The sequence below is a fragment of the Nonomuraea sp. NPDC050202 genome (genome assembly GCF_040656115.1).
GTDB lineage: Bacteria > Actinomycetota > Actinomycetes > Streptosporangiales > Streptosporangiaceae > Nonomuraea.
The window spans coordinates 170546-218597 of the sequence record NZ_JBFALF010000017.1; the positions used below are offsets into that span (position 1 = coordinate 170546).

General features: G+C 73.1%; 43 protein-coding genes (1 of these 43 only partly in view). 27 read left to right on the forward strand and 16 right to left on the reverse strand.

Annotated features, from left to right (window positions below):
- The 3 genes in view from AB0I79_RS36015 to AB0I79_RS36025 are tightly spaced (each overlapping or abutting the next) and all read right to left on the reverse strand, a layout consistent with a single transcriptional unit that may run on beyond the window.
- Nucleotides 1-2083: the 5' portion of a TIGR02680 family protein gene (locus AB0I79_RS36015; protein ID WP_357883110.1), read on the reverse strand. The gene continues 2141 nt to the left of window position 1, outside the view; only the first 2083 of its 4224 coding nucleotides appear in the window; the start codon lies at nucleotides 2081-2083; its stop codon lies beyond the left edge, outside the window.
- On the reverse strand, nucleotides 2080-3333 hold the full coding sequence (locus tag AB0I79_RS36020; protein ID WP_357883113.1) for a TIGR02678 family protein: 1254 nt from the start codon (nucleotides 3331-3333) through the stop codon (nucleotides 2080-2082). The genes AB0I79_RS36015 and AB0I79_RS36020 overlap by 4 nt, the downstream gene beginning before the upstream one ends.
- A complete protein-coding gene (locus tag AB0I79_RS36025) occupies nucleotides 3330-4877 on the reverse strand; it encodes a TIGR02677 family protein (RefSeq protein WP_357883116.1) in 1548 nt (515 codons plus the stop codon). The genes AB0I79_RS36020 and AB0I79_RS36025 overlap by 4 nt, the downstream gene beginning before the upstream one ends.
- 141 nt (nucleotides 4878-5018) lie before the next feature.
- On the opposite strand from AB0I79_RS36025, the gene AB0I79_RS36030 reads away from it, so the two are divergent.
- Complete coding sequence (locus AB0I79_RS36030; protein WP_357883119.1) at nucleotides 5019-5438, forward strand: SRPBCC family protein; 420 nt, start codon at nucleotides 5019-5021, stop codon at nucleotides 5436-5438.
- A 189-nt stretch (nucleotides 5439-5627) separates the two neighbouring features.
- Here the strand turns inward: AB0I79_RS36030 and AB0I79_RS36035 are convergent, their stop codons facing one another.
- Nucleotides 5628-5996, reverse strand: coding sequence for a hypothetical protein (locus tag AB0I79_RS36035; RefSeq protein WP_357883122.1), 369 nt, complete (start codon nucleotides 5994-5996; stop codon nucleotides 5628-5630).
- 197 nt (nucleotides 5997-6193) lie between these two features.
- On the opposite strand from AB0I79_RS36035, the gene AB0I79_RS36040 reads away from it, so the two are divergent.
- The 7 genes from AB0I79_RS36040 (at nucleotide 6194) to AB0I79_RS36070 (ending at nucleotide 14151) form a co-directional block, all read left to right on the forward strand.
- Nucleotides 6194-7564 carry an alpha/beta hydrolase gene (locus AB0I79_RS36040; RefSeq protein ID WP_357883125.1) on the forward strand — a complete coding sequence of 457 codons (1371 nt, stop codon included), beginning with the start codon at nucleotides 6194-6196 and terminating at the stop codon, nucleotides 7562-7564.
- A gap of 176 nt (nucleotides 7565-7740) precedes the next feature.
- A complete protein-coding gene (locus AB0I79_RS36045; protein ID WP_357883128.1) occupies nucleotides 7741-10497 on the forward strand; it encodes a Na+/H+ antiporter subunit A in 2757 nt (918 codons plus the stop codon).
- Nucleotides 10494-11309 carry a Na(+)/H(+) antiporter subunit C gene (locus AB0I79_RS36050; RefSeq protein WP_357883131.1) on the forward strand — a complete coding sequence of 272 codons (816 nt, stop codon included), beginning with the start codon at nucleotides 10494-10496 and terminating at the stop codon, nucleotides 11307-11309. The genes AB0I79_RS36045 and AB0I79_RS36050 overlap by 4 nt, the downstream gene beginning before the upstream one ends.
- A 38-nt stretch (nucleotides 11310-11347) precedes the next feature.
- Nucleotides 11348-12928 (forward strand): Na+/H+ antiporter subunit D, encoded by a 1581-nt coding sequence (locus AB0I79_RS36055; RefSeq protein WP_357883355.1) that lies wholly within the window; start codon nucleotides 11348-11350, stop codon nucleotides 12926-12928.
- Between the two features lie 83 nt (nucleotides 12929-13011).
- The gene (locus tag AB0I79_RS36060; RefSeq protein ID WP_357883134.1) at nucleotides 13012-13545 is read left to right on the forward strand and encodes a Na+/H+ antiporter subunit E; all 534 of its coding nucleotides are present in this window, start codon (nucleotides 13012-13014) and stop codon (nucleotides 13543-13545) included.
- Nucleotides 13542-13802 (forward strand): monovalent cation/H+ antiporter complex subunit F, encoded by a 261-nt coding sequence (locus AB0I79_RS36065; RefSeq protein WP_357883137.1) that lies wholly within the window; start codon nucleotides 13542-13544, stop codon nucleotides 13800-13802. The genes AB0I79_RS36060 and AB0I79_RS36065 overlap by 4 nt, the downstream gene beginning before the upstream one ends.
- 25 nt (nucleotides 13803-13827) lie before the next feature.
- Entirely contained in the window at nucleotides 13828-14151 is a 324-nt protein-coding gene (locus tag AB0I79_RS36070; RefSeq protein WP_357883140.1) for a monovalent cation/H(+) antiporter subunit G, read from the forward strand.
- Here AB0I79_RS36070 and AB0I79_RS36075 read toward each other — a convergent pair.
- From AB0I79_RS36075 to AB0I79_RS36090, 4 genes are read right to left on the reverse strand one after another with little or no spacing between them, the layout of a single operon-like run.
- Entirely contained in the window at nucleotides 14094-14621 is a 528-nt protein-coding gene (locus tag AB0I79_RS36075) for a DUF6328 family protein (RefSeq protein ID WP_357883143.1), read from the reverse strand. The two genes, AB0I79_RS36070 and AB0I79_RS36075, sit on opposite strands and share 58 nt — an antisense overlap.
- Before the next feature lie 49 nt (nucleotides 14622-14670).
- Nucleotides 14671-16701 carry a xanthine dehydrogenase family protein molybdopterin-binding subunit gene (locus AB0I79_RS36080; protein ID WP_357883146.1) on the reverse strand — a complete coding sequence of 677 codons (2031 nt, stop codon included), beginning with the start codon at nucleotides 16699-16701 and terminating at the stop codon, nucleotides 14671-14673.
- The gene (locus AB0I79_RS36085) at nucleotides 16698-17669 is read right to left on the reverse strand and encodes a xanthine dehydrogenase family protein subunit M (RefSeq protein WP_357883149.1); all 972 of its coding nucleotides are present in this window, start codon (nucleotides 17667-17669) and stop codon (nucleotides 16698-16700) included. Before AB0I79_RS36085 ends, AB0I79_RS36080 begins: the two co-directional genes overlap by 4 nt.
- On the reverse strand, nucleotides 17666-18154 hold the full coding sequence (locus AB0I79_RS36090) for a 2Fe-2S iron-sulfur cluster-binding protein (RefSeq protein WP_357883152.1): 489 nt from the start codon (nucleotides 18152-18154) through the stop codon (nucleotides 17666-17668). The genes AB0I79_RS36085 and AB0I79_RS36090 overlap by 4 nt, the downstream gene beginning before the upstream one ends.
- Nucleotides 18155-18250: 96 nt before the next feature.
- On the opposite strand from AB0I79_RS36090, the gene AB0I79_RS36095 reads away from it, so the two are divergent.
- From AB0I79_RS36095 to AB0I79_RS36105, 3 genes are all read left to right on the forward strand, one after another.
- Nucleotides 18251-19384 (forward strand): acetate kinase, encoded by a 1134-nt coding sequence (locus tag AB0I79_RS36095; RefSeq protein WP_357883155.1) that lies wholly within the window; start codon nucleotides 18251-18253, stop codon nucleotides 19382-19384.
- 37 nt (nucleotides 19385-19421) lie between these two features.
- Complete coding sequence (locus tag AB0I79_RS36100; RefSeq protein ID WP_357883159.1) at nucleotides 19422-20669, forward strand: erythromycin esterase family protein; 1248 nt, start codon at nucleotides 19422-19424, stop codon at nucleotides 20667-20669.
- Between the two features lie 71 nt (nucleotides 20670-20740).
- On the forward strand, nucleotides 20741-22870 hold the full coding sequence (locus AB0I79_RS36105; protein WP_357883162.1) for an ATP-dependent RecD-like DNA helicase: 2130 nt from the start codon (nucleotides 20741-20743) through the stop codon (nucleotides 22868-22870).
- Between the two features lie 9 nt (nucleotides 22871-22879).
- Here AB0I79_RS36105 and AB0I79_RS36110 read toward each other — a convergent pair whose 3' ends face one another.
- Nucleotides 22880-25813, reverse strand: a complete 2934-nt coding sequence (locus AB0I79_RS36110) for an FAD-linked oxidase C-terminal domain-containing protein (protein WP_357883165.1) — start codon at nucleotides 25811-25813, stop codon at nucleotides 22880-22882.
- 123 nt (nucleotides 25814-25936) lie between these two features.
- On the opposite strand from AB0I79_RS36110, the gene AB0I79_RS36115 reads away from it, so the two are divergent.
- Nucleotides 25937-26479: an RNA 2'-phosphotransferase gene (locus AB0I79_RS36115; RefSeq protein WP_357883168.1), complete on the forward strand. Its 543-nt coding sequence runs from the start codon at nucleotides 25937-25939 to the stop codon at nucleotides 26477-26479.
- Here the strand turns inward: AB0I79_RS36115 and AB0I79_RS36120 are convergent.
- Both AB0I79_RS36120 and AB0I79_RS36125 read right to left on the reverse strand, forming a co-directional pair.
- Entirely contained in the window at nucleotides 26458-27030 is a 573-nt protein-coding gene (locus tag AB0I79_RS36120; protein WP_357883171.1) for an NADAR family protein, read from the reverse strand. The genes AB0I79_RS36115 and AB0I79_RS36120 overlap by 22 nt on opposite strands.
- Nucleotides 27020-28006, reverse strand: coding sequence for a WYL domain-containing protein (locus AB0I79_RS36125; RefSeq protein WP_357883174.1), 987 nt, complete (start codon nucleotides 28004-28006; stop codon nucleotides 27020-27022). Before AB0I79_RS36125 ends, AB0I79_RS36120 begins: the two co-directional genes overlap by 11 nt.
- A gap of 64 nt (nucleotides 28007-28070) precedes the next feature.
- Here AB0I79_RS36125 and AB0I79_RS36130 point away from each other — a divergent pair, with 64 nt between their 5' ends.
- From AB0I79_RS36130 to AB0I79_RS36150, 5 genes are all read left to right on the forward strand, one after another.
- Nucleotides 28071-29222 carry an epoxide hydrolase family protein gene (locus AB0I79_RS36130; RefSeq protein ID WP_357883177.1) on the forward strand — a complete coding sequence of 384 codons (1152 nt, stop codon included), beginning with the start codon at nucleotides 28071-28073 and terminating at the stop codon, nucleotides 29220-29222.
- A gap of 255 nt (nucleotides 29223-29477) precedes the next feature.
- Entirely contained in the window at nucleotides 29478-30827 is a 1350-nt protein-coding gene (locus AB0I79_RS36135) for a potassium transporter TrkG (protein ID WP_357883180.1), read from the forward strand.
- Nucleotides 30820-31482: a TrkA family potassium uptake protein gene (locus AB0I79_RS36140; protein WP_357883358.1), complete on the forward strand. Its 663-nt coding sequence runs from the start codon at nucleotides 30820-30822 to the stop codon at nucleotides 31480-31482. Before AB0I79_RS36135 ends, AB0I79_RS36140 begins: the two co-directional genes overlap by 8 nt.
- Before the next feature lie 35 nt (nucleotides 31483-31517).
- A complete protein-coding gene (locus AB0I79_RS36145; protein ID WP_357883182.1) occupies nucleotides 31518-31961 on the forward strand; it encodes a CBS domain-containing protein in 444 nt (147 codons plus the stop codon).
- An 84-nt stretch (nucleotides 31962-32045) separates the two neighbouring features.
- Nucleotides 32046-32651: a TetR/AcrR family transcriptional regulator gene (locus tag AB0I79_RS36150; protein ID WP_357883185.1), complete on the forward strand. Its 606-nt coding sequence runs from the start codon at nucleotides 32046-32048 to the stop codon at nucleotides 32649-32651.
- A 66-nt stretch (nucleotides 32652-32717) separates the two neighbouring features.
- Here AB0I79_RS36150 and AB0I79_RS36155 read toward each other — a convergent pair whose 3' ends face one another.
- Entirely contained in the window at nucleotides 32718-33641 is a 924-nt protein-coding gene (locus AB0I79_RS36155) for a nucleoside hydrolase (protein ID WP_357883188.1), read from the reverse strand.
- Between the two features lie 140 nt (nucleotides 33642-33781).
- Here AB0I79_RS36155 and AB0I79_RS36160 point away from each other — a divergent pair, with 140 nt between their 5' ends.
- Nucleotides 33782-35227, forward strand: coding sequence for an MFS transporter (locus AB0I79_RS36160; RefSeq protein WP_357883191.1), 1446 nt, complete (start codon nucleotides 33782-33784; stop codon nucleotides 35225-35227).
- Nucleotides 35228-35324: 97 nt separating this feature from the next.
- Nucleotides 35325-35690, forward strand: coding sequence for an STAS domain-containing protein (locus tag AB0I79_RS36165; protein ID WP_357883194.1), 366 nt, complete (start codon nucleotides 35325-35327; stop codon nucleotides 35688-35690).
- A gap of 48 nt (nucleotides 35691-35738) precedes the next feature.
- On the opposite strand, the gene AB0I79_RS36170 is transcribed toward AB0I79_RS36165, so the two are convergent.
- Nucleotides 35739-36308 (reverse strand): helix-turn-helix domain-containing protein, encoded by a 570-nt coding sequence (locus AB0I79_RS36170; protein WP_357883197.1) that lies wholly within the window; start codon nucleotides 36306-36308, stop codon nucleotides 35739-35741.
- A gap of 104 nt (nucleotides 36309-36412) precedes the next feature.
- On the opposite strand from AB0I79_RS36170, the gene AB0I79_RS36175 reads away from it, so the two are divergent.
- The 4 genes from AB0I79_RS36175 to AB0I79_RS36190 all read left to right on the forward strand — a co-directional run bounded on the left by AB0I79_RS36175 (nucleotide 36413) and on the right by AB0I79_RS36190 (nucleotide 40924).
- Nucleotides 36413-37333 carry an NmrA family NAD(P)-binding protein gene (locus AB0I79_RS36175; RefSeq protein WP_357883200.1) on the forward strand — a complete coding sequence of 307 codons (921 nt, stop codon included), beginning with the start codon at nucleotides 36413-36415 and terminating at the stop codon, nucleotides 37331-37333.
- Between the two features lie 86 nt (nucleotides 37334-37419).
- Entirely contained in the window at nucleotides 37420-37947 is a 528-nt protein-coding gene (locus tag AB0I79_RS36180; protein ID WP_357883202.1) for a PadR family transcriptional regulator, read from the forward strand.
- The gene (locus AB0I79_RS36185; RefSeq protein ID WP_357883205.1) at nucleotides 37944-38672 is read left to right on the forward strand and encodes an ABC transporter ATP-binding protein; all 729 of its coding nucleotides are present in this window, start codon (nucleotides 37944-37946) and stop codon (nucleotides 38670-38672) included. The genes AB0I79_RS36180 and AB0I79_RS36185 overlap by 4 nt, the downstream gene beginning before the upstream one ends.
- Nucleotides 38669-40924 (forward strand): FtsX-like permease family protein, encoded by a 2256-nt coding sequence (locus AB0I79_RS36190; RefSeq protein ID WP_357883208.1) that lies wholly within the window; start codon nucleotides 38669-38671, stop codon nucleotides 40922-40924. Before AB0I79_RS36185 ends, AB0I79_RS36190 begins: the two co-directional genes overlap by 4 nt.
- Before the next feature lie 108 nt (nucleotides 40925-41032).
- Here the strand turns inward: AB0I79_RS36190 and AB0I79_RS36195 are convergent, their stop codons facing one another.
- Nucleotides 41033-41800 (reverse strand): MerR family transcriptional regulator, encoded by a 768-nt coding sequence (locus AB0I79_RS36195; protein ID WP_357883211.1) that lies wholly within the window; start codon nucleotides 41798-41800, stop codon nucleotides 41033-41035.
- A 174-nt stretch (nucleotides 41801-41974) separates the two neighbouring features.
- Between AB0I79_RS36195 and AB0I79_RS36200 the strand changes: the two genes are divergently transcribed.
- Nucleotides 41975-43033: an LLM class flavin-dependent oxidoreductase gene (locus tag AB0I79_RS36200; RefSeq protein WP_357883214.1), complete on the forward strand. Its 1059-nt coding sequence runs from the start codon at nucleotides 41975-41977 to the stop codon at nucleotides 43031-43033.
- 49 nt (nucleotides 43034-43082) lie between these two features.
- The gene (locus AB0I79_RS36205) at nucleotides 43083-43235 is read left to right on the forward strand and encodes a hypothetical protein (RefSeq protein ID WP_357883217.1); all 153 of its coding nucleotides are present in this window, start codon (nucleotides 43083-43085) and stop codon (nucleotides 43233-43235) included.
- Nucleotides 43236-43243: 8 nt separating this feature from the next.
- On the opposite strand, the gene AB0I79_RS36210 is transcribed toward AB0I79_RS36205, so the two are convergent.
- Both AB0I79_RS36210 and AB0I79_RS36215 read right to left on the reverse strand, forming a co-directional pair.
- Nucleotides 43244-44674, reverse strand: coding sequence for an APC family permease (locus AB0I79_RS36210; protein ID WP_357883220.1), 1431 nt, complete (start codon nucleotides 44672-44674; stop codon nucleotides 43244-43246).
- 49 nt (nucleotides 44675-44723) lie between these two features.
- Complete coding sequence (locus AB0I79_RS36215) at nucleotides 44724-45356, reverse strand: pyridoxamine 5'-phosphate oxidase family protein (protein WP_357883223.1); 633 nt, start codon at nucleotides 45354-45356, stop codon at nucleotides 44724-44726.
- 180 nt (nucleotides 45357-45536) lie between these two features.
- Between AB0I79_RS36215 and AB0I79_RS36220 the strand changes: the two genes are divergently transcribed.
- Both AB0I79_RS36220 and AB0I79_RS36225 read left to right on the forward strand, forming a co-directional pair.
- Nucleotides 45537-46142 (forward strand): TetR family transcriptional regulator, encoded by a 606-nt coding sequence (locus tag AB0I79_RS36220; RefSeq protein WP_357883226.1) that lies wholly within the window; start codon nucleotides 45537-45539, stop codon nucleotides 46140-46142.
- 115 nt (nucleotides 46143-46257) lie between these two features.
- Entirely contained in the window at nucleotides 46258-47835 is a 1578-nt protein-coding gene (locus tag AB0I79_RS36225; RefSeq protein ID WP_357883228.1) for an MDR family MFS transporter, read from the forward strand.
- Nucleotides 47836-48052: the final 217 nt, after the last annotated feature.

The window sequence follows — 48052 nt, forward strand, 5'->3', positions numbered from 1 at the left end:
CCTCCAGCGCCGCCTCCACCCCCGCCTGGGCCACGGGGTCGAGCCCGGACCTAAACGCGACGGCCCGCCACAACGGCGTGCCCGGGCGTCCCTGCCTCGCGGCGGTGCCGCGGGTGTGCGGGGCGGGCGGCTCCAGCACGGTCCTGTCGCTCAGGCTCTCGCGCTCCCTGGCCAGCCCGGCGCGCTCGGCCGCCAGCCGCGCGCGGCGGCCCGTCACGTGCTGCTCGCGGGCCGCCAGCTCGACGGCGGCCATCGTACGGGCCGTGCCGATCAGCTCGCCCGCCCGCTCGACGTCGTCGGCCAGCCCGGCGAGCACGCCCGGGTCGAGCTGGAGCTGGGTGCAGCCCGCCGCCCAGTCGGCCAGGCCGGCGGCCAGGTCGCGGGCCCGGTCGTCGCGCAGGCGCTCGGCCCTGTCGTGGGCCTCCTGGGCGGTGGCGAGGTCGTCCCTGGCCCGGTCGCGGTCGTGTTCGGCGGTGGTGCGGCGCCTGATCGCCTCCTCGTGCCGGATCGCGACCGCCCTGACCTCCCTGATCTGGGCGGCCCGGCTGGTGACGGCGGCCCTGAGCAGCTCCCGCGCCCGCCGCACGGCCGCCTCGCTGTCCGCCCCGTCGCCGGCGACGTCCGCCTTGCCGGTGCCAGGCTCCCCATCGGCCGCCACGGCCGCGCGGGCCGCCACGCCGGGCGGCTCCCGGTGGGCGGGGGCGGTCACGCCGGATGGCTCGCGGTCGGCGCCGGCCATCACGCCGGCCATCACGCCGGATGGCTCCCGGCCGGCGCGGGGCGTCACGCCAGGCGGCTCGCGGTCGGCGCCGGCCCGTTCCGTCTCCTCGTGGACGGTGAGGAGGCCGGCGCGTTCGGCCGCGTGGCGGGCGTCGGCGCGGGCGCGCTCGGCGAGCGCCGCCGCGGCGCGGGCGTCGGCGGCGGCGTGGGCCGACAGCTCCTGCTTGGCCGTGACCGCCCGCGCCGCCTGCCCCGCCTGGTCGCGCATGCGGGCCGCCACCTCGTGCGCCGCCTGCGCCTCGGTACGGAGCCGGTGCAGGTCTCCGCCCGCCTGGTACGCCTCGCTCTCCTTGAGCCCGTCTATCTGCGCCGCGAGGGCCAGCTCCTGTGCCTCCTCCTCCCCCAGCCGCACGGTCGTCGCGTCGAGCTCCCGCTCGGCCTCCTTGAGCGCCTCCCGCTTGCCCTTCACCTCGGCGGCCAGCGCGTCCAGCGCGGACCCGGCGGAGATCACGGCCGCGGCGGCGGCCCGCAGCACCCGCCGGGCGTACCCGCGCTGGCGCCCCGCGAGCCGGTCGGCCTCCTCCACGTCGCGGTCGAGCAGCCGCAGCTCCTCCCGCTGCCGGTCGAGCCGCTCGAACCCCTCGGCGATCTCGTGGATCTCCCCTTCGCCGAGCGGCGGCAGCGCGCTCGACAGCAGGTCCGACAGCAGCCCCGGGTCCAGGCGCTCGGACAGCTTGGGCGTGCGGAGCTGGCGCAGCGCGGTGAGCAGCGAGTCGTAGCGCTGCTCGTTCAGCTTCCGGTAGAGCGTCCGGCGCACGACGGTGCGGTAGGACTCGGCCGACTCGTGCACCTTGCCGGACGTGCCGAGCTCGTCGACGAGCTGGGCCCTGGTCAGCGGCTGCCCGGCCTCGCCGGTGAGCCGGATGCCGTCGGGGGTGTCGACGCGGGCCTCGGTGGTGAAGTAGGCGGCGGTGACGTTCTTGGTGTGGACGGTGGCCTGCAGCCGGGCGCCGCAGGTGAACCAGCGGCCGTCGGAGTGCCGGAACTCCAGCCACACGTACCCGACCCGGGTGGTGCCGGAGGCGCCGTCGCCCATGAGGTTCCAGTGCATGGTGCGCTCGGTGCCGCCGAACGTGGACAGCCTGCTCGGCTTGAGGCTGGCGTCCAGCACGTACGGGAAGAGCAGCTCCAGCACCTTGGACTTGCCGCTGCCGTTGGGGCCGCGCAGCAGCAGCCTGCCCCGGTGGAACTCGAACACCTCGTCGTAGTAGCGCCACACGTTCAGGATCCCGGCGCGTACGGGGGTCCAGCGGGCGTCCACTCCCTGCGCGGCACGCGGCAGGGCCAGCTCGGTGACTGTCACGAATCCTCCTGTACGGCGCGCTCGACCCGGTAGCGGGCCGCGGCGGGCAGGGCGGCGACCTGGTCACCGCTACGGCGGGCGAGCCCGAACTGCGTGAGCACCTCCAGCGCGTCGGCGGCCAGCCGCGGCCCGCCGCCGTCGGACTGGTACGCCCTGGCCCACTGCGGGAAGCGGCGCAGCAGCCTGGCGGCCTCGGCGTCCAGCCGCTCGGCGGTGACGGGGCCGGAGGTGACGAGCAGGTCGAGCATGAGCAGGGCGGCCACCTTGGCGTGGCTGCCGTCGTCGGGGAACCTGGTGTCGGTGGCGATGGCGTCGGGGTCCACGAGCAGGAAGCCCTCGGCCCGCTCCTCCAGCACGAACCCGGCCTCCTCGGCGGCCCGGCGCAGCAGCCGGCAGCCGGTCAGGGAGGCGGCGTAGGCGGACTGGGCCGGGGTGAGCTCGTCACGGTAGACGACGGGCTCGTCGAGCAGGCGGCGGATGAGGGAGTGGCGGGCCCACAGGGTGCGCTGGGTCCCGGTCGGCTCGTCCCCGCCATACCTGGCCTCGGCGGTGAGCTCCGCCGGCACACCCGTCCCCTGCGCCTCGGCAGAGGCCGCGACCGGCGCGGCACCCGCCCCGGACGGCGGGGCGGGCGCGGCGGCCACCCTGGAGGGCGGGACCGGCGCGGCCAGCAGCCGGATCACCCTCGTCGTGTCCACCCGATACAGCACCTTGGCGTCCTCATCGCCCAGGTAGGCCTCGGTGACCCCGTCCATCGCGGTGACCGCCCCGTAGTGCTCCAGCAGCTTGACCGCATCGACGAAGGCGGCCCGCTCCTCGTTCCTGACGGGGTCGAACGCGGGCACGTCCGGCTCCACCGCGGCCGCCTGGACCACCCGCTGGGCCAGCATCCCGATCGTGGTCACCGGCGAGGTCAGCAGCTCGGCCGAGCACAGGCACAGCAGCGTGTACCGGCGGCGGTCGAACGGCGCGCGGGTGGTGCGGCGGCGCCGCGCGGGACGGCTCGCCGTACGCGGGCCCGGCGGGCCGGTCTTGACCAGGCGCGCGTACCCCTGGCGCGGCTCCACGATCAGCCGCCAGCCGCAGAAGTAGTCGAACCACTGGATCAGCGGCCCCCGCCGCTTCCTGATCAGGTCGAAGGCGGCGGGATCGTCGTGGCGCGAGACGAGGGGCCGGCCGAGCAACGTCCTGATCGCCCGCGCGATCTCCTCCTTCTCGGCCCTGACGAGCTGGTTGGCCAGGCTGCTCATGCGTTCGCCGCCCGCCCGCGGAGCCCGGCCTCGCCGAGGGTCCGCACGTCGATGAGGTAGTCGGGGCCGCGGAACCAGCCCTCGGGCGTACGCAGCACCGCCACCGCGCCGTCCTCGGGCGCCCGCAGCACGATCTCCACCCTCCCGTCCGAGGTGACGGCCCGCCGGAACCCGGTCGAGTCGGGCCGCTCGGCCAGCGCCCGGCCGAGCAGGTCGAGCAGCCGCCCGAAGGTGTCGTGGTCGAGCTTGCCGAGCTGTGACAGCCGCATCGCCCCGGTCGTGGCCAGCGCCGCCCAGGCGGCCTCCAGCTCGGCCCGCTCCTGCTCGGCCCGCTTCCTGCGCTCGGCCTTCAGCGCGGCCACGTCGCGCACCTTCCCCGTGCGCCCCATCCGCTCCGTGCGCCCGCGCGAGCGCAGCAGCGCCGACACCTCGACCGGCTCGGCCTCCGCCCACGGCACGCCGGCCGGGATGAGCTCGGCGTCGGCGTGCCCGAGATGCGCGTGCCGGGCCGAGCCGAGCCCGAACGCCGCGTCCCACAACCGGTGCGCGTCGTCCTCGCCGGGCGCGGTGGCGAACCAGCGGGCCAGCGTGCGGAAGTCGGCGGCGGCGCTGGACGAGCGGCGGCGCGAGTCGGTGATCCGGTCGAGCACCTGCAGCAACGACACGATGGCGCGCCGCGCCACGTCGTGCAGCCGCCGCACCCGCGGCGCGCTCCCGTCCTCGGGCGCGAACCACGACCGCAGCCCCTCCCACCGGGCCGCCCGCACCGCCAGCCACGCCGTCGCGTGCTCGGCGCCGGGCACCCTCGGCAGGTCGGCGCCGTCGAGCGCGCGGGCGTGCAGCACGCTGACGCCGTGGCCGGCGACCGACTCCAGCGCGGCGGCGATCGTCTCGCCCCGCTGCTCCAGGCTCGTCACGAACTCCTGCAGGTAGGCCACCGTCGCGGCCTTGACCTCGTGGAACGTCGCCAGATCCGCGCCCTCGACGCGCAGCAGCCGCTGCAGGTCGCCGTTGAACTGCTTGGTGTTGGCCCGCAGCCCGTCGAGGTGCCCCTCCAGCTCCTGCAGGCAGGTGAAGATCCGCCGGTTGCGTCCCGGATCCGGGTCGCGCAGCAGCCCGTCGAGCTCCCCCAGCCGGTCGGCGAGCGCGTCGAGCACGGCCGTCTGCAACGCTCCGACGGAGGACAGCGCCGCCATGGCGTGCTGCATCCCGGCGAAGGCCGCCTCGCCCCGCCTGGTCAGCGAGTACTGCAGGTTCCTGCGCTCGTACTCCTCGGCGGTGGCGAAACTCCCCGCGTGATTGAAGATCACGTCGAGCAGCCCCCAGCCCGCGAGCTGCTTGAGCGTCGCGGCCAGGTCCTGCTCGGAGACCGGGGCGTACCATCCCACCGAGCGCAGCCGCTCGCGCACCTCGTCGACCGTAAGCGCCGTCACGAGCCGCTCACCGGCCTCGCCGAACGCGTGGAGGACCGCGGTGTGCAGGTCTGCCCGCTCGGTGCTGGTGAACCGGAACATCTCCGGCGGCACCCGTGGCGGCTCCGCCATCGCCCCGCTCTCCCCTCGCCGCACGATTACCCAACGCAACGACACGGTAGCGGGAGACACCGGCGGGACGACCGCTGTTTGCGAGCAGATCACAGGGGTACGGCGCTGGCATTGGAACTCGGGTGCCTCTTGGGGGACGGTATGGCGGAGTTCGAGGCGACGCGCGGGATGCCGGCGGAGAGCATGGTGGTGTTCGGGGTGGCGTCCGATGTGGAGATCATGGACCGGTGGCTGCCGCAGGGCCTGTCGGTGCACGACAGCGGCCCCGGCACCGTGGAGGCCGGCGGCTCGCTGGTGCCTGGGGACGGCAAGCACGAAGGGCTGTTCCGCGCCTCGGAGGAGCAGCTCCGGGTGGAGTGGGGCGGCCGGGACCATCCCGACTACTCGGGGTGGCTGCAGGTGGCCGATTCGGCCGCCGGGGCCAGCGAGGTGACCGTGCACATCAGCCTGCTGGACGAGGCCCAGTCGGGGCCTCGGGCCGATGAGGTGCGGGAGTTGCTGGATCGGTCGCTGGATCGGCTGGCGGACGAGGTGCAGCGGCGGGTGTCCGACGCCAGTTGAGGGGCCGCGAGTTGAGGGGCCGCGAGTTGAGGGGCGCGGTCCCGTGAGCCGTGCTCGCCGGAGAGGCGGCGTTTGTTGACTTCCTGCCGCTGGTAGATCGCGGGCGTCGCGACCCGGCCCGGGGACCGGGAGAGCGCGAGAAGGCCGGGCGGCAGCCGGGAAGTCCTCCCGCGCGGGGATCGCGCGCCCTCAGGCGTCCTCGCGGTCCGGGTTCTCCAGGCGGAAGAAGTTGCTCTGGTTCCCGTCCTTGCGGTGCTCCTGGTAGATGAAGTTCAGGCCGCGCTCGTCGAACGTCTCGAACCAGTCGTCCCAGGAGATCTCCTCCAGGTCGCCGCCGCCGTACCCGGGAAAGTCGAAGCGGAGCACTCCCGCCCGGCCGTCGTGTTCCGTTCCCGGGACTTTCGCGGGGCGGGCCTGGCGTTCTTCGGCCCATTGGCGGATGACGTCGTGGTCGGTGGTGATCAGGCTGCGGCCGGCGCGTTCCTCGTGCTCGTCCGTCGAGGTGATTTTCTGCTCGTACGGATGGTCGCCGCGCACCGGGCGATTCTGCTGCGACATGGGTTCTCGCTCCCCCTGGAATTGGCGTACGGAAGTCACCCCATCGTCGCTACCCTGGTGGAAACGCTTCTCGCAGTGAATCCATTCCGGTTTGCATCGGATCTCGTCGAGCGTCTATAAAGAACGTCGCAAGTGTTGCCTACGAATGTGCTCTTATGCGACGTCCAAGCAAAGTCCTTGCGCCTGTCCTCGCAGGCTTGATCGCCGTCACGGGCTCGACCGGGACGGCCGCCGCCACCTCCGCCCCGCTCGATTCCCACTACGGCCAGCGCCTGGCCTGGGCCGGGTGCGGCAACGGGTACGAGTGCGCCACGCTGTCCGTGCCGCTGGACTATGCCAAGCCCAGCGGCAAGCAGGTCGGGATCAGCATGGTCCGGCTCCCGGCGACCGGGAAGAAGATCGGCTCGATCGTGCTCAATTTCGGCGGCCCCGGCGGCTCGGGCGTGGATACGCTCAAGGCGACCAAGGACGTCGTCTCCGCCGGCATCCGCGAACGGTTCGACGTCGTGAGTTTCGATCCGCGCGGCGTCGGCGCGTCCTCGCCGGTGCGCTGTTTCGACACCCTGGATCTCGACGCGTATTTCGCGATCGATCCGACGCCGGACACCAAGGCCGAGGTCAAGAAAGCAGAAAACTGGGACAAAGTTTTCGCAAACTATTGTGCCAAGAATTCCGGCAAGGACCTGCTGGCCCACGTGGGCACCGTGGATTCCGCGCGCGACATGGACGTGATGCGGGCCGCGCTGGGTGACGCCCGGCTGACGTATCTGGGTTTCTCCTACGGCACGTACCTGGGCGCCGTCTACGCGGACATGTTCCCGAAGCGGATCCGCGCGATGGTGCTCGACGGCGCCGAGGACCCCTCGGAGAACTCCAAGGACCTCATGGCCGACCAGGACAACGCGTTCCAGGTGGCGACGGAGTCCTTCATGAAGGACTGCTTCGAGTCCGAGGACTGCCCGTTCCGCGAGCGCACCGTCGAGGGCGCGCAGGAGCAGCTCGACGAGCTCTACGAGCAGGCCGACAAGTCGCCGCTGCGCAACGAGTACGACGGCCGGCAGGTCACCGAGGCCGTCGTGAGCGCCGCCGTGGACTACTCCATGTACGACCCCCGCTCCTGGCCGAGGCTGCGCCAGGCGCTGGCGGCGGCGTACCGGGGCGACGGCACGAAGCTGCTGCTGCTGGCCGACGAGAGCAACGGCCGCCGGCCCGACGGCCGCTACGACAACAGCTTCGAGGCGCTCATGGCCATCAACTGCGTCGACCACCCGGAGAACCCCTGCCCGCACTGGCCGGTCAAGGGCACCAGGTACCCGAAGAAGGTGCAGGCCAAGGGCTCGCCGCCGATCGTGGTGGTGGGCACGACGCGGGACCCGGCGACGCCGTACAAGCTGGCCGAGTCGCTGGCCAGGCAGCTCTCCAACGGCGTGCTGCTGACCAACGACGCCGACGGGCACACCGGATACCGCCGCGGATCGGCCTGCCTGGACCGCAAGGTGGACCAGTACCTGATCACGGCGACGGCCCCGCGGGCCGGGTCCTGCCGCGATCCCCATCCCCAGGCCTGACGCTCCAGGTCTTTCACCAGTCCCGCACCTCGGCGAGGTGTGGGACTGGTGTCTTTCGGGTCAACCCCGGCCGCGCCTGCGTGGTGAGGGTGGTGGCGGCGGGAGAGATTGGGCGGACGTAGCCGGAAATTCCCACCGGCCAGCCCCGCAACGCTGGGAGACCGCCCGAGGAGCCCATGGAGTCGCTGCTGATCCTGCACGCGGTCGCGGCTGCCTGCGCTCCCTGGCTCGCCGCCCGCCTGGGTCGCGCCTGCTTCGCCGTGCTGGCCGTTCCTCCGGGCGCGGCGTTCTGCTACACCATGTGGCTGGCGGTGCGCGGGCTGCCCGTGCGGGAGAGCACCCCGTGGGCGTCGGGCATGGAGCTGTCCTTCCGCGCCGACCCCCTGGCCGTGCTGATGATGTCGCTGGTCACCGGCGTCGGCGTGCTCGTGCTCTGCTACAGCGCCCGCTACCTCCCCGAGGGCGACGACGGGCTCGGCCGCTACGGCGGCGCGATGGTGGCCTTCGCCGGCTCGATGCTGGGCCTGGTCACCGCCGACGACCTGCTGGTGCTGTACGTCTTCTGGGAGCTGACCACGGTCTTCTCCTACCTGCTCATCGGCTACCACCCGGAGAGCCGCATGAGCAGGCAGGCGGCCATGAAGGCGCTGACGGTCACCACGTCCGGCGGCCTGGCGATGCTGGCCGGGTTCGTGCTGCTGGGGCAGGCGGCGGGCACCTACCAGATCTCGCAGCTCCGCCCGGGAGACCTCGCCCCGGCCGCGGTGGTGCTGGTGCTGGCCGGCGCGCTGTCGAAGTCGGCCATCTTCCCGTTCAGCACGTGGCTGCCCGCCGCGATGGCCGCCCCCACCCCCGTGTCGGCGTACCTGCACGCGGCGGCCATGGTGAAGGCCGGCGTCTACCTGCTGGCCCGGCTGGGCCCGGCGTTCGGCGACCTGGCGCTGTGGCGGGCGGTCACGGTGCCGCTGGGCGTGGCGACGATGCTGCTGGGCGGGTGGCGGGCGTTGCGGGAGACCGATCTGAAGCGGCTGCTGGCGTACGGCACGGTCGGGCAGCTCGGCTTCCTCGTGGTGCTGTTCGGCTCGGGGACCGAGGGGGCGGCGCTGGCGGGGGTCGGCATGCTGCTGGCGCACGCGCTGTTCAAGGCGGCGCTGTTCCTGGTGGTGGGCATCGTCGATCATGCGGCGGGCACCCGGGACCTGCGGGAGCTGAGCGGGCTGGGGCCGGTGATGCCGTGGGTGTGCGGGGTGGCGGTGCTGGCCGGCGCGTCGATGGCCGGGCTGCCGCCCCTGGTGGGGTTCGCCGGGAAGGAGGCGGCGCTGGAGGCGCTGCTGGACACGCCGCTCGCGCTGGCCGGGGTGGTGGCGGGCTCGGCGCTGACGGCCGCCTACACGTTGCGGTTCCTCTGGGGCGCCTTCGCGCGCAAGGCCCTGCCCGCGTCGGGGCCGGTGGGCCGCGTTCCGGCGGCGATGTTCGTGCCCGCCGCGCTGCTGTCCGCCCTGGGGCTGGTGCTGGCGCCGCTGGCCCCCTGGTACGAGGGCGCCATGTCCGCCTACACCGGCACGTTCCAGGAGCCGGGCCATCACTCCCACCTGGCGGTCTGGAGCGGTTTCACGTTCCCGCTGCTGCTGTCGGCGGTGTCCCTGGCGGCCGGGGTGGCGCTGTTCCTGGCCAGGGAGCCGGTGGCGCGGGCGGGGGCGGCGCTGCACGTGGTGGACTCCGGCCAGGTCTTCTGGTCGCTGATCCGGCGGCTGGACCGGTTCGCCATCCAGCTCACCGGTTTCATCCAGCGCGGCTCCGTGCCCGACTACCTGATGCTGACACTCCTCGCGACGGTCGGCGTGGGGCTGTTCTCGGTCGTCTACGGGGGCGAGCCCCACCTGGACGTGCCGGTCGTCGCCTGGCAGCGGCCCGAGCAGCCGGCCATCGTCGTGCTGCTCGCGGCCGCGGCCGTCCTGGCGCTGTTCTCCCGCGCGTACGTGCTCCTCGCCCTGGTCATCGGCGTGACCGGGTACGGCACGGCGCTGCTGTTCCTCGTGCACGGCTCCCCCGACCTGGCGCTGACCCAGTTCCTGGCCGAGACGCTGAGCCTGGTGGTGTTCGCGCTCGTGCTGCGGCGGCTGCCGATCCAGCCGGAGAAGGGGCGGCTGGCGTTCCCGTTCCGGCTGGGGCTGGGGCTGGCGGTCGGGGTGGTGGTCACGGGGGCGGGCATGCTGGCGATGGCGGCGCGCCGCGCCGAGCCGATCGGCGCGTTCATGGGCGAGGCGGCGCGGGAGGCCGGTGCCCGCAACATCGTCAGCGCCATCATCCTCGACATCCGCGCCTGGGACACGCTGGGCGAGAGCGCGGTGCTCATCGTGCTGACGCTGGGCGTGACGAGCCTGGTGTTCCTGCGGCGCAGGTCGTACGCCATCGAGCGGGCCGAGCACGGGCACCGGGCCGAGGGGCGCACGCACTGGCTGGCGGCCACGCTGCCGCGCGGGCAGCGGGCGCTGGCGTTCGAGGTGGCGGCGCGGCTGACGTTCCACACGGTGCTGGCGTTGTCGGTGTTCCTGCTGTTCATCGGGCACAGCGGGGTCGGGGGCGGGTTCGCGGGCGGCATCGTGGCCGGGCTGGCGATCACCGTGCGGTTCCTGGCGGGCGGCAGGAACGAGCTGGCGGCGGCCGTGCCGGTGCACGCGGGCGTGCTGATGGGCGTGGGGCTGACGCTGTCGGCGGGCACGGCGCTGATCGGGCTGCTGTTCGGCCGGGCGGCGCTGGAGATGCTGGACACGGACGTGAGCGTGCCACTGGTCGGGCACGTACACCTGTCCACGGGGCTGCTGTTCGACCTGGGCGTGTACGTGTCGGTGATCGGCATGGTGCAGGACGTGCTGCGCGCGCTCGGTGCCGAGCTGGACCGGCAGATCGACGCCGAGGGGAGCACCCGGTGAACAGCGTCGCCCTGCTGCCGTTCGCCGCCTGCTGCGTGCTGATCACCTGCGGCGTGACGCTGCTGCTGGAGCGGAGCCTGGTCCGCGTGCTGGCCGGCGTCATCATGCTGGGCAACGGGGTGAACCTGCTCATCGTCACCACGGGCGGCGACGCGGGCGGCCCGCCCTTCCTGGACACCCCAGGCATCGCCGATCCGCTGCCGCAGGCCATGGTGCTCACCGCGATCGTGATCACCCTGGGGGTGACCGCGTTCCTGCTGGCGCTGGTGCACCGCTCGTGGCAGCTCACGGGCAGCGACGAGGTCCAGGACGACACGGAGGACCGGCGGGTGCGGCTGCGCTCGCGGCGCGGCGAGCTGGGCGACGCCGTACGGGCCCGGCGGGACGCCTACCGGCGGCTGGTCATCGAGCAGCGGGCCGAGCTGGCCAAGCTGGAGGCCGAGCAGGCCGAGCGGGAGCGGCTGGAGGAGGCGGACCTGGAGCGGCGCATCTCGCGCGTGCACGACGAGCTGGGCCGGTGGATGCGCGAGCTGCGCTACGAGGGCCTGCCGGAGGAGGCGCTCCAGGAGCGCCTGGAGGAGGCGGGGCTGCGCGAGGATCCCGGCGCCATGTCGAACCTGGAACGGATCGAGCAGCTCCGCGAGGAGCACGAGCGGGGACGGGAGCGGCAGGCGGCCAGGGAGAAGGAGCTGCGCAGGAAGCTCAAGGCCCGCCAGCGGGAGGCGCGCAAGCAGATGCGCACGGCCATCAGGGAGGAGCGCGAGCGGCAGGCCCTCGCGCAGGACCCCGAGCTGGAGGGCGAGAACTCGTGACCGGCTCGATCCTGGCGGGGAGCCTGCTCGCGGACGGCATGCGGGAGAGCGCGCTCGTGAACGGCCCGCTGGAGAGCCTCGTCTGCGTGCCCGTGCTGCTGCCGCTGCTGGCCGCCGGGGTGAAGCTGGCCATCGGCGGGCGGCTGCGGCAGCTCCAGTCGATGATCAGCCTGGTCACGCTCGGCATCTCGCTGGCCGTCTCGGTGGTGCTGATGATCGCGGCCGACTCGCGCGGCCCGCTGGTGACCGAGCTCGGCGGCTGGCCGTCGCCGATCGGCATCTGCCTGGTCGCCGACCGGCTCTCGACGCTGGTGCTGGTCGTGTCGTCGGCGGTGACCTTCTGCGTGATGGTGTACTCGGTCGTCAACGCCTACGACGAGCAGGAGCACGACGCGCCCATGGCGCTCTTCCATCCGGCGTTCCTGGTGATGGTGGCCGGGGTGGCGGACGCGTTCCTGTCGGGGGACCTGTTCAACCTGTTCGTGGCGTTCGAGCTGCTGCTGAGCGGCTCGTACGTGCTGCTCACGTTCGGTGGCACGGAGTCCAGGATCCGGGCGGGCGCCACGTACACGCTGATGGCGCTGGCCTCGTCGATGTTGTTCCTGATCGCGCTGGCCATCACGTACGGCGCCACGGGGACGCTGTCGATGGCGCAGCTCGCCGAGCGCTTCGCCACGCTGCCCGAGCAGGTGAAGGTGCTGGTGGAGCTGACGCTGCTGCTGGCGTTCGCCATCAAGGCGGCGATCTTCCCCATGTCGGCGTGGCTGCCGGACTCCTACCCCACCGCGCCGGCCCCGGCCACGGCCGTGTTCGCCGGGCTGCTCACCAAGGTCGGCGTGTACTCGATCATCCGGCTGGAGGCGCTGCTGTTCCCCGGCGGGCCGGTGGCGACGCTGCTGATGTGGGTGGCGCTGGCGACCATGCTGGCCGGGGTGCTGGGGGCGGTCGCGCAGACGGACATGAAGCGGATGCTCTCCTTCACGCTGGTCAGCCACATCGGGTACATGGTGTTCGGCGTGGCGCTGTCCACGGTGGCGGGGCTGGCGGGGGCGGTGTTCTACGTGGTGCACCACATCACCGTGCAGACCAGCCTGTTCCTGGTGACCGGGATGGTGGAGCGGCGCACCGGCACGACGTCGGTGACCCGGCTGGGCGGGCTGATGAAGGCGTCGCCGGTGATCGCCGTGCTGTTCTTCGTCCCGGCCATGAACCTGTCGGGCATCCCGCCGATGTCGGGGTTCCTGGGCAAGCTGATGCTGGTGCAGGCGGGGCTCGCCGCCGGCGGGTGGCTGCCGGTGACGCTGGTGGCTGCGGGGCTGGTGACGAGCCTGCTCACGCTGTACGCGGTGGCCAAGACCTGGGGGAAGGCGTTCTGGCGGGCGCCGCGGCCGGACCGGGTGGGCCGGATTCTGGAGAGCGAGGAGCACACCGGCGAGGACCCGACCGTGACCACCACCACCCTGCCGGTGGCGCTGCCGCTGTCGGTGGCGGCACTGGTCGCGCTGGGGTTGTCGTTCACGGTGCTGGCGGGGCCGCTGTCGGCGCTGGCGCGGCGGGCGGCGGTGGAGTTGATGGCGCGCGAGCCGTACATCACGGCCGTGCTGGGGAGGCAGCCGTGAGATCGGGAACACCGGGGAGGCGGCCGTGAGATCGGAAGCACCGGGGAGGCGGCCGTGAGGCCGGGCGTGCCGGGGAGGCGGCCGTGATCCGGGACGTGCTGGCGCCGCGGCTGCTGGGGCGGCGGGTGCCGCTGCCGCTGGTGGCCTGGCTGGCGCTGGTGTGGGTGACGTTGTGGGGCGACCTGACGGTGGGCAACGTGCTGGGCGGGCTGGCGACCGGGCTGGCCGTGACGTGGCTGCTGCCGCTGCCCATCCTCGATCCCGGCGTCAGGGTGCATCCGGTGGCGCTGGCCAGGCTCCTGCTGTGGATCGCCTGGAACATGATGACCTCGACGGCGCGGGTGGTGTTCTGGGTGGCGCACCCGGGGCCGCCGCCGACGCGGATCGTCCGGGTGCCGCTGCGCACGTCGTCCGAGGCCATGATCGTGCTGATCATGATCGCGCTGTCCACGGTGCCGGGGTCGCTGGTCGTGGAGAAGTACCGCGAGGAGCTCGTCGTGCACGTCCTGGGCCTGACCGGGGACGTCACCGGGACGGTCCTGGCGGACGTGGCCGAGCTGGAGGAGCGCATCGTGCGGGCGTTCGGGACCGTGCGGGACCGGGAGGAGCTGGGATGACGGCGGTCTATCTGGCGACGGTGGCGCTGCTGTGGTGCGGGGCGGCGGCCTCGCTCTACCGGCTGGCGCGCGGCCCTTCGATGCTGGACAGGGCCGTGGCCCTGGACGTGTTCACGGCGCTGTCGATGTGCGGCGCCGGGGCGTTCGCCGTGGCCAGGGACGACTACTCGGACCTGCCGATCCTGCTGGTGCTGTCGCTGCTGGGGTTCGTCGGGTCGGTGTCGCTGGCCCGGTTCTTCTCGGGGAGATCGCGGTGAACGCGGCAACGTCGGGGAGGCCGCGGTGAACGTGGCGGCGGCCGTCTGCCTGCTGCTCGGCTCGGCGCTGGCGCTGTCGGCCGGAGCCGGGCTGATGCGCTTCCGCACCACGCTGGACCGCATGCACGCCGGCACGAAACCGCAGGTGCTTGGCGTGCTGCTGGTGCTGCTGGCCATGTGGCTGCACCGGCCCACCTGGGCGTACGCGGGGCCGCTGCTGCTGGTGGGGATCTCCCAGGTGATCACCGTGTCGGTCGCCGCCTACATGGTGGCGCGGGCGGCCTACACCCGTCAGTCCTCCGACGACGACACCGAGTTCCCCTCGCCGGACGATCGATCCGAGGACTGACCGTTGTTGCGGGTCAGGCCCGGCTGCCCGAACCAGGTCCACAGCGCCAGCGCGGCCAGCAGGCCCGCGGTGATCCACGCCAGCGTCGCCTGGAACAGGTAGTCGATGACGAACATCGTGGACGTGGTCATCGACACGGCCAGGGCGAGGGCGCCGAGGATGCCGTACAGGTTGGAGCGGCGTACCAGCGTCTCCTTGCGCCCCTGACGGAACAGCACGCGGTGCTGCGCCGTCGGCGCGATGTAGCAGATGGACGCGATCGCCGCGCTGACCAGCGCCGCGTAGTACAACCACCGGTCCACCTGATCCAGCCGGGAGAACCCGGAGGAGAAGGGCACCGTGAGCAGGAACGCGAACAGCACCTGTACCCCGGTGACCGCCACACGCGCGCCCTGCAGCAGTTCGACGAAGTTACGATCCGCCCGCTCCTGCTCCGACTCGTTGCGCTCTCGCGCCATCTCGCTTGTCACGCCGCCTCCCGCTTCGGACGAGAGACTTCTTCTTCCATGCAAAGCCCGGCTAAAACCTCGCGGCGAGGATCTTCGGCGGCGTGATGGGCAGGTCGCGGAAGCGGTGCCCGGTGGCGTGGAAGACGGCGTTGCCGATCGCGGCGGCGGTGCCGACGATGCCGATCTCGCCGATGCCCTTGCTGCCCATCGGGTTGAGCTCGCCGTCCTGCTCGTCCAGCCAGACGGCCTCCACGTGCTGGGCGTCGGCGCAGGCCGGGACGTGGTACTGCGCCAGGTCCCGGTGGAGGAAGCCGCCGAACTCCTCGTCGGTGAGCGTCTCCTCCATCAGCGCCATGCCCATGCCCATCGTCATGCCGCCGAGGAACTGCGACCTGGCCAGCTTGGCGTCCACGATGTGCCCGGCGGCGAAGACGCCCAGCAGCCGCGACACGCGTACCTCGCCGGTCACCGCGCTGACCCGCACCTCGGCGAACTGGGCGCCGAAGGCGTGCCTGGCCAGCTCGGCGTCCGCCTTGACCTCGTCCGTGGTGTCGGCGCGGCCCTCCTTGCCGTCGCGCCGCAGCTCCTCGCAGGCGCGCACGACGGCCGTGCCCCAGGACGCGGTGCCCATGGAGCCGCCGGCCACCGGCGCCTCCGGCAGGTCGCTGTCGCCCAGCTCCACGTGCACCCGCTCCGGGTCGAGGCCGAGCGTGCCCGCCGCGATCCTCCTGAGGACCGTGCGGGCGCCGGTGCCGATGTCGGCGGCGGCCACCTGGATGAGGACGTCGCCGTTCCGCATCGTGGCCACGGCCTTGCACGGCGACCGCCTGGCCGGGTACGTCGACGCCGCCACGCCGGTGCCCACCAGCCACTCCCCCTCGCGCCTGATGCCCGGCTCCGGGTCGCGGTGCTCCCAGCCGAAGCGGTGGGCGCCCTCGCGCAGGCAACCCACCAGGTTGCGGGAGCTGAACGGCAGGCCGCTGTCCGGCTCGGTCTCCGGGTCGTTGCGGACGCGCAGCTCGACCGGGTCGAGTCCGGCGGCGTAGGCCAGCTCGTCCATCGCGGACTCCAGCCCGTACATGCCGGGGCACTCCCCCGGCGCGCGCATCCACGACGGGGTGGCCACGTCCAGCCGGACCAGCCGGTGCCCGGTGCGCAGCGCGGGCGCGCCGTACATGACGCGGCTCGGGACGGTCGTCTGCTCGGCGAACTCGATCAGCGTGGAGCTCTGCTCGTACGCCAGGTGCTCCAGCGCCGTGAGCCGCCCCTCGCCGTCCACGCCGATCCGCAGCCGCTGGATCGTGGGCGTGCGGTAGCCGGTGACGTCGAACATCTGCTGCCGGGTCAGCGCGATCTTGACCGGGCGGCCCACCATGCGGGAGGCCAGCGCGGCCAGGATCGCCTGCGGCCTGGTCGTGCCCTTGGAGCCGAACCCGCCGCCGACGTGCCTGGACACCACGCGCACCTGGTCCTGCGGCAGGCCGAGCGTCTTGGCGATGAGGGCGCGGCTGCCGGTGGTGCCCTGCGCGGTGTCGTACACCAGCAGCCTGCCCTCGGTGTCCCACAGGGCCAGCGCCGCGTGCGGCTCCATCGGGTTGTTGTGCAGGACGGGCGTCTCGTAGGTGACGTCCACGGTCGTGGCGGCGGCCGCCAGCCCCGCCTCCACGTCGCCCTTGTCGGTGTCGGACGGGAAGTTCGGGTTGACCACCTCGGGCTGGTAGAGGCCGGGGTGGTCGCTGCTCAGACGCACGTCGTGGTCGTCGGCGTCGTAGTCGACGCGGACGTGCGCGGCGGCGTCGCGGGCGATCTCGTGGGTCTCGGCCACGACGGCGGCGACGATCTGGCCGCGGTAGGCCACCTCGCGGCTCTGGAACAGGGCCAGCTCGGGATCGGCGTCCTCGGCCAGGCGGGGCGCGGCCTCGCAGGACAGCACGGCCAGCACGCCCGGCAGCTCCAGCGCCGGCGCGGCGTCCACCCGCTTGACCCGGCCCTTGGCGATCTGCGCCTGCACGACGAAGGCGTAGGCGACGTTCTCGACCGGGTACTCGGCCGCGTACGTGGCCAGCCCGGTGACCTTGACGCGCCCCTCGGTACGGTTCATGCCGCGAGCTCCTCCAGCGTGGCGACGATCAGGTTGCGGGCCAGCGGCACCTTGAAGGCGTTGCGCGGCAGCGGGCGGGCCTGCTCCAGCTCGGCCTCGGCGGCCTGCAGGAACGCCTCGCCGGTCGCCGGGCCGCCGATCAGGGCCCGCTCGGCGCGCTCCGCCCGCCACGGCGCGTGGGCCACGCCGCCGAGCGCGATGCGGCAGCCTGCCACGGTGCCGTCCTGCCCGACGTCGAGCACGGCGGCGATGGACACCAGGGCGAACGCGAACGACGCCCGCTCGCGTACCTTGCGGTAGAGCGAGGCGCCCGGCGGCGCGGGCGGCAGCTCGACGGCGGTGATCAGGTCGCCGGGGGCGAGCACGGTGTCGCGCTCGGGCTCCTCGCCGGGCAGGCGGTGCAGCCCCGGCATGGGGATGATGCGGTCGCCGCCGGGGCCGGTGACGTGCACCTGGGCGTCCAGCGCGGCCAGGGCCACGGCCAGGTCGGAGGGGTGGGTGGCCACGCAGGCGTCGGACGTGCCGAGGACGGCCAGGTTGGCGTGGTCGCCGGCGATGGCCGGGCAGCCGGAGCCGGGGCGGCGCTTGTTGCAGGGCCTGGTGACGTCCTGGAAGTAGGTGCAGCGGGTGCGTTGCAGCAGGTTCCCGGCGACGGTGGCGACGTTGCGCACCTGGCCGGACGCGCCGGTCAGCACCGCCCGCGCCAGCATCGGGTAGCGGCTGCGGATCAGCGGGTCGGCGGCCAGGTCGGTGTTGCGCACGGTGGCGCCGATGCGGACGCGGTCGCCGGCGGGCTCGATGGTGTCGAGCGGCAGGCGGCTGACGTCCACCAGGCGCTCCGGCTCGGCCACGCCCAGCCGCATGAGGTCCACGAGGTTGGTGCCGCCGCCCAGGTACATGGTGCCGGGGCCGAAGTCGCGCACGGCCTCGGCGGTGCTGCCCGCGCGGGCGTACTCGAAGGGTTTCACCTGGCCACCTCGCCGATCGCGCTGACGATGTTGACGTACGCGCCGCACCGGCACAGGTTGCCGCTCATCCGCTCGCTGATCTCCTCGGGCGTCAGCTCGGGGTCGAGGAGGATGTCCTCGGTGACGGCGCTCGGGCCCGGCTCACCCAGCATGCCGGCGGCCGAGCAGAGCTGCCCGGGCGTGCAGTAGCCGCACTGGAAGGCGTCGTGCTCCATGAACGCGCTCTGCAGCGGGTGCAGCTCCTCGCCCGCGGCCAGGCCCTCGACGGTGGTGATCTCCGAGCCGTCCACGGCCACCGCCAGCGCCAGGCAGGCGTTGGCCCGCCGCCCGTCGATCAGGACCGTGCAGGCGCCGCACTGGCCGTGGTCGCAGCCCTTCTTGGCGCCGATGAGGCCGAGCCGTTCGCGGAGCAGGTCGAGCAGCGACATCCGCGGGTCCACGTCCACCGTGCGCGGCACGCCGTTCACCTGCAGGGTGATATCCATTTCGCACGACTACCCGAGCTCTCGGAGAGGCAACCCCTGAGCGCGGTAAAGGCCGCTCGTCCGTTTTGCCGGAATCTCGAAGGGTAGCCGGGCGGCATGGACGAGCAGGTGGTGGAGTCGGCGGCGATACTCACCGTCAACGCGGGGTCGTCGAGCCTGCGCCTCGACCTCGTGCAGGGGGGCAGCGTGCTGGACAGCGCGCACGCGGAGCGCGCCGTCGACCCCGGCTCGGCCAGGGAGGAGCTGTCGGCGTTCCTCGGCGGTCACTTCGACCGCGACATCAGGGCGGTCGCGCACCGGCTGGTGCACGGCGGCGACGTCGTGCGCGCGCCCGTGACGGCCGACGACGAGACGGCCGAGGCGCTGCGCGGGCTCACGGATCTGGCGCCGCTGCACCTGCCGCCCGCGCTGGCCCTGCTGGAGGCGGCCCGCGAGCAGCTGCCCGCCGTGCCGCACGTGCTCTGCCCCGACACGGCCTTCCACGCGGGCCTGCCGGACGAGGCCGCCGTGTACGCCCTGCCGCCCGAGTGGCGCGACCGCTACGGCCTGCGCCGCTACGGCTTCCACGGCCTGTCGTACGCCTGGGCCGCGGACCGGGCCTGCGAGCTGCTCGGCCGGCCGGCGAACGAGCTGGACCTGGTGCTGGCGCACCTGGGCGGCGGCTGTTCGGTCGCCGCGGTGTCGGGCGGGCGCAGCCTGGACACCTCGATGGGCTTCACGCCGCTCGACGGGCTGCCCATGAGCAAGCGCTCGGGCGGCGTGGATCCGGGGATGCTGCTGTGGCTGCTCGGGCCGGGGCGCCTGACGGTCAAGGAGCTGGGCGAGGGGCTGGAGCGCCGCTCCGGGCTGCTGGGGCTGTCCGGGGGCCGGTCCGGGGACACGCGGGAGCTGGTGGCGGCCGAGCGGGACGGCGACGAGGCGGCCGGGCTCGCGCTGCGCGTGTTCGCGCAGCGGGTGAGCCGGGAGATCGCCGCCGCGGCCACGTCGCTGCGGCGCGTGGACGCGCTGGTGTTCACCGGGGAGATCGGCTGGGACCAGCCCGAGGTGCGCGAGGCCGTCTGCCGCCGCCTGGGCCTGCTCGGCGTCGAGCCGCCGGTCACGGGCAACCGCCACGACGACGGGCCCGTCAGCGCGGACGGCGCCGCCGTACCGGTGCTGGTGGTCCAGGTGCGCGAGGAGCTGCAGCTCGCCCGCGAATGCCTGGCGATGCTGGCCGAGGAGGAGACATGACGAACCTCAGCCGCTCAGCGCTCGCCGAGGAGGAACGATGACGAACCTGGACGAGGTGCGCCGCTCGGCGCTGCCGCTCGCCGCTTCCGACGACCTCGGCCCGCTGCTCGAACGCGTCGGCGAGGCCAGGTACGTGCTGATCGGCGAGGCCAGCCACGGCACCCACGACTTCTACGCCTGGCGGGCCGAGCTGACCCGCCGGCTGGTCGCCGAGAAGGGCTTCGGCTTCGTCGCCGTCGAGGGCGACTGGCCCGACTGCGAGCGGGTCGACCACGCCGTCACCACCGGCTCCGACCCCTTCGACGCGCTGTACGGCTTCGAGCGCTGGCCCACGTTCATGTGGGCCAACGAGGAGGTCGTCGCCTTCTGCCGCTGGCTGCGCGACTGGAACGCGCGCCGCCCGCCCGGCGAGCGCTGCGGCTTCCACGGCCTGGACGTCTACAGCCTCTGGGACTCCCTGCGCGCCATCCGCCACTACGCCGCCGCCCACCTGCCCCAGCAGATGGAGGCGGTGACGCAGGCCCTGTACTGCTTCGAGTCCTACGGCCACGACCCGCAGCAGTACGGCCTGGCCACCCGGCTGGTCCCCGACACCTGCGAGGACGAGGTGGTGAACCTGCTGGCCACGCTGGGCGGCGGCGAGTTCGGCGTGCGGCAGAACGCCGAGATCGTGGCGGGCGCGGAGCGCTACTACCGGGCCATGGTCCGCGGCGGCCCCGGCTCCTGGAACATCAGGGACGTGCACATGGCCGACACCCTGGACCGGCTGGCCGAGCACCATCAGGCCAAGGGCGTGGTGTGGGCGCACAACACGCACGTCGGCGACGCCCGCGCCACCGACATGTCCGCCGCCGGGATGACGAACCTCGGGCAGCTCGCCCGCGAGCGGCACCGCGAGGACGTGGTGCTCGTGGGGTTCGGCACGCACCGCGGCACGGTGGTGGCCGGCGACCGGTGGGGCGCGCAGCACCACGTCATGCGGGTGCCGCCGGCGCGGCCCGCGTCGCTGGAGGCGTTCCTGCACGAGGCGCTGCCCGGGCGGGACGCGCTGTTCCTGGTGCCGCCGCCCGGCCTGCGTGCCGACTGGTACGACGAGCCGATGGCGCACCGGGCGATCGGCGTGGTGTACCACCCGGAGCGGGAGCGCTGGGGCAACTACGTGCCCACGGTCGTGGGCCGCCGCTACGACGCCTTCCTCTGGCTGGACGAGACCAGGGCCGTGCACCCGCTGCACGGCGAGCCGTGGGGCGACGTGGAGCCGGAGACGTACCCGACGGCCATGTGACCGGGGCGGCGGCCGGGTGAGACGACGGCCGGGTGAGGCGTTTGTCGGTCGCGGATGGTTTGATCTCCCCTGTGGAGGCCTCCGTCGAGCAGCTCGTCTACGTCCGGGACGACGAGTACACCGTCGCGCGCATGAGCGCCGACGGCGAGCCCGACTTCGTGGCCACCGGGCGCGCGCTGGCCGGGATCCAGCCGGGCGAGACGCTGCGGCTGTTCGGCGACTGGAGCCGGCATCCGCGTTACGGCCGCCGCTTCGCGGTCACCGGGTGCGAGCGGGTGACGCCGTCGTCCGTGCGGGCCATCCGCATCTATCTGGGGTCGGGGCTGATCAGGGGGATCGGGCCGCGGCTGGCGTACGCGATCGTCGACCACTTCGGCGAGGCCACGCTCAAGGTCATCGACAGCGAGCCCGAGCGGCTCATCGAGGTCGTCAACATCGGGCCGCAGCGGCAGGGCCAGATCGTGCAGGCGTGGCAGGAGCAGAAGGCCATCGCCGCGCTCATGGTGACGTTGCAGGGGCTCGGGGTCAGCCCGCTGCTGGCCGCCAAGATCTACCAGGTGTTCGGCACGGACGCCGACGAGGTGCTGGCCACCGACCCCTACCGGCTGATCGGCCGGGTCAGGGGCATCGCGTTCCGCATCGCCGACCGGATCGCCCTGCAGGCGGGGGTGCCCGAGCGCAGCCCGCAGCGGATCAAGGCGGCGCTGCTCGACCGGCTGGAGGCGGCGGGCAGCCGCGACGGCCACTGCTTCCTGCCGGTGTCCACGCTGGTCAGGGAGGCGGCCGAGCTGATCGAGCAGGATCAGGAGAGCGTGCGGCCGATGGTCGACGCGCTGGCGGCCGACCGGCGGCTCGTCATCGAGGCGGCGCCGGAGCAGCCGGGGCAGGTGGTCGCCTACGCCAAGCACGTGCACAGCCGCGAGGTGGCGCTCACCGCCCAGCTCACGGCGCTGCTGCGGGCCCGCTCGACGCTGCCGCTGCGCGCCTACCGCGAGGACCCCGACCTGCACGAGGACCAGCGCGCCGCCCTCACGATGGCGCTGACCAGCACCGTGTCGATCATCACCGGCGGCCCGGGCTGCGGCAAGAGCCACACGGTCAAGGCCATCGCCACCACCGTGCGGGCCGCGGGCGGCTCGGTGACGCTCACCGCCCCCACCGGCAAGGCCGCCAAGCGGCTGTCGGAGCTGACGGGGCTGCCGGCGATGACCGTGCACCGCATGCTCGCCCAGCAGCCCGACCCCGACCCCGAGACGCTGTTCGACGAGCGGCCGTCGCAGGCCGACCTGATCGTGGTGGACGAGGCGTCCATGCTCGACCTGCACCTGGCCACCCGGCTCACCTCGGTGGTCCGGCCCGGCAGCCACCTGCTGCTCATCGGCGACGGCGACCAGCTCCCCAGCATCGGCCCCGGCGACGTGCTGGCCGACCTGCTGCGGGTGACGGCGATCCCGCGGGTCCAGCTCACCCACGTCTTCCGCCAGGCCGACGGCAGCGGCATCATCGGCGCCGCCCACCGCATCCGCGCGGGCCGGCTGCCGTCCCTGCCGGGCGGGGGCGGGTTCTGGTTCGAGGAGCTCGACGATCCCGAGCAGGTGGCGCGGCGGGTGGCGCACCTGGCGATGGTGGCGATCCCCCGCAAGCAGGACGTCGAGCCCGGCCAGGTGCAGGTGCTGTGCCCGATGCGCAAGGGCGAGACGGGCGCCACGGCACTCGGCCGACTGATCCAGGACCAGCTCAACCCGGCCGCCGACGACAAGCCGGAGCACTGGTCGGGCGCCACGGTCTTCCGGGTGGGCGACCGGGTGATGCCGATCCGCAACAACTACGACAAGGGCGTCTTCAACGGGGAGACGGGCACGGTGACGGCCGTGGTGCGGGAGGAGCGGACGATCGAGATCCGCACCGACGACGGGGAGAGCGTGCGGTACGGCTTCGACGAGCTCGACGACCTGACGCACGCGTACGCGATCAGCGTGCACCGGTCGCAGGGCAGCGAGTACCCGTTCGTGGTGGCGCCGATCGTGGCCGAGTCCGGGGGGATCATGCTGCGCCGCAAGCTGCTGTACACGCTGGTGACGCGGGCCAGGGCGTGGGTGGTGCTGGTGGGGCAGCGGGAGGCGCTGGAGCTGGCGGTGCACCGGCTGGGGCATCGCCGCAACACGGGCCTGGCGCGCAGGCTCGCGCTGAGCCTCGGCTGAGGCCGGGCGCTAGCGCGGGCGGAGGGCGGCGGCCAGGATCTCGGCCAGGTGGCGTCCCTCGCGGCCGGTCCGGGCGGCGGCGATCTGGGTGCGGCAGGAGAAGCCGTCGGCGAGGATGGCCTCCGTGTCGCTCGCCGACCGCACCGCGGGCCACAGCCCCTCCTCGGCGCAGGCCACCGACACGTCGTAGTGCTCCCGCTCGAACCCGAAGTTCCCGGCCTGCCCGCAGCACCCGGAGTCGAGCACCTTCGTACGGAACCCGAACCGCGCCAGCACGGCCCGATCCGCGTCGTAACCCATGACGGCGCTCTGGTGACAGTGCACCTGGGCCAGCACCGACCCGCCGGAAGAGGACGGCCGCCAGTCGGGCGCCCGCCGTTCCAGCAGCTCCGACAGCGTCAGCGTGCGCTCGGACACGAGCCGCGTCTGCGCCGTGTTGAGCAGCTCCGGCGCGTCGGAGCGGAACACGGCGGTGCAGCTCGGCTCCAGCCCCACCACCGGCACCCCCGCCTCGGCCCACGGCAGCAGCGCCCGCACGCTGCGCGCCAGCACCCGGCGGGCGATCCCGAGCTGCCCCGTGCTGATCCAGGTCAGCCCGCAGCACAGCGTCACCGGCGGCACGTGCACCTCGAACCCGGCGGCCTCCAGCACCTCCACGGCCGCCCGCCCCACGCGCGGCTCGAAGTTGTTGGAGAACGTGTCCGCCCACAGCACCACGCGCCCCCGCGTGCCGGGCCCGACCACGCCGCGCCCCTTGAACCAGTCGGTGAAGCGCTCCCCCGCGAACCGCGGCAGCGCCCGCCGCCCCGAGACCCCGGCGACGGCCTTGACCAGCCGTGACAGCCCCGGTGTCTGGGTGAGGACGTTCACCGCGTGCGGGGCGGCGGAGGCGAGCGCCGCCCACACCGGCAGCCATCCCATGGAGTAGTGCGCGGCCGGCCGCAGCCGGTGCCGGTAGTGGTGGGCGAGGAACTCGGCCTTGTACGTGGCCATGTCCACGTTCACCGGGCACTCGGCCCTGCATGCCTTGCAGGCCAGGCAGAGGTCGAGCGCGTCGCGCACGGCCTCGGACCGCCAGCCGTCGGCGATCAGGTCGCCGCGCACCATCTCCTCCAGCAGCCTGGCCCGCCCGCGCGTGGAGTGCTCCTCCTCGCGGGTGACCCGGTAGCTGGGGCACATGACGCCGCCCTCGAACGTGTGCTTGCGGCAGTTGCCCGTCCCGACGCAGCGGGTGGCGGCGTGCCCGAAACGCCCGTGGTCGGCCGGGTAGTCGAAGAACGTGTGCCTGGGCTCCAGCGGGTAAAAGTGCCGCTGCGCGAGGTCCTGGTCGAGGCGGTGCGGGTGGACGACCTTGCCGGGGTTCATCCGGTCGCGGGGGTCGAAGATCTCCTTGAGGCGGCCGAACGCCTCCACCACGGGCTCGCCGAACATGCGCGGCAGCAGCTCGGCCAGCGCCTGCCCGTCGCCGTGCTCGCCCGACAGCGACCCGCCGTAGGAGGCGACGAGGTCGGCGCCCTCCTCGGCGAACCTGCGGTACCTGGCGATGCCGTCGTCGGTGTGCAGGTCGAGCGGGAGCCTGCCGTGCACGCAGCCCTGCCCGAAGTGGCCGTACAGGGCCGAGTGGGCGTAGCCGTGGCGGCGCCGCAGCCGGTCGTAGTCGCGCAGGTACGCGCCCAGCCGTCCGGGTGGGACGGCCGCGTCGGACCAGCCCTCGTACGTCTGCCGCCCGGTCGGCGGGTACGCCTCCACGCCCAGCCCCGACTCGCGCAGCCGCCACAGCTCGTCCTCCCTGGCCGGGTCGCCCAGGAAGGCGTGCGACGGCGCGGGCCTGCCGTCGCTGCGGCACAGGTCGCGCATCATGTCCTCGGCCCGCTGGCGCGCCTCGTCGGCCGTGTCGCCGCCGAACTGCACCAGCAGCCATCCGGCCCCGGGCGGCAGGTCGCGCAGCGCGGGGTCGTCCGGGCGCTCGGCGCGGGCCAGCCGGTACATGGTCTCGTCCATGGCCTCCAGCGCCAGCGGCCGGTGCGCGGCGACGGAGGGGACGGCGTCGGCGGCGGCGAAGATGTCCTGGAAGCCGAGGACCGCCAGCGACCGGGCGGCCGGGCGCGGCACCACGGCCAGCTCGGCGCGCAGCACGGTGACGAGCGTGCCCTCGCTGCCGACGAGGGCGCGGGCCAGGTTGAAGCCGTTCTCGGGCAGGAGCTGGTCCAGGTTGTAGCCGGACACCCGCCGTTCGAGACGGGGGAAGCGGGTGCGGACCAGCTCCATGGTGTCGTCGCGCAGGTCGCGCAGCCGCCGGTAGATCTCGGCCAGGCGCCCGCCCTCGGCCTGGATGCGGGCGTACTCGTCGGCGCCGGTCGGCCCGACCCACGCGCGTACGCCGTCGTAGGTGAGGATCTCCAGCCGCAGCACGGAGTCGGCCATCTTCCCGTACGCCTGGGCGGAGGCCCCGCACGAGTCGTTGCCGATCATGCCGCCGATGGTGCAGGCGCGGTGGCTGGAGGGTCTGGGCCCGACCATCAGCCCGTCGCGCTCCAGGACATGATCGACCTGGTCCAGCACGGCTCCGGCCTGCACGACGATGCGCCGCCCCGGCACGTCCACGGACTCGACCCGGCCGCAGTACTTGGACCAGTCGATCACCACGGCCACGTTGCAGCACTGCCCGGCCAGGCTGGTGCCGCCGCCGCGCGACAGCACCGGCACGTCCCTGGCCCGGCACACGGACACCGCCGCCACCCCGGCGTCGAGGTCGCGCGGCACCACCACGCCGATGGGGACCTGCCGGTAGTTGGAGGCGTCCGTGGAGTAGGCGGCGCGGCTGCCCGTGTCGAAGCGCACCTCCCCGTCCACGGCCTCCTCCAGCCGCCGGCGCAGCATCTCGACGTCGATCTCGCGTGGCGGGGGCGTGTGGGTGACGGGCGTTGTGACCTGGGTGTCCATGCCGGGCCCTTACCCGGGCCGCCCCACCCGAGCCCCAACGCAACGCCAAGGCGCGCCCCGAATGTCCGCTATGGCGGGATAACGATTGGCGGCGGGGCGTCGCACGCGGCACCATGGCCAATGATGGACGAACGTCGCATGGTACGCGTTTCCAAGTATCTCGCCAGGCATCTGCGGCACGATCCGCAGCGCATCGGCCTCACGCTCGATCCGGCCGGCTGGGTGGAGGTGGAGGAACTGCTGCGGGCCGCCTCCGCGCACGGGTTCCCGATCACGCATGAGGAGCTGCGGGCGGTCGTCGCCGCCAACGACAAGCGCCGGTACGCGATCGAGTCGGGGCGGATCAGGGCCAGCCAGGGGCACTCGGTGCCGGTGGACCTCGGGCTGCCCGTGGTCGAGCCGCCCGAGGTGCTCTACCACGGCACGGTGGGGCGGTTCCTGGCGGCGATCAGGCGGGAGGGCCTGCGGCCGATGAGCCGGCACCACGTGCACCTGTCGCCCGACCGGGAGACGGCCACGCGGGTGGGGGCGCGGCGGGGCGTGCCCGTGGTGCTGGTGGTGGCGTCGGGGGTGATGCACGCCGACGGGCACACGTTCCTGCGCAGCGCGAACGGGGTGTGGCTGGCGGACCAGGTGCCGCCGGGTTACCTGCGGTTCCCCTCCTGAAGGGTGTTCCTGGCGGCCATCAGGGCGAAGCCGAGCAGGTTGAGGCCCTGCCAGCGCTCGGGCGAGGCGGCGCGGTCGTCGTCGGCCGCCAGGCCGATGCCCCACACCCGATCGCGGGGGCTGGCCTCCACGAGGACACGCCGGCCGGTGCCGAGCAGGTAGCCGGCCAGCTCGCCGTGCCGGCCGAACTTGGCCACGTTGCCGCGTACGACGATGTCGAAGCGGCGCTCCTCCCACGTCGCCTGGTCGAAGCCCCGCACGGCGCGGCCGAGCTCCTTGGCCTGCTTGGGATGCCCGGCCGCGAGGATCCTGGCCGCGATCTCCTCGTCGCCGAACAGCCAGGCCTTGTGCGCCATCATGTAGTGCTCGGCCGAGGCGAACGTGTGCCCGTCCTCGGTGAACCTGACGGGCCACCACTGGCTCAGGCAGCCCTGGCCGACGCCGCCGTCACGGGCGGGCTGGTGCCCCCAGAAGTACAGATATTTCAGGCGCTGGCCGCGCCGCTCGGCGGCGACCAGCTCCTCGACGGTCATGGGAAGGTCATCGGGCATGGCCTTCAGTATGCCCGGCGGCCCTCCCGAGGCGGTCGGCCACCTCGCGCAGGTACGGCACCAGCTCCGGCGGGTCCAGCACCTCGAAGTCGAAGCCCTTGACCGCGACGTGCACGGCCAGCTCGTCCAGCGAGTTCGAGCCGGCCAGGAACAGGCACGTCCGCTCGTCCACGGCCTCCAGCCGCCCGGCGCCCGGCGAGGTGCGCGGCGCGACCGACTCCAGCGGCGCGTGGAAGAGGATGCGGGCCTGGTAGCGGTAGGGGGCCGAGGTGATGGCGCGCGAGACGTACGCGGCCGCGTCCCCCTTGGCCTCCTCGGGCAGCGGCCGGGGCGTGAAGCGCGCGCCCGGCAGGCCGAGCGGCCCCTCGACGCGGTCCACCCGGAACGTCCGCCAGTCGCCCTTGCCCACGTCCCACGCCAGCAGGTACCACCGGCGCGGCGTGTGCACCAGCCGGTTCGGCTCCACCTCCCGCTCCGACACCCCGTCGCCCCCCTGGTAGCGCAGCCGCAGCCGGCGCTGGTCGCGGCAGGCGGCGGCCAGGGCGGTCAGCAGGTCGGCGTTCACCGCGGGCGTGCCGGCCCCGGCGAGCGGGACCGTGGCGGCCTGGAACGCGCTGACCCGGTGCCGCAGCCGCGACGGCAACAGCTGCTGCAGCTTGGCCAGCGCCCGCAGCGAGCCCTCGCCCAGCCCGGCGACGCTGCCGGTCGCGGCCGTGCGCAGGCTGATCGCCACGGCCACCGCCTCCTCGTCGTCCAGCAGCAGCGGCGGCAGGGCGGCGCCCACGCCGAGCCGGTAGCCGCCGGCCACTCCCGGGGTGGCGTCCACGGGATAGCCGAGCTCGCGCAGCCGCTCGATGTCGCGCCGGACGGTCCGCAGCCCGACCCCGAGCCGATCGGCCAGCTCGGCACCGGTCCAGTCCATCCGTGACTGGAGCAGGGACAGCAGGCGGAGCAGCCGGGCGGAGGTCTCCAACATGAGATCCATTCTGGCCCGCCATCGGTGCCAGGAGCTGTCACCAATTCCTCCTACTGTCGCAGACATGGCGAACAGCGACAACATCCCCCAGGTCACCCCCTACCGCATCGACATCCCGCAGGAGCAGCTCGACGACCTGCGTGACCGGCTCCGGCGTACCCGGTGGGCCCCCGACCTGCCCGGCGCCGGCTGGGAGCGCGGCGTCCCCACGAGCTACCTGCGGCCGCTGGCCGAGTACTGGGCCGACGGCTTCGACTGGCGCGCCCAGGAGGCGGCGCTCAACGCGTACCCGCAGTTCACCACCACGATCGACGGCGCGAACGTGCACTTCCTGCACGTCCGCTCCGCCGTCCCCGGCGCCGTCCCGCTGCTGCTCCTGCACGGCTGGCCCGGCGGGGTGATCGAGTTCCTCGACCTCGTCGGCCCGCTCACCGCCCCGGGCCCGGGCGACGGCCCCGCCTTCCACCTGGTCATCCCGTCCCTGCCCGGCTACGGCTTCTCGGGGCCGCTGCCGGGCCCCGGCTGGACGGACGGGCGCACGGCCGCCGCGATGGCGGAGCTCATGGCCAGGCTCGGGTACGAGCGGTACGGCGTCCAGGGCGGCGACGTCTCCGCCTTCATCGCCCCGCTGCTCGGCCGGACGGCGCCCGACCGCGTGCTCGGCGTGCACGTCAACGCGCTGCTCACGTTCCCGCACCCCGAGGTCATGGGCTCGCTGACGGAGGCCGAGCGCGGCCGGCTGGCCGGGATGCAGGAGTGGCAGGAGAAGCTGGGCGCGTACATGCAGCTGCACGGCACCCGCCCGCAGACCATCGCCGCCTCGCTGCACGACTCCCCCGCCGGGCAGCTCGCCTGGATCGTGGAGAAGTTCAAGGACTGGACGGACCCGGCCGCCAAGCTGCCCGAGGACGCCGTGGACCGCGACCGGATCCTCGCCGACGTGAGCGTCTACTGGTTCACGCAGACGGCCGGGTCGTCGGCGCACACGTACTTCGAGCGGTTCAACGACGCCGGCATGTGGGGGCCGGTGGAGCGCGGCACCGTGCCGACGGCGGTGGCGGTGTTCCCGCCGGACTTCTCCGTGCGGCCGCTGGCCGAGCGGGTGCACAACGTGGTGCGCTGGTCCGAGTTCGCGCACGGCGGCCACTTCGCGGCACTGGAGACGCCGGAGGTGCTGGTCACGGAGCTGCGCGAGTTCTTCGGCTCGCTGCGGTGAGGAAGCGGGGGCCGGCCGTCGCCGCCTCCCCCGAGGTCACGACCTGCCCAAATGAGCACCACATCGCATTGTTTTCCCATAGTTTCTGCGTCAAGAAGGCGTAGGTGCGCTGGCACTCGCGGGGCCTGTTACGGTAGTGCGCGGTGCGCCGGGAAGTCTGGTCGGCAAGAGACTGCCGGTCGGATGTTCGGGGAGGCGTTCGCGAATGCGTGGCCGAAGTCGTGGCTGCCGCTGTTGCCGGGGCGAGGTGCGGTGATGGGTGTGCTGACGCCGTTCACCTCCCGCTTCCGGCACCCCGCGCAGGTCGTCGTCGCCGCCTTCGGCCTGACCGTCGCGGTCGGCACGACCCTGCTCGCGCTGCCGATCTCCACCACCGAGGGCGTGTCCGCGGGCTGGGTGGCGGCGCTGTTCACCGCGACGTCCGCCGTCTGCGTGACGGGCATGGCCGTCGTGGACACCGCGTCGCACTGGTCGGTGTTCGGCGAGCTGGTGATCGCCGGGCTGGTCCAGGTCGGCGGCCTGGGGATCATGACGATGGCGACGGTGTTCACGCTGCTGCTGTCCGGCCGGTTAGGCCTGCGGGCCAGGATCGCGGTGCAGGCCGAGACCAAGACGCTGAGCATGAGCGACGTGCGGCACGTCCTGCGCAAGGTGGTCGTGTTCAGCCTGGTGTGCGAGGCCGTCGCCGCCGTCGTGCTCACCACCCGCTTCGTGACCGGCTACGACGAGCCGCTCGGCCGCGCCCTCTACCTCGGCGTCTTCCACGCGATCAGCGCCTTCAACGACGCCGGGTTCGCGCTGTGGCCCGACAGCCTCGTGCGGTTCGTGTCCGACGGGTGGATCTGCCTGACGGTGGCGATCGCCAGCATCCTGAGCGGGCTCGGCTTCCCCGTGGTGTTCGAGCTGGCCCGCTCCTGGCGGCGCCCGGGCAAGTGGACCATCCTGACGAAGATCACGGTGTGGGTGACCGCGGTCCTGCTGGTGCTCGGCACCCTGGCGTTCCTGGTGATCGAGTGGCGCAACCCCAGGACGCTCGGGCCGCTCGACGAGGGCGGCAAGGTGCTGGCGGCCTTCTTCGCCGCGGTCATGCCGCGCTCGGCCGGGTTCAACACCCTCGACATCTCCCAGATGCATCCGTCGAGCTGGCTGACCACCGACCTGCTGATGTTCATCGGCGGGGGCAGCGCGGGCACCGCGGGCGGCATCAAGGTGACCACGGTCGGGCTGCTGGCCTTCGTCGTGTGGGCCGAGCTGCGCGGCGAGGGCCGGGTGAACATCGGCCACCGCAGCCTCCCGGACGCCGCGCAGCGCCAGGCCGTGACGATCACGGCGCTGGGCGTCGCGATCGTGGGCCTGGCCACCTACCTGATGCTCGCCCTCACCCCGTACAGTCTCGACCAGGTCCTGTTCGAGGTGGTCGCGGCGTTCGGAACGGCGGGCCTGTCCACCGGCATCACCGCGAACGTCGGCACGGCCGGGCACCTGCTGCTGGTCGTGCTCATGTTCATCGGCCGGATCGGCCCACTCACCCTGGGCTCCGCCCTGGCGCTCAACAGGCGCGCCCGGCACTACGAGCTACCCGAGGAGCGTGTCATCGTTGGTTGAGTACAAGGGCGACCCGGTCGTCGTCATCGGTCTGGGCCGGTTCGGCACCTCGCTGGCGCTGGAGCTCACCCGGCGCGGCACCGAGGTCCTGGCCATCGACCACCGCCCCAAGATCACCCAGAGCCTCGCGGGCCAGATCACGCAGATCGCGACCGCCGACGCCACCGACATGGAGGCCCTGCGCCAGCTCGGCGTGCCGGACTTCTACCAGGCGGTGGTGGCCGTCGGCAGCGACATCGAGGCCAGCATCCTGACCACGTCCCTGCTGGTCGAGCTGGAGATCAACGACATCTGGGCCAAGGCCGTCAGCACCCAGCACGGCCGCATCCTCAGCCGCATCGGCGCCCACCACGTCGTCTTCCCCGAGCACGACATGGGCGAGCGCGTGGCCCACCTGGTCAGCGGCCGCATGCTCGACTACATGCAGGTGGACGAGGACTTCGCCATCGCCAAGACGAGCCCGCCGAAGGAGTACGTGGGCATCCCCCTCGGCCGCTCCAACCTGCGCCGCAAGTACGGGGTCACGATCGTCGCGGTGAAGCCGCCGGACGAGGAGTTCACCTACGCCACGGCGGAGACGGAGCTGTCGTACGGCGACATCGTCCTGGTCTCGGGCCGCACCGAACAGGTGGAACGCTTCGCCGAACTCCCCTAGGCAGGCCGGGCTACGCTGGAGATCGGAGGCTAACGATGCGCGCACGCGAGCTGGCCGTCGACTTCCCGACGGTCACCCTGGACACCCCGGCGCTGGAGGCGGCCAAGCTGCTGGCCGACCGGGACCTGCCGGGGCTCATCCTGGTCGACGAGGCCGGGCGGCCACTCAGCATCCTGCCCGGCACGCAGGTGCTGCGGCTGGCGGTGCCGGCGTACTGCCAGGACGATCCGGCGCTGGCCCGGGTGGTGGACGAGGCCCACGCGGACCGGTTCCTGCACCGGCTCGGCGGCAAGACCGTGCGGGAGTGCCTGCCGGAGCAGCCGCGCGAGCTGCCGGTGACCGACGCCAAGGCGACGGTGCTGGAGCTGGCGGCGCTGATGGCGCGTACGCGCAGCCCGCTGGTGGCGGTGGTGGACGAGAAGAGGCTGATCGGGGCCGTCACGCTGCAGTCGCTGCTGGACCACGCCCTCCAGCTCTGATCGCCAGACCACGCCACGAACGGCGGCCCGGGCCCGGCGGCGTCCTTGCGGGGAGTCGGAGGCCGGGCGTCGTAGGGTGGTCTCATGGTCAAGGCCGCGGCACGACAGCCCGTACCCGCCAGGCGCGCGGACGCCGAGCGCAACATCGCCTCGATCCTCGAGGCCGGGACGCGGCTGCTCAGCGCCGACCCCACGGCCAGCGTGGCCGACATCGCCAAGGCCGCCGGGGTGGGCCGGGTCACCCTGTACGGGCATTTCCCCTCGCGTGAGGCGCTGGTGGACGCCGTGCTCGACCATGCGGTGGGCATGGCGGACGCCGTGCTGGAGGACGAGTCGATCGACACGGCGCCCGCGCCGGAGGCGATGGCCGGGCTGCTGCGCTCGTCGTGGGAGATCCTCGACCGGCACCGCCGGCTGTTCCTGGCGGCCGACCGGGTGCTGGCCACCGAGCGCATCAGGGAGCACCACGAGGCCCCGCTGCGGCGGGTCGAGCGGCTCATCGAGCGGGGGCGGCGGGACGGCGACTTCCGCGACGACCTGCCGCTGCCGTGGCTGGTGACCGCGTTCTTCTCCATCATCCACAGCGCCGCCCAGGAGCGGGAGGCGAACCGGCTCGCGCCGGAGGAGGTGGAGGACGTGCTGATCAAGACGATGCTGTCGCTGCTCCGTCCGCCCGCCGCCGCGTCCTAGCGAGAGCGATCAGGCTCCGCGGGAGCAGGCCACGGGCACCGGCACCCGGCGAGCAACGTTGACCAGCTAGCGCTGGGCCTGCTCGACGGCCTCGATCCAGAGCTCGTCGAAGGCCTGGACGTCCAGGTCGGCGAGCACGCGCGTCCGGCGTCCGCCGGGGTCGTGCTCGAAGCGCAACCGCTCCGCTTCCAGGACGGTCCGCACGCGCCGCTCCTGGACGACGGCCCCGCTCCAGCCGAGCGCCACGGCGCACGCGACGGGGTCCCAGTGGATGTTGACCAGGTCGTCGGGCAGCCCGGCGTGGGCGCGGCCGAGTTCCGTCATGCCGCTGTCCACGGCGTAGGCCCTGCACTGGCGGGCGAGCAGCTCGCCCAGGGGCCCGGAGGCGGCCAGGCGGGGCAGGTGGGCGGCCCGCAGGTGCGACCTGGCGGCGACGGGCAGCGGGACCAGGGTGAGCCGGGCGTGCCCGGCCATCAGCTCAGCGGCCGGCGGGTCGCACTGCGTGTTCCAGTCCATCTCCGGGCCCCAGGCGGGCATGCCGGGGCCGAGAGGGCGCAGCCATCCGCCCATGGCCACCACCGGCACCCCGTCGAGCCGGCCGGGCCGCGCCTGGTGCAGCAGCGCCAGGTTGGTGAAGGGCCCGATGGCCGCGATGGTGGCGCCCTGATCGATGCTGCGCTCCAGCAGGCCGATCGCCGCTCCCGGCGGCGCCGGCCGGGGGGCGACGGGAACGCCCCAGTACCGCTCGTGATCGGGTAGGTCGCCCATGAGCCGGCCCGTGACGGACGACCTTCCTGCCCCGGCCACGACCGGGATGTCCTGGCGCCCCACCAGCCGGAGGCAGTGCTCGACGTAGCCGGCCCGGCGGCCGTCGGGGTCGCCGCAGGTCGTGATGCCGACGATTTCCACTTCCGGCCGGCCCAGGACCATCGCCAGGGCGCAGAGGTCATCGGGGTCCCCGCCCAGGTCGGTGTCGATGTGTAAGCGCATGCCAGGCATCCTGTCGCCTCTCGTGCCGGCCCTGCCACCGGCTTTCCGGCGGGTCGCCGCGAAGCCGCCCGCAACACGGTACCCCCGTACCGTTTGCATGTGTTAACTTGAACATCAGTGTTCAAGTTAAGGAGTTGCGGATGAGTCATCACGACATGCCCGGGGGCAGGCCGAAGGGTGGCGGGTGGGCCGTGCTGGTGCTGCTGTGCCTGGCGCAGTTCATGCTGATCGTCGACATCACGGTGGTGCAGGTCGCGCTGCCGTCCATCGGCACCGACCTGGCGCTCGGCCGGGAGGCGCTGACCTGGGTGGTGACCGCGTACACGCTGTGCTTCGGCGGGCTCATGGTGCTCGGCGGGCGGCTCGCCGACGTGCTCGGCGCGCGCCGGACGCTGCTGGCCGGGCTCGGGCTGTTCACGGCGGCGTCGCTGGTGTGCGGGCTGGCCGGGAGCGGGACCGCGCTCGTCGCGGGGCGGGCGCTGCAGGGGGTCGGCGCGGCGCTGCTGTCTCCGGCGGCGCTGGCGGTGATCATCGACACCTTCCACGGCGAGCGGCGCGCACGCGCGCTCGGCGTGTGGGCGGCGATCGGCGGCACGGGGGCGGCGCTGGGCGTGCTCGTCGGCGGGCTGCTGACCGCGGGGCCCGGGTGGGCCTGGGCGTTCTTCGTCAACGTGCCGATCGGGCTGGCGGTGCTGGCCGCGGTGCCCGCGGTGGTGCCGGCCGCCGCGGGGCGGCGCGAGCCGGTGGACGTGCCCGGCGCCCTGGTCGTCACGCTGGCGACGGCGTTGCTGATCTACGGGGTGGTCGCGGCGGGCGACGCCGGATGGGCGGCGGCGGGCACGGTGCTGCCGCTGGCCGGGGCGGTGCTGCTGTACGTGCTGTTCGTGGTCGTCGAGCGGTCCGTACGGTCGCCGCTCATGCGGGCCGGGACGCTCGCCCGCCGGCCGGTGATCTCGGGGACGTTCGTGATGCTGGTGGCGACCGGGCTGATGCTGGGCCTGTTCTTCCTCAGCACGCTCTACCTGCAGCACGAGCTCGGGTTCAGCGCACTGGAGACCGGGCTGATCTTCCTGCCGGCGGCCGTCGCCATCACGGCGGGCGCACAGCTCGGCGGCCGCCTCATCGGGCGGGTCGGCGGCAGGCCGGTGGCGGTGGCGGCGTTCGTGCTGACCGCGGCGGGGGCGGCGCTGATGGCGCGGGTCTCCCCGGACGCGGGCGTCTGCACGACGCTGCTGCCCGGGTTCGTGCTGGCCTCGCTGGGCATCGGGCCGGCGTTCGTGACGGCCACCACGACGACCATGGCGAACATCCCTCCCGGCGAGAACGGCGTGGCCTCCGGGGTCATCAACACCTTCCACGAGCTCGGCGGCTCGATCGGGGTGGCCGTCGTGTCCACCGTGGCCGCCGACGGCCTCGCCCCCGGGGCGGCGGGGGCCGGGGGGTTCGTGGCCGGGTTCACGCTGTGCGCGGTGGTGGCGGGGGTCGCCGGGGCCGTCGCGCTCGGGCTGGTGCCGGGCGGGAGGCCCGCGGCGGCATTCGTCGGGCACGGACACGGGCACGGGCACGGCCACGGGCACGGCGGCTGACGCGTCACACCAGCAAAACCGGGATATCGCCGACGACTCCGGCGGACTATCCTTCATTGATGGTCAAGTTCTGCCGGCGGAAGCGGTGAATCCGCAGATGCCGCCATTAACGCTGGGGCACCAGCGCCTGCCCGGGGTGACCGTGATCGCGGTGACCGGCGAGATGGACGCCACCAATCGAGCCGACCTCGAGGCCTACCTCGCGGAGGCCGGCGCGGCGCTCGCGGGACGGCTGGTGTTCGACCTGTCGGGGGTGCCGTTCATGGACAGCTCCGGACTGCACGTGCTGCTGAAGTGTGCCACCGACTGCCTGAAGGCCGGTGGCGTCGTGCACCTGGCGGGCGTGCAACCCCTGCCCGCCAGGTTGTTCGAGATCACGGGCGTGGTGGCGCACATGCCGGTGCACGAGCGGGTCGAGGACGCCATCACGGCCGCCCTGAACTCGTCGGAACGCTCCATTTAGCGACGGCGCGACCACGCAGGGCTCTCCAGCCCCTCCAAGAACACGGCCTCACCCCTGACGAGGGCTCACCCCCGTGATGGTCAGCCCGAGCAGCCGCTCCGCCTCCGCCGCCGGGTCCGGATGGGGTTCCGAGGCCAGGGCGATGCCCGTGACCAGGGTGAGCAGGTCGTCGGTGGTCACTCCCGGGGTCAGCGCGCCGGCGTCGGCGGCGCGGCGTACCAGCGGGTCGGCCGCCTCGGTGAGCTGGGCGGAGCAGCAGGCCTCCTCCGCCGCGCCGGCGCCGGCCGCCCGTTCGCGGGTCAGCGCGATGGCCAGCCCCCTGATGGTCGCGGCGGCCGCGGTGAGGGCGCCCAGCCATTCCAGCAGCGCCGCCCGGGTGTCGGGCGCGGCGGTCAGCTCGCGGGCGTGGCCGCACAGGGTCTCGACCTCGTCGCGGAAGACCGCCTCCAGCAGCGCCTGGCGGCTGGGGAAGTGCCGGCGCAGGGTGGCCGATCCGACTCCCGCGGTGCGGGCGATCTGCTCCAGGGAGGCGTCCGGGCCGTACTCGGCGATCGCCTCCCTGGCCACGGTGAGCAGGAGCGCGTAGTTGCGCCGGGCGTCCGCGCGCTGGCCGGGCATGGCCTCACCTCACATTTGCTAAGTGGCGGGGTCCGCCGTATCTTACCGGAACATAAGCGGCGGGGTCCGCCGTTTAATCCGTTGCTCACGTCAGGAGATCCCTCATGCCCATCGACATCGCGCCCGTCCTGGTCACCGGCGCCACCGGCCGGCAGGGCGGCGCCACCGCGCGGGCCCTGCTCGCGGCCGGCGTCCCCGTCCGGGCCCTGGTCCGCGATCCCGCGACCGAGCGGGCGCAGGCGATCGAGGCGCTCGGCGCCGAGCTGGTCACCGGCGATCTCGACGACCGCGACTCCGTGACCAGGGCCGCGACAGGAGCCCGAGCCGTCTTCTCCGTCCAGATGCCCCCGATCAGGGACGGCGCCTTCGACTTCGGCGGCGAGCTGGCCCAGGCCGCCAACCTGGTCGAGGGCGCGCGGGCCGCGGGCGTGCCGCAGTTCGTGCACACGTCCGTCTCCGGCGCGGGGCGCCACATCGAGGCCCCCGGCTGGGCCGAAGGCCGCTGGGCGGCGATGGAGCCCGTCTACACCGCCAAGGCCGGCGCCCAGGACCTGGTACGCGAGGCCGGCTTCACGCACTGGACGATCATCAAGCCGGGCTTCTTCATGGAGAACTTCCTCCCGTCCGTGGCCTACCTGCTCCCCCGCGGCGTCGAGGGCGGCCTGGCGACCGTGCTGAAGCCCGGCACGCGGCTCTCCCTCGTCGCGGTCCAGGACATCGGCGCGGCGGCCGCCGCGGCCATCGCCGCGCCGGAGCGGTTCCACCGGGTCGAGCTGGAACTGGCCGGCGACCACCTGGCGATGACGCAGATCGCCGAGGTCCTCTCCCGCGCCTTCGGCACCCCGCTGGCCGCGCCCGACATGACCGTGCGGGAGGCGCTCGCCGCGGGCATGCCGGAGTACGCCGTCACCTCGCACGAGTTCCTCAACGTGGTGGGCCAGCCGGCCCGGCCGGAGCACGCGCGGGCTCTCGGCATCCCGCTCACGTCCTTCGAGGAGTGGGCGGGCACGCACCTGAAGGCCTGAGGCCCGAAGGACACCAGGCCCGTGGCGGCGAGGGGCCGGGCGCGACTATACTCCGGAGTTATACCTCCGGTGTATAGTCTGCGGTCATGAGTGTTCCCCTGGCACTGCTCGGCCTGCTGGAGCGGGAGCCGAGTCACGGCTATGACCTGAAACGCGACTACGACGCCTTCTTCGGCCGCGGCAAGCCGCTGCCGTTCGGGCAGGTGTACTCCACGCTCGGCCGCCTGGCCAGGGACGGCAAGGTGACGGCCGGGCAGAGCGAGCCCGGCGACGGGCCCGACCGCAGGCGTTACGCCATCACCCCGCTCGGCACGCAGGAGGTGGAGGCGTGGCTGTCGGAGCCGGTGGCGGCGGAGCCGTACCTGCAGACGGTGCTGTTCACCAAGGTCGTGCTGGCGCTGATGCTGGGCCGGGACGCGGCGGGCTACCTCGACCTGCAGCGGGCCACGCACCTCCGGCGCATGCGGGAGTTCACCCAGATCAAGCGCACCGGCTCGCTGACCGACGCGCTGCTGGCCGACCACGGCATGTTCCATCTGGAGGCGGACCTGCGCTGGATCGACGTCACGCAGGCCCGGCTGGGCGCGCTGGCGGCCATGGTGCGCGAGTCGTGATCATCGAAGCGCGCGAGCTCAGCCGCTCCTACGGGCACACCCCCGCGCTGCGCGAGGCCGACCTGTCGGTGGCCGCCGGGGAGATCGTGGCGGTCATGGGCCCCAGCGGCTCGGGGAAGTCGACGCTGCTGCACTGCCTGGCCGGGATCTTCACTCCCGACAGCGGCGAGGTGTGGTTCCGCGGGCGGCGGCTGGACACGATGAGCGACGCCCGGCGCACGGAGCTGCGGCGCACCGCCTTCGGGTTCGTCTTCCAGTTCGGGCAGCTCGTGCCGGAGCTGACCGCGGCCGACAACGTCGCCCTGCCGATGCTGCTGGGCCGCACCAGGCGCAAGGACGCCTACCGGCGGGCCGGGGAATGGCTGGAGCGGCTGGGGCTGGCGGAGCTGGGCGGGCGGCGTACCAGCGAGTTGTCGGGCGGCCAGGCGCAGCGGGTGGCGATCGCCAGGGCGCTGGTGACGGGGCCGCGGGTGCTGTTCGCCGACGAGCCGACGGGCGCGCTCGACTCGCTGACCGGCGAGCACGTCATGGAGCTGCTGGTCGGGCTGGCGCGCGAGGAGGGCACGACCGTGATCGTGGTGACCCACGACGCCCGGGTGGCCTCCTTCGCCGACCGGGAGGTCATCGTCCGCGACGGCCGCGTCACCGATCCCTTCGCCGACCGGCAGGGAAACGTCCGTGACCGCCGCGCCACCGATCCCCTCTCCGGTGAGGTCACGCGATGATCGCTCTGGGCCTGCGCCTGTCGCTGCGCGGCGGCAGGGAGGCGGTGGCCAGGCTGGTGCTGGTCGTGGCCGGGGTGGCGACCGGTGTCACGGTGCTGCTGACCACGCTCTCCCTCTTCAACGCCTTCCAGGCCACCACCGCCCGGCCCTGCTGGGAGTGCACCACCGGCACCGCGCCCAGCGGCTGGGTTCTCGACGCCACCGCCACCGGCGCGCTGTGGAGCTACCGGAAGGACTATTACGCCGGGCAGGCGATCAAGCGGCTGGACGCCGCCCCGCTCGGCGGGCAGGCGCCGGTGATCCCGGGCCTGGCGCGCATGCCCGGCCCCGGCCAGTACTACGCCTCCCCCACGCTGGCCGGGCTGCTGGACTCGGTGCCGCGCGAACGGCTGGGTGACCGCTTCCCCGGGACCCGCGCGGGGATCATCGGCCAGGCCGCGCTGTCCGGGCCGGACGAGCTGGCCATCGTGGTGGGGCGGACACCGCGGGAGGTCGCCGCCATGACGGGGGCGCGGCAGGTGGACACGGTGGAGACCGCGTCCGCTGCCGCCCTGCTCGACGACGACACCGACCTCTACCGGTTCGGTTTCGCCGTGGCCGCCATCGGCCTGCTCGTCCCGCTGCTCGTACTGGTGAACGCGGCCACCCGGCTGGCCGCCGCCCGCCGGGAGGCCCGATTCGCCGCGTTCCGGCTGGCCGGCGCCACGTCCCGGCAGGTGAGCGTGCTCGCCGCGGTGGAGTCCGCGCTCGGCGCGCTGCTGGGCGCGCTGCTCGGCGTCGCCCTGTTCCAGCTCGTACGGCCGGCCGTGGCCATGGTCCGCGTCACGGGCTCGCGCTTCTTCCCCGAGCTGGTCGTCCCGGCCTCCTGGCAGTACGCGGCCGTGCTCGCCGGCGTGCCGATCCTGTCGGGGTGCACGGCGCTCTGGTCGCTGCGCCGCGTGCGGATCTCCCCGCTGGGCGCGGCCAGGAAGGCCGTGGGGCGCCCGCCCCGGGCCTGGCGGGTGATCCCCCTGCCGGCCGGGCTGGCGCTGTTCGCCGGGCCGGTGTTCCGGGGCGGCGAGCGCGAGCCGGACGCGCTGCTCGCCGGCACGGCCCTCGCGCTCATCATGATCGGGCTGATCCTGGCGGGCCCGTGGCTGACGATGCTGGCCGCCCGGCTCGCCGCCCGCGTGACCGGGGGCGCGGCGACCCTGCTGGCCGCGCAGCGCATGGCGGCCGACCCCAAGGCGGCCTTCCGCTCGGTGAGCGGGCTCGTGCTGGCGGTGTTCATGGGCACGGCGATCGCGGGGATCGTCCCGGCCGTGGTCTCCGGGCAGCAGGCGGTGGCCGGCGGCACGCTCAACGGGGTGCTGCGCGCCCCGCTCACCCAGCACCCCGGCGCCGGTGGCCTGGCTCCGCAGGCCGGAGCCGAGTTGCTCGCCCGGCTGCGCGCCCACCCCGGCGTCGACGTGCTGCCGATCTACGCCCTGCCGGACGACACGGACCAGCCGGTACGCGGCGACCCCCCGCCGCCCGTTCCCGGCGACGGCCCTCCGCCGCCCAGGACCGCCGCCGACTGCGCGAGCCTTGCCCGCTTCCCCGTACTCGGGCGGTGCCCGGCGGGCGCGCAGGCCGTGACGGGCTACTTCGAGCGCCTCGTCGAGGCCGACAACCCGCTCACCGTCGACAAGCTGCTCCCCTTCGCCGCGCCCACCGGCCAGGCCGTCTCCACGGACGGCCTCAGCCTGGCGGCCGTCCTGGTCGGCATGGACGACCCGGGCACGCTGGAGGAGCTGCGCACGCTGCTGGCGCGCCACGGCGCCGGCGCGCCGATGACCTTCGCCGAGGTCGCGCAGGCCAGGGCGACGATCTTCACGCAGGCCGAGAACATCGCGCTGGCCATGGTCGCCCTGACCCTGGTCGCCGGAGGGTGCAGCCTGGTGGTGGCGGTGGGCGGCGGGCTGATGGAGCGCAGGCAGCCGTTCACCCTGCTGCGGCTGGCGGGCACGCCGGCCCGCACCCTGACGGCGGTGGTGCTGCTGGAGTCGGCGCTCCCCCTCGTCCTGGCCGCCGCCGTCGCCGCCGCCGCGGGCTTCGGCGTGGCGGGGCCGTTCATCGAGGAGCTCGCCATGAAGGGCGCGTCCCTGGCCATGCCGGGGCCCGTCTACTTCGCGACCGTCGGCGGCGGGCTGGCCGCCTCCCTGCTGGTGATCCTCACGGCCGTGCCGCTGCTGCGGCACATGACCGCGCCGGACAACGCGCGTTTCGAGTAGGAGCTCCATGAAGCCGCTGTCCACGGTCATGGCGCTCACCCTGACCTTCAACCTGCGCGTCACGACCGTGCGGGGCTGAACCCGGGCCCCTCACTTCAGGCGGGCCCCTCAGCTCAGGCGGGCCCGCGCGTACGCGGCCATGGCGTCGCACATGTACGCCGCCAGCCCCTCCGCCACCCGCTCGTAGTTCGCCCTGAACTGATCGTCCTCGACCTGCATCCGCCCCAGATGGGTGTACTCCGCCGCGCTCGGCGTCCAGAACCGGGTCATCTGCCGGTAATGGCCGTCGAGCACGGCGAGCACCGCGGGGTCGTCGACCGCCGTGCCGGCGGCCATCAACTCCGCCATGCGGATCATCCCCGCCGTGGCCTCCTGCTGCATGCGGTCGATCTCCTCCGGGGACAGGGTGTCCAGGAGCTCCTGCTGCCCGGACCGCTCCCAGTGCTCCGGCCACCGTTCGCGGGCCTGCGCGCCGTAGCGCGCGGCGTCGAAGCCCTCGAACAGGTTCTCCGGTCTGCTGATTCTGGACATGCCGCTCTTCCTTTCGCTCCGTTCGAGTTCGGTGATGGTGCGGGCGACCATGCGGGCCACCGCGTCGAGCCGGTCGCGCTCCCGCAGCAGCCGCCGGTGGTGCTCGCGCAGCGCCGCCGCGGGGTCGGTGTGCCGGTCGACGATCTCGGCGATCTCGGGCAGCCCGAGGCCGAGCTCCCGCAGCACGAGGATCTGCTGCAGCCGCAGGAGCTGGTCCTCCTCGTAGTGGCGGTAGCCGTTGGCGCCGACCCAGGCCGGCCGCAGCAGGCCGATCTCGTCATAGTGGCGCAACGTCCTCGACGTCACGCCGGACATCCGCGCCACCTGCGCGATCGACCACGCCATGAACCCACCCGTCCCCGCTCTTCACCTAGCCGGATCTTCCGGCTCGCTACGACGGTAGGAGTTGACGTAACGGCAGAGTCAAGCGCGATCAGGCAGCGGGGAAGCCCCACTGTTGAACTTTACCTACTTGAATACTAGGTTTTTAGGGGTCGTAGCGCAGAACAGGAAGACCGCATGAGCCTCCAGTTCCTCTGGTACATCCCGAACCAGGCCCGGCCCGGGCATCGCGGCGACGACGCCGTCGCAGGTCACAACAGCCTGGCGACCCTCAGCAGCCACGCCGAGGCCCTGGAGCGGCACGGCTGGGCCGGGGCGCTCATCGGCACCGGCTGGGGGCGGCCCGACACGTTCACGGTGGCCACCGCGCTGGCCGCGCGGACGACCACGTTCCAGCCACTGATCGCGGTGCGGCCCGGCTACTGGCGCCCGGCCAACTTCGCCTCCGCCGCCGCCACCCTGGACCACCTCACCGGGGGCCGGGTGCTGGTCAACATCGTCTCGGGCAAGGACGACCTGGCGGCGTACGGCGACAGCGAGGGCGACCAGGCGCACCGCTACGCCCGTACCAAGGAGTTCATGCGGCTCGTACGCAGGCTCTGGACCGAGGAGCACGTCACCCACCACGGCGAGCACTTCAGCGTCACCGCCTCCACCGTGGTGCCGCGCCCGGCGGTGGTCGGCGGGCGCAGGCACCCCCGGCTCTACTTCGGCGGCGCCTCGGAGGCCGCCGAGCGGGTGGCCGCCACCGAGGCCGACGTCCAGCTCTTCTGGGGCGAGCCGCTCGACGGCATCGCGGCGCGCATCGAGCGGCTCAAGCAACTCGGCGAGCGGCTCGGGCGCGAACTCCCGCCGCTGGAGTTCGGGCTGCGGGTCACCACGCTGGTGCGCGACACCACCGAGCAGGCCTGGGCGGACGCCGAGGCCAAGGTCGCCAGGATGGCGCGGGGCGCCGTCGCCCGCGACGTCAACTGGCAGGCCGCCGTCGGCCAGCGGCGGCTGCTCGGCCTGGCCGAGCGGGGAGAGGTGCTCGACGACAACCTCTACACCGCCCCCGGCAGGTACGGCGGCGGCGGCGCGGGCACCACCTGGCTGGTCGGCTCGGCGGAGGACGTGGCGAAGTCGCTGCGCAACTACCAGGCCCTCGGCATCACCCACTTCGTGCTCTCCGACACGCCCTACCTGCCGGAGATCAAGCGCCAGGGCGACCGGTTGCTCCCGCTGCTGCGCGGCTGAACGAGTGCCGTGCGCCCTGCCCCCGGGCCTGCCCTGTTAGCGTCGGAGCATGTCAGAGGGTGCGGAGCACGGCGCGACGCCCCCGCGGGAACCTGCCGGATGGCGTCGCGCGCTCGTCGTGATCGGCATGATCGCGCTGTTCGCGGTCCTGCTGGCGACCGGCGTGCTGTCGTTCCTCCTGGTCAACGCGACGACCAGGTGAGCCTCCGGTCAGCGGCCCACGCTCTCCCTCCGGCGGGCGAGCCAGGTGACCAGCCACAGGACCAGGCCGATCGCGAGGAGCACGCCCGCGATCTGGTACTGGCCGGCCGGGCGGCCGGAGGACCAGGGCAGCACCAGGTACAGGCACGTGATCACGCCCAGCACGGGCAGGACGCGCCCGGCGTTGAAGTGCTCGGTCGTGGACTGGTCCTTGCGCAGGACGAGCACGGACACGTTGACGGCGGCGAAGACGGCGAGCAGGAGCAGCGAGGTGGTCCCGCCCAGCAGCGCCACCACCGGGCTCTCCGGGTCCAGCGAGACGAAGGTGATGAGCCCCATGGCGATGACGGTGGTGAACAGGATCGACGCCTCCGGCGTGCGCCGCCTGGGGTTCACCTTCGACAGGAAGGCCGGCAGCACGCCCTGCTTGCCCATGCCGTACAGGAGCCGGCTGGCCATCAGCATGTTGATCAGCGCGGAGTTCGCGACGGCGAACATCGAGATGAACGGCAGCAGGTCGGCGATCGGGAAGCCGGGGGTGGCGGTCTGCACCACGGTCGCCAGCGGGGTCTCGCTCTCGGCGAGCGTGCCGACGGGGACCACCGCCACGGCGCAGATGGACACCAGGACGTAGATCACTCCGGTGATGCCGAGGCCGGTGAGCATGATCCGGGGGAAGATCCGCGCCGGGTCCCTGGTCTCCTCGGCCATGTTGACCGAGTCCTCGAACCCCACCATGGCGAAGAAGGCCAGCGACGTCGCCGTGCTCACGGCCAGGAACACGCTCTTGTCGGCCGCGGTCTCGAAGGCGACGACCCGGGAGAAGTCGGCGTTGCCGCCGGCGATGAACCACATGCTGAGCAGGATGACCAGCAGCAGGCCGGAGAGCTCGATCGACGTGAGCACCACGTTGATCTTGACGCTCTCGCCCACGCCGCGCAGGTTCACGGCCAGGACCAGGAGCATGAAGCCCAGGGCGATCGCCAGGATGACGCCGTTGCCGACGTCGAGGCCGAACCCGGCGGCGAGGTTCGCGGCGAAGGCGCGCGAGGCCGCCGAGGCGGAGGTGATGCCGGAGCACATCACGGTGAAGCAGACGAGGAAGGAGACGATGTGCAGGCGGAACGCCTTGTGCACGTAGAGCGCGGCGCCCGCCGCCTGCGGATACTTCGTGACCAGTTCCAGGTAGGAGCAGGCGGTGATCGCCGCGACCACGAAGGCGATGGCGAACGGCAGCCAGGCCGCTCCTCCGACCTCACCGGCGACCTGGCCCGTCAGGGCGTAGATCCCGGTGCCGAGGATGTCGCCGATGATGAAGAGCAGCAGCAGGCCGGGGCCCATGACCCTCTTGAGGCCGGGCTGGTCGGCGTCATGCGCTTGCGCGGGACTGGAAGGACTGCTCTGGGAGGGGGCGGCCATGTGATCATCCCGGTCCGTCATCCCGCCAGCCTATGCTTTCACGGGCTTTCAGAGCTCGTGATTTCCGGAGTCAGTATTGGTTCATCTTGGCGTCCATGGCGAGCCCCGCGTCGATCACCTTCGCCGGCACGCCCTTGATGCCGATATGGTCCTTGGCGATCTGCCCGAGCGTGGGCAGGCTCTTGCGGTCGGGCCAGGTCTCCGGCCTCCACAGCGACGAGCGCAGGAACGCCTTGGCGCAGTGCATGTACAGCTCCTGGACCTCGACGAGCAGCGCCAGCCGGGGCCGCTTGCCCTTGACCACGAGGTCGTCGAAGAACGGCGCGTCCGACACGAGCGTCGCGCGCCCGTTCACGCGCAGCGTCTCGTTCATCCCCGGCACGATGAACAGCAGCCCGACGTGCGGGTTGAGCAGCACGTTGCGCAGGCTGTCGAGCCGCTGGTTGCCGGGCCGGTCGGCGAGCACGAGCCGCTGGTCGTCGAGGACCAGCACCGAGCCGGCGGGGTCGCCGCGGGGCGAGACGTCGCAGGTGCCGTCGGTGTTGGAGGTCGCGAGCAGCAGGAACGGCGAATGCGCGATGATCGTGCGCGCGTGCTCGTCGATCCGCGCGATGTCCTTGTCCCAGATGGTCTGCGGCGGCTCTTTCACGATCTCGCGGAGCTCGGCCTCGGTCGTCACCGTACGGATCTCAGAAGGTTGCACCACCCGAATATAGGCAAGCCTAACCTTCATAGTCGAGCTACGGGGAGAGGATGCCGCCCCCTCCCGATCACGTCCTGCGATGACCAGACGGGCCCGTCACCGCTGTGATCTGCGGCACTTCAGACCCTGAAACATTGCAGATCCTGAAATTTTTCCCTTAATCTCAGCATTGTGACCATCGTGGACAGTGCAGAGGAGCTGGGTCGCCGGGATCGAAAGAAGCTCGAGACCCGTGCGGCGCTGGAGCATGCTGCCCTGACGCTGGTCGCCGAACGCGGCCTGGCGGCGGTCACGGTGGAGGACATCGCGGAGGCGGTCGACGTCTCCTCCCGTACGTTCTTCAACTACTTCCCGTCCAAGGAGGACGCGCTCATCGGCTCGGGCCAGGCCTCGGCCGCCGAGCTGTGCGAGCGGCTGAACGCCGTGCCCGCGCGGGTGCCCGTCCTGGAGGCGCTGCGCCTGATGGCGCGGGCCGAGGCCGAGCACCTGCAGGAGCAGCCCGAGCGGTGGCTGCTGCGGCTGAAGGTGTTCGAGCAGAACCCGTCGCTGCTCCCCCGGCTCGTCGCCAGCGGCAGCGAGACCGAGCGGGCCGTGTCGGCCGCCGTCGCTCGCCGGGCCGGCGTCGAGCCCTGCACGAGCGGCTATCCCGAGCTCGCCACGGCGGCCGCCATGGCGGCCTTCCGGGTGGCGATGCTGCGCTGGAGCGCCGCCGGCGGGCGCCCGTCGCTGGCCGGTCTGGTGGACGAGGCCTTCGACCAGCTCGCCGCCGGCCTGCCCAACCCGTGACCGCCCCGGTCGCCCGTCCCCTTCCGTAAACGTTTCCGTACTGCCGGTGTCCGCAGGAGCCCGCGGATCGCGGGCCCTGCCCGCCTGAGAAATTCGCCTGAGAAATCGAGGAAAGATGACAGCCACCAGCGCGCAGCCCGAGCCCGCGGCCGCGACGCCCACGTCCAGAAGAAAGGTCCTGCAGGCGCTGTCAGGCCTGATGGTGGGCATGTTCGTGTCCATCCTGGCCTCGACGGTCGTGGCCAACGCCCTGCCCCGCATCATCACCGACCTGCAGGGCACGCAGACCGTCTACACCTGGATCGTCACCACGGAGCTGCTGGCCATGACGGCCACCGTGCCGCTCTGGGGCAAGATGGCCGACCTCTACAGCAAGAAGCTGCTGATCCAGCTCTCGCTCGGACTGTTCGTGGCCGGTTCCCTGATCGCGGGCCTGACGCCGAACGTGGAGATCCTCATCGTCAGCCGCGCCGTGCAGGGCATCGGCGCCGGCGGTATGACCGCGCTGTCGATGGTCGTGATGGCGGCCATGATCCCGCCGCGTGAGCTGGGCCGTTACTCCGGCATCTTCGGCGCCGTGTTCGGGATCGGCACCGTGGCCGGGCCGCTCATCGGCGGCGTGCTCGTGGACACCTCCTGGCTCGGCTGGCGCTGGTGCTTCCTGCTCGGCGTGCCGTTCACGATCGTGGCCATCATCCTCCTGCAGCGCACCCTCGACCTGCCCGTGGTGCGCAAGAAGGTCAAGGTCGACTACCTGGGCGCCCTGCTCATCACGGCGGGCGTCTCCACGCTGCTGATCTGGTCGTCGCTGGCGGGCAACCAGTTCGCGTGGGGCTCCTGGCAGACGGCCGTGCTCGTCGGCGGCGGTCTCCTCGTCCTCGCGCTGGCCGTCTTCGTCGAGTCCCGCGCGGCCGAGCCGATCATCCCCCTCGCCATCTTCAGGAACCGCACCGTCGCCCTCGCCACCATCGCCAGCGCGCTGGTCGGCGTGGCCATGTTCGGCGGCACGGTGTTCCTGTCGCAGTACTTCCAGGTGGCGCTCGGCAAGTCGCCGACGGTCGCCGGCCTGATGAGCCTGCCGATGGTGTTCGGCCTGCTGATCTCCTCGACCGTGGCGGGCCAGCTCATCACCAAGACCGGCCGGTGGAAGGGCTTCCTGGTGGCCGGTGGCGTCGTCATGCTCGGCGGGATGGGCCTGCTCGCCACCATCGACGGGCAGACCGGCTCGGTGATGCTCGGCGTCTACATGGCGGTGCTCGGCATCGGCGTGGGCATGCTCATGCAGAACCTGGTGCTGGCCGCCCAGAACGACGTGCCCGCCCAGGACCTGGGCTCCACCACCTCGGTGCTGACCTTCTTCCGCAGCATGGGCGGCACGATCGGCGTCAGCGCCCTGGGCGCCGTGCTGGCCAACCGGGTCACCACGCTGCTCACGGAGAAGCTCGGCCCGATGGCCGCCGCCGGCGGGGGCGGCGACACCCACGCCGTGCCCGACATCTCCAAGCTGCCCGCCCCGGTCGTCCGCGTCATCCAGGACGTGTACGCCACGGCCACGGCCGAGCTGTTCCTGATCGGCGTGCCGCTCACCGTGCTGGCGCTGGTGGCGGTGCTGTTCATCAAGGAGAAGCCGCTCGCCACGCTGTCGGGCGAGGAGCGGCTGGCCCGCGAGCGCGCCGAGGCCTCCGGTCACTGAGCCGGACCGGCCGGGCATCACGGTCCCCGGCGGGTCGCCGGCACGCGAGCCGGGCTCGCGCCGGCGGCCCCGCTGACCGCCGCCGCCCCGCCGCCCCGCTGCCTCGGCGGCCCAGCGGCTCAGCGGCTCAGCGGCTCAGCGGCTCAGCGGCTCAGCGGCTCAGCGGCTCAGCGGCTCAGCGGCTCAGCGGCTCAGCGGCTCAGCGGCTCAGCGGCTC

What these genes read in the sequence shown, in the direction of transcription:
- AB0I79_RS36020 (WP_357883113.1), bottom strand. Translation starts at nt 3,333, where the DNA reads ATGAGCAGCCTGGCCAACCAGCTCGTCAGGGCCGAGAAGGAGGAGATC.
- AB0I79_RS36025 (WP_357883116.1), bottom strand. Translation starts at nt 4,877, where the DNA reads ATGGCGGAGCCGCCACGGGTGCCGCCGGAGATGTTCCGGTTCACCAGC.
- AB0I79_RS36030 (WP_357883119.1), top strand. Translation starts at nt 5,019, where the DNA reads ATGGCGGAGTTCGAGGCGACGCGCGGGATGCCGGCGGAGAGCATGGTG.
- AB0I79_RS36035 (WP_357883122.1), bottom strand. Translation starts at nt 5,996, where the DNA reads ATGTCGCAGCAGAATCGCCCGGTGCGCGGCGACCATCCGTACGAGCAG.
- AB0I79_RS36045 (WP_357883128.1), top strand. Translation starts at nt 7,741, where the DNA reads ATGGAGTCGCTGCTGATCCTGCACGCGGTCGCGGCTGCCTGCGCTCCC.
- AB0I79_RS36055 (WP_357883355.1), top strand. Translation starts at nt 11,348, where the DNA reads ATGCGGGAGAGCGCGCTCGTGAACGGCCCGCTGGAGAGCCTCGTCTGC.
- AB0I79_RS36065 (WP_357883137.1), top strand. Translation starts at nt 13,542, where the DNA reads ATGACGGCGGTCTATCTGGCGACGGTGGCGCTGCTGTGGTGCGGGGCG.
- AB0I79_RS36080 (WP_357883146.1), bottom strand. Translation starts at nt 16,701, where the DNA reads ATGAACCGTACCGAGGGGCGCGTCAAGGTCACCGGGCTGGCCACGTAC.
- AB0I79_RS36090 (WP_357883152.1), bottom strand. Translation starts at nt 18,154, where the DNA reads ATGGATATCACCCTGCAGGTGAACGGCGTGCCGCGCACGGTGGACGTG.
- AB0I79_RS36095 (WP_357883155.1), top strand. Translation starts at nt 18,251, where the DNA reads ATGGACGAGCAGGTGGTGGAGTCGGCGGCGATACTCACCGTCAACGCG.
- AB0I79_RS36100 (WP_357883159.1), top strand. Translation starts at nt 19,422, where the DNA reads ATGACGAACCTGGACGAGGTGCGCCGCTCGGCGCTGCCGCTCGCCGCT.
- AB0I79_RS36110 (WP_357883165.1), bottom strand. Translation starts at nt 25,813, where the DNA reads ATGGACACCCAGGTCACAACGCCCGTCACCCACACGCCCCCGCCACGC.
- AB0I79_RS36115 (WP_357883168.1), top strand. Translation starts at nt 25,937, where the DNA reads ATGGACGAACGTCGCATGGTACGCGTTTCCAAGTATCTCGCCAGGCAT.
- AB0I79_RS36120 (WP_357883171.1), bottom strand. Translation starts at nt 27,030, where the DNA reads ATGCCCGATGACCTTCCCATGACCGTCGAGGAGCTGGTCGCCGCCGAG.
- AB0I79_RS36125 (WP_357883174.1), bottom strand. Translation starts at nt 28,006, where the DNA reads ATGTTGGAGACCTCCGCCCGGCTGCTCCGCCTGCTGTCCCTGCTCCAG.
- AB0I79_RS36130 (WP_357883177.1), top strand. Translation starts at nt 28,071, where the DNA reads ATGGCGAACAGCGACAACATCCCCCAGGTCACCCCCTACCGCATCGAC.
- AB0I79_RS36135 (WP_357883180.1), top strand. Translation starts at nt 29,478, where the DNA reads ATGGGTGTGCTGACGCCGTTCACCTCCCGCTTCCGGCACCCCGCGCAG.
- AB0I79_RS36145 (WP_357883182.1), top strand. Translation starts at nt 31,518, where the DNA reads ATGCGCGCACGCGAGCTGGCCGTCGACTTCCCGACGGTCACCCTGGAC.
- AB0I79_RS36150 (WP_357883185.1), top strand. Translation starts at nt 32,046, where the DNA reads ATGGTCAAGGCCGCGGCACGACAGCCCGTACCCGCCAGGCGCGCGGAC.
- AB0I79_RS36155 (WP_357883188.1), bottom strand. Translation starts at nt 33,641, where the DNA reads ATGCGCTTACACATCGACACCGACCTGGGCGGGGACCCCGATGACCTC.
- AB0I79_RS36160 (WP_357883191.1), top strand. Translation starts at nt 33,782, where the DNA reads ATGAGTCATCACGACATGCCCGGGGGCAGGCCGAAGGGTGGCGGGTGG.
- AB0I79_RS36165 (WP_357883194.1), top strand. Translation starts at nt 35,325, where the DNA reads ATGCCGCCATTAACGCTGGGGCACCAGCGCCTGCCCGGGGTGACCGTG.
- AB0I79_RS36170 (WP_357883197.1), bottom strand. Translation starts at nt 36,308, where the DNA reads ATGCCCGGCCAGCGCGCGGACGCCCGGCGCAACTACGCGCTCCTGCTC.
- AB0I79_RS36175 (WP_357883200.1), top strand. Translation starts at nt 36,413, where the DNA reads ATGCCCATCGACATCGCGCCCGTCCTGGTCACCGGCGCCACCGGCCGG.
- AB0I79_RS36180 (WP_357883202.1), top strand. Translation starts at nt 37,420, where the DNA reads ATGAGTGTTCCCCTGGCACTGCTCGGCCTGCTGGAGCGGGAGCCGAGT.
- AB0I79_RS36190 (WP_357883208.1), top strand. Translation starts at nt 38,669, where the DNA reads ATGATCGCTCTGGGCCTGCGCCTGTCGCTGCGCGGCGGCAGGGAGGCG.
- AB0I79_RS36195 (WP_357883211.1), bottom strand. Translation starts at nt 41,800, where the DNA reads ATGGCGTGGTCGATCGCGCAGGTGGCGCGGATGTCCGGCGTGACGTCG.
- AB0I79_RS36200 (WP_357883214.1), top strand. Translation starts at nt 41,975, where the DNA reads ATGAGCCTCCAGTTCCTCTGGTACATCCCGAACCAGGCCCGGCCCGGG.
- AB0I79_RS36205 (WP_357883217.1), top strand. Translation starts at nt 43,083, where the DNA reads ATGTCAGAGGGTGCGGAGCACGGCGCGACGCCCCCGCGGGAACCTGCC.
- AB0I79_RS36210 (WP_357883220.1), bottom strand. Translation starts at nt 44,674, where the DNA reads ATGACGGACCGGGATGATCACATGGCCGCCCCCTCCCAGAGCAGTCCT.
- AB0I79_RS36225 (WP_357883228.1), top strand. Translation starts at nt 46,258, where the DNA reads ATGACAGCCACCAGCGCGCAGCCCGAGCCCGCGGCCGCGACGCCCACG.